This is a genomic window from Acinetobacter sp. ACNIH1, from assembly GCF_002934695.1.
GTDB lineage: Bacteria > Pseudomonadota > Gammaproteobacteria > Pseudomonadales > Moraxellaceae > Acinetobacter > Acinetobacter variabilis.
Genome location: NZ_CP026420.1, coordinates 3,228,895 through 3,286,565, shown reverse-complemented (window position 1 = coordinate 3,286,565; position 57,671 = coordinate 3,228,895). Strand labels below are relative to the sequence as shown.

The window sequence follows — 57,671 nt, the reverse complement described above, 5'->3', positions numbered from 1 at the left end:
CTTATACACCTGCATTGCAGCGTGAGCTCATCCATCGTCCTGAAGCCGCTGGGGTACTACTGTATAATGATCAGCAGCAAAAATTCGGCTTGATTGAACAGTTCCGTATTGGCGGGCTGGATGATCAGGATACGCCATGGCAACTAGAAGTCATTGCCGGTGTACTGGATGGCGATGAAACGCCTGAGACCTGTATTCGCCGCGAAGCTTTCGAAGAATCAGGCTGCACTGTTGATTCCTTGCAGCATCTTTTCAGCTTCTATCCGTCTGCCGGTGCCTGCTCGGAACTGTTTCATCTTTATGTCGCCCAGACTGAACTGCCTGAAGAAGGCGGTGTTTTTGGCATGCCGGATGAAGGGGAAAATATCCAGCTGCACATTCTGGATTATGCCGATATTCCGACCCTGCTGAGTAATGGTCGCCTCAGAAATGCGCCTGTGATTATGGCGCTACAATGGCTACAACAGCATCAACAAGCTGTCCCGTCAGGTTTAAGGGGGCAGACATGACATCGGAACAATTCAATCCTGCATCGCCACAAGAATGGACCATTATCCAGATTTCTGATACCCACTTGATGGATCAGCCCAATCTGGAATTCGCGAATATGAATCCTGAGCAGAGCTTCCATGAAGTCATGCAGCATATTCAGCACAATTTTCCAGAAATGGATGCCTTAGTACATACCGGTGATCTGGCACAGGTGCCGGTCGCAGAAACCTATACACGTTATTTAAAGTATGTTCAGTCTTGCCAGATACCCTATTATCAGATTCCGGGCAATCATGATGACATTAAGATCTTCCCTTTTTATCAGGATCGAGACCAGGCTCATGCGATTCATTTTGGCAGCTGGACCCTGATTTTACTGAATAGTGCAGTCCAGGATCGGATAGATGGTTGGGTAGAACAGGCTCAACTGCAACAGCTGGACCAATTATTGCTTGAATACCGAAATCAGCATGTGGTTGTGGCTTGCCATCATCATCCTTTTGCGATGAAGTCGCACTGGATTGACCAGCACCGACTGAAGAATGCTGAAGATCTGAAAGATGTACTGGCCCGGCACCAGAATGTGAAGCTGGTTCTGTTTGGTCATGTGCATCAGGATTCCTGCAATGAATGGCACGGTATCCAGTTTTTATCGACACCATCGACCAGCGTACAGTTCAAACCCAAGAGTGATGAATTCGCGCTAGACCAGGCGGCCCCGGGCTATCGTGTATTACATTTGAAACAAAATGGGGAGTTCGATACACATATCGAACGTGTGGCCTTAAGCCAGCAAAATATTAATACCGAAATTTCAGGTTATTAACTTTGCATTTTATTTTTTTTGAATTACTTTATTGCAACCAAAGGAAATGTGATATCTATAATCCAGACATCAAAGACTATCAAAAAGCATAAAAAGTCTATATGATGACGACCCCCGTAGGAGGATAATCTTTCTACAGGGTGGATAAAAATTGCATATCACCATATTTTTTGCGTATTACATACGCATATGATGAGGAATGCCCTAAATGGCGAATGACAACCAAAATCAAGTCTTAGACGAACAAACTGATGTTGTAGAGGAAAAACCTACAAAACGTGTGCGCAAATCTAAGCCGAAAACGACTGAGGGTGGTTCTACTGCTAGCTTATTTGGTATTGAACCTTATCAACCTAAAAAAAATGAAGAATACATGTCTGAAGGGCAGCTTGAACACTTCCGCCAAATTTTGATGGCATGGAAAGCTGAACTGATGTCAGAAGTTGATCGTACTTTAAATACGATGCAAGACGAAAACACTGCACTCCCTGATGTAAACGACCGTGCGACTCAGGAAGAAGAATTTGCCATCGAACTTCGTACTCGTGACCGTGAACGTAAACTGATCCGCAAAATCGAGCAATCTATCGAATCAATTAAAAATGATGACTACGGTTTCTGTGAAACTTGTGGTATCGAGATTGGTCTGCGCCGTCTGGAAGCACGTCCAACTGCAACGTTATGTATCGACTGCAAGACTTTGGCAGAGATCAAAGAGAAGCAAAATAACGGTTAAGTATGTCTTTAAGTAATCCCTCCCTGACCCTCCCTTTATCAAAGGGAGGGAAAGCTGAAGAGAATTACGTGGGCCGGTTCGCGCCATCGCCAACCGGCCCTTTGCATTTTGGTTCACTCATTACCACAGTCGCCAGCTACTGTGATGCCAAAGCCCATCAGGGGCGCTGGCTAGTCCGTATTGAAGATACCGACATCCCCCGAATTTATCCCAGTAGCGAAGAACATATTCTACGTGCCATGGATGCTTTTGAATTCGAGCCCGATGGTGAAATCATTTATCAGAAAGATCGTCTGGATATTTACGAAAATGTGATCCAGCAATTGCGTCAGCAGGGTCTGGTCTATGCCTGTCAATGTACCCGCAAAATGCTGGGTTCCAATCATATTTATCAGGACACCTGTCGTGACTTAGGTCTGACTTTTGAACATCAGGCGATTCGGGTCAAAGTCGAAGATGTTGAAATCTGTTTTGAAGACCGTCTACAAAGCCGACACTGCTCACAGCTGAAAAAAGACTTGGGCGATTTTGTCTTAAAACGTCGTGATGGCATCATAAATTATCAGCTGGCAGTCGTAGTCGATGACTATCTGCAAGGCATGACCCATGTAGTCCGTGGCGCAGACCTTTTGGACAACACGGAACGTCAGATTTACCTAGGTCAATTACTGGGTTATCCGCGTTTAAGCTATATGCATTTACCACTGGCAATGAATGATCAGGGCCAGAAACTGTCCAAGCAAAATCTGGCCCAGGCACTGGATCTTGATCAAGCTCCCCAGCTCTTGCAACAAGCACTTCAAGCCCTCTGTCAGGCGCCCGTAGAACTGGATCGCCCTGCTCGTATGCTCGAACAAGCCGTCGCACAATGGAATATTTCCCGTATTCCGCATACAACTGAGCTACAAGGTCACTATTTATAAAAACAGGTTTTCACTTAAGCTAAAAGCAATAACAAAGGCGAGTGAGAACCATAAAAATGTTTTTTATTTTTGGTGTAGGACCGAAAACCAAGGTCATTGAGAAAAGTCAGTTTCTTTGTCCAGTCTGCCGAACCCGTTCTGGATATGAACTAAAACAGCAACGTAATTATTTTTCTTTATTTTTTATTCCGCTGATTCCACTTTCTAAGGCAAAAAGTGCTTTTGTGCGTTGCCTGAATTGTGGAACTGTCATGCCGAGCACAGTACTTGACCATGCTCAGCCTGATCCACAGCACTCGTCTAATCTAGAAGCTTGATTCTTCCCGACTTGGATTAACTTGTTGAGTCGTCGAGTCAATTTTCAGAATCAAACTGATCATCACCGCACAGACAATTAGTGATGAACCACCATAACTAATAAATGGCAGGGTCAAACCTTTGGTTGGCAATAGGCCCATATTCATACCAGCGTTTACCAGAATCTGTAACAGGAAAATGATACTAATCCCATAAGCCAGATAACCTGCACGCAAGTACTGATGCTGCAAGGCACGATGCCCAATCCGGATACAGCAGACCATCACAGTAAAAGACAGAATCAGAATGGTAGAAATACCCAAGAAACCAAATTCCTCCCCTAAGATCGCCAACATAAAGTCAGTATGCGCTTCAGGTAAATATGACATTTTCTGGATACTGTGGCCTAGCCCTACTCCCGTCCATTCGCCACGACCAAAGGCCATCAAGGCATTGGAAAGCTGATAACCGGTACCAAGCGGATCTTCCCAAGGATTCGAGAATGACAGTAGACGTTGTAAACGATAAGGTTCCAGAGCAATCGCAGCAGCAAACGCACCCAATAAAGTAATAAAAGCGACACCGAACTGAATCCAGGGAGCACCAGCCAGGAAGAATACACCGAGCATGGTCAAGGTAATTACCACTGTTGCCCCTAAGTCAGGTTCAAGAATAATCAGGCCAACGGTTGCACCCATAATGGCACTTAATCGCACCAAGCCCTTGATATTATTCCGGACTTCTTCAGCACGACGCACGACATAGTCAGCGGTAAAAATCGCCATCATGACCTTGGCGACTTCAGAAGCCTGTAAGGTAAAACCGGCTACGCGGATCCAGCGCTTGGAACCGTTTACCTCAGTCCCGACAAAGAGTACAGCGACCAGCAAAACAATGGTAATAATCCATAAAAAGAAGGTGTTATTGAACCAGACTTTTAATGGAACTTTATAGGCTAAAAAGGCTGCACCTGCCGCAACCAGAATCGAGATTGCATGCCGGGTTACATAGTGGAAAGCATTTTCATGCATCCGTTCCGCATAAGGCATCGATGCCGAGGCCACCATGATCGAACCGATGCACAGCAAAGCCAGTACACAAAAAATCAGCACATTACGTGGATTAACTTCAGCAGGCAGCTTAGGTACCCACTGCTGATAAAATTGATTAATTTTATTGATCGCAGTCTGAGCAAACTCAGCCATATCACGAATCCTTGTTATTCTTAATTGAGTTCATTCACATAGGCCACAAACTTGCGACCACGTTCCGGATAACCGGAGAACATGTCAAAACTTGCACATGCAGGAGACAATAACACGACATCATGTGCCTGAGTGCGCTTCTGACAAATTTCTACTGCTTCCTGCAGGCTTTCCGCATGAATCAATTCAGTCGTACCAGCAATCGCTTCTTCAATAATTGGGTGGTCCACACCAATCAATACGGCTACTTTTGCATACTTAGATAATGAGTCACGTAAGGCAGTAAAATCCTGACCTTTACCCTGACCGCCAAGAATAATGGCAACTTTACCACCTTGAGCTTCGATTGCCATGCCCAAGCCATCAAGTGCTGCCAGTGTTGCACCAATATTGGTTCCTTTGGAGTCATTATAATAACGTACCCCATTGACTTCTTTAACAAATTCGCAGCGATGTTCCAAACCTTTGAAGGTTTTTAACGTATCCAGCATAACGTCCATTGGCAGGCCAATTGCTTCACCTAAAGCTAAGCAAGCCAAGGCATTCGCCACATTATGGGTACCTTGAATGTACATGCCGGAACTTTTGAGCAGACGTTCACGACCACGTGCCAGCCAGATTGTGCCATCCGTATCTTTGAGAATACCGTACTGGTTGATGTCCGGTGCATTCAAACCAAAGCTCTGCATCGGTGTTGCATCTGGAACCAGTGGACGGGTCAGTGAATCATCACGGTTAAACACCACTTTTTTCACGCCTTGGAAAATACGGTGTTTGGCGGTGTGATAACCCATCATGTCGCCATGACGATCCAGATGGTCTTCACTCATATTCAGAACAACAGCCACTTCAGCCTGCAAGTTTGATGTGGTTTCTAACTGGAAGCTCGACAACTCCAAAATATACAGTTCAGGATCATCTTTGGTCAGATCCAGTGCTGGACGACCAAGATTCCCCCCAACCGCCACTTTTTTACCCGCATTCGCTGCCATCAGACCGATTAAAGTAGTTACGGTACTTTTGGCATTGGAACCGGTAATCGCCACAATCGGCTTATCAGTCGCACGACGTAAAATCTGGATTTCACTTACCACAGGAATACCTTGATCTAGTACTGCCTGGATTTCAGGCAGTTTTGGATCGAGTCCCGGGCTGATGATAATTTCTTCGGCAGAGAGCAACAGATTCTGGTCAAACTTGCCAAAACTAGTCTGTACTTCCGCAGGAATCTGGTCATGTCCTGGTGGGGTAGCTCTTGAGTCCGTTACTGCAACGCGGTAGCCCTGGTCATGTAAGAAGTTGACCGCTGCAACACCTGAAATCCCGAGTCCTGCAACGACTTTTAATCCACCACGTTGTATTAACATTTTCGCCCCATTTTCTGGTCTATTTTAAAACTGACGAAATGGTAGCACTTTGCTGTTTTGAATGCTTTTTCTGTTTTGACTTTCTCTGGCATTTTTTGTGTCAGGGCGTAAAAAAATACCGTTAAATCTTCATCTTTAATCGGTTTAATAATTAATAAATTTTTATTGGAGCCATCATGGGAATAAAAGTTAAGACTATGCTAGCTATAACTTGAAAGGAAAATCAGATAACGCTTCCATTCATAATATAGAAAAATAGTGGATTCTTTTCACCTAGATAAATTAATAAGTTTTTAAAAAATAAAAAATTAGGGAGCTTATTTCTAAGCTCCCTACTCATTTGCATGCTCAGTTTTTATTCTTAAACAGAATGAAAGTTTACTTCCATTTCACTGCCTGAGCTTTAGGTTTTGTACTTGAGCTTTGTTCCGATGCCGGACAGGCACAGTTACCACCACAACCACTGGCCATAGCCGGTTTTAACCATTTCGCCAGCGTATGCCAGCCTTTGGCTGCACAGGTATCAGACAGCTTCTGGAAGACTGAGCGTGAGGTATTCGGAAATACCTTTTTAAATACCACGAGCGCACTCCAGACAACCAGTACCGCTACAATCAGAATTTCAATCATCTCAATCTCCCATTCACATGATCAGTCAGATCGAGCCGAGGTTTCCCTTCAGCCAGTTTAACCCAAATAATGTGATGCAATTTGATAAGTCAGGAATGACATGAAATATGCCAAACCAAACAGGTAGAAGGTCATAAAGCTGACCGTTTTCCATGAACCGGTTTCACGCTTCACAGTGGCTAAGGTCGCCAGACAATGTGGTGCATAAATAAACCAGACCAGTAGAGACAAGCCGGTCGCGATCGACCAGCCCAAATCACCGCCGCCACTAATCAGTGCCGCCAGACCCTCAGACATGGCATCTTCATCAACTGCAGACAAGGCATAAACCGTACCCAATGCTGCCACAACGACTTCACGCGCTGCCATCGCCGGAATCAGTGCAATACAGATCTGCCAGTTAAAGCCCAATGGGGCAAAAATAGGTTGCATTACATGGCCCAGCATCCCGGCAAAGGAATAATCGATATCCGGTAAAGTTGCACCTTCTGGTGGCTGCGGGAACGTACACAGGAACCATAGCAGAATAGATAATGCAAAGATGATGCCGCCGACACGCTTCAAGAAAATTTTGCCGCGATCCAATAGGCCAATCCAGACGTTTTTCACATCCGGGAAACGGTAACTTGGGAGCTCCATCAACAGCATGTGCTGAGACTTGTCCTTATGGAAAAATTTCAGAATAAAGGAAACAATCAAAGCACTCAGGATACCGGCCATATACAGACCAAATAACACCAGACCTTGTAGGTTCATGAAGCCCCACACGGTTTGCTCAGGAATGAAGGCTGCAATCAACAAGGCATATACTGGCAGACGTGCCGAACAGGTCATCAGTGGTGCCACAAATATCGTGGTCAGACGATCACGTGGGTCACTAATCGTTCTTGAAGCCATAATTCCCGGTACGGCACAGGCAAAGCTGGACAATAATGGAATAAAGGCTCGGCCCGAAAGACCTGCCTTAAACATCAATTTATCCAGCAGGAAGGCGGCACGTGGTAAATAGCCGGACTCTTCTAGTACCAGAATAAAGAAGAACAGAATCAGAATCTGCGGCAGAAAGACCACTACCCCACCCGCGCCGGCAATAATCCCGTCAACCACCAAGCTGTTTAATAAAGGATGAGCGATCAGTCCACCCATGTACTCGCCCAACCAGCCGAAGAAAGTTTCAATCCCATCCATGAATGGCGCAGCCCAAGCAAAGACCGCCTGAAACACCACAAACATCATAATGGCTAAGCTAAGCAGGCCCAATACCGGATGCAGGAATATCTTGTCCAGAAAATCAGTACGTTTATCTTCCTGATCGGCATAATTCACCACATCTTTCAGAATGCTGGCAATCTGATGATGGTGATCGCCACTCAAACCGCTGAGTTCAGTTTGCGGGGCAGAAAATTTGTTTTTATCCAGTGCATTTTTCAGGTTTTCAATGCCTGAAGTACGCACGGCTACTGTTTCAACCACCGGCACACCCAAGCGTTCAGACAGTTTCTGAGTATTAATCTGCATGCCACGACGGCGTGCTTCATCCATCATGTTCAGCACCACCAGCATTGGACGACCCAGCTGAATCATTTCCAGTACCAGTCCCAGATGCAGTTTTAGGTTGGTTGCATCTACAACGCACAGGAAAGTATCCTGCTGGCCTTCTTCTGCAATTTTACCCTGAACCACATTACGGGTAATTTCTTCGTCCGGGCTAGTCGCATCCAGACTATAAGTACCTGGCAGATCCAGTACACGTACCGGTTTGCCTGAAGGAAGCGTAAAATTCCCGACTTTACGTTCAACCGTAACCCCGGCATAGTTGCCGACTTTTTGACGGGATCCAGTTAAATGGTTGAATAAAGAAGTTTTACCGCAGTTTGGGTTACCGACAAGGGCAATACGTAAGGTATCACTCATGCCGCGGCTCCCTGTTCAATTTCAATCTTGGCCGCTTCCGATTTTCGTAAAGCAAAACGCGTAAACCCTACCTGAATAAGAATCGGATCCCCACCAAAAATACCTTTGGTAATGACTTGTACCTGAGTCCCTGGTACAAAACCTAAAGTTTCCAAGCGACTGGCCACAACATCGTGGGAAGCGCCTTTACCATCAGTAGTTCGATTAACTTTTCGAATGATGGCAGTTTGTTTTGCTTTCAAATCAGACAAACGCACCGTGAAAATTCCTAAGACTTTTGTACAGTATACAAACAAATGAGAATAATTAACAAATAAGTATTAATTACATTTCTTCTTGGCTGTATAGCACATCGACATGTCAATAAAATTAAACTAGAGTGGAGAATAGCAATCAGGCTTCTCGCTTTTAAAAATTATCTTCATTAAACATCATGCTGAATAACAAACCTCGCATTCCTAGTCCAGTTCAGATTCCTGAAGCTTTCAGTTACTTACAGGGTTTTCGTGATTATCTGATTGCCCAGACAGTGAGCCCTCATACCCGAAATGCCTATTTGTCTGATCTGATCCAGTGTGCTGAATGTCTGGTTAAACCTTTACCAGAATGGAACCATGATGATATTTCCGATGTGCTGATTGAACTGACCAAACAGCAAAAAAGTCCACGTTCAATTGCACGATGTTTGTCCGCCTTACGTTCTTTTTATAAATTCCTGCGGGAACAAAAACTGCGGAGTGACAATCCGGTCGCTGCCCATAAAACACCAAAACTGGGCCGTGCCCTGCCCAAAGACCTGTCTGAAGCTGATGTCGAAGCACTGATTCATGCACCTGATATTAATACTGCCCTTGGTTTACGTGATCGTGCCATGTTTGAAGTGCTTTATGCGTGCGGTTTACGGGTGACGGAACTGATTAATCTGCGTCTGGATCTGATTAATTTAAAACAGGGCTATTTGCGTATTGTCGGTAAAGGCAATAAAGAACGTCTGGTGCCGATGGGACAGATGGCCTGTGAATGGGTAGAAAAATATTTACAGGAAGCACGTCCGCAACTTTATAAGACAGCGACTGATTATCTGTTTCTCACCCAGCATGGTGGGATCATGAGCCGGCAGAATTTCTGGTATGCCATTAAACGCTACGCACTACAAGCCGGAATTCAGGCTGAACTGTCTCCACATACTTTGCGCCATGCCTTCGCCACGCATTTACTTAATCATGGCGCTGACTTACGGGTAGTACAAATGTTGCTAGGTCACAGTGATTTATCAACCACACAGATCTATACCCATGTGGCACAAGTTAGAATGCAGCAACTGCATGCAACCCATCATCCACGGGCTTAGGAGCTGATTTGAATAGAATAAACTGAGAAGTTTGACGTAGCTCTATCTTTTTTTGCTATGCTAATGCTCTGTTTTTAGTCCAAGAAAAAAAGGGTTATTATGACATTTGCCCGCACCAAAATTTTTATCGCTTGTCTGCTTGCTACCGGTCTGGGACTGAGCGCATGTTCCAATTCAAATAATTCAGATAAAAAGCAAGATACGCTTACAGCAAGTGCACCGGCAACGGGTGAAGCCTCTAACCTTAGCGAACGTAATGCACAGCAACGCCTGATTTCCACGCTAGAAGGTCATTTCAAAAAAGCCGGCATTAACGCAAAAATCACGGGTATTAAAACCACTGAAGTACCCAACATGTCTTGGGTCAGCCTGGAAGGTATGGCACCCGTCTATGTGACAAATGACGGTAAATATCTGATTCAGGGCGATGTCATTCGTCTTGGTGATAAAGAGCTGCACAATGTCAGTGAAACCCTGCAATCTGACGTGAACAAGAAAATCTTTGCAAACCTTAAAGCGGAAGACCTGCTGATTTATCCAGCCAAAGGCAAAACCAAGCATGTGATCTATGTCTTTACCGATGTCAGCTGTCCGTATTGTCACAAATTCCATGAACAGATGGATGAAATGAACAGCAAAGGCATCGAAGTACGCTATATTGCCTGGCCACGTGGCGAGCAGCATATGCCTGCCATGGAAGCCATCTGGTGTAATTCTGACCGTCGTGCAGCCTTCGATCAAGCCATTGCCGGTGGATCTATCACACCAACGACTTGTAAAAATCCTGTGAAAGATCAATATCAAATGGGTCTTAATATTGGTGTTAATGGTACCCCGGGTGTATACAGTTCTGAAGGACTTTATCTCGGTGGCTATATGAGCACATCAGAATTATTGGATCGACTTAAATAACTCATTTTAATTAGTTATTTAACTTTATTTTATAGATGAAGATATTCTGAAATGACCCTAGAGTCAGGCCGCTTTTTTAGCTATGATCTAGGCTCTCGTAAAAAACTGTTTATATTTGGAGTGTGACGTGAAACCAGTTCGTCTGGCAATCCTCGGTCTTGGTACTGTGGGTGGTGGTGCCCTTAAACTATTAAAAGAAAATGCTGCTGAGATTAAACGTCGCACCGGTCGTGAAATTCAAATTACCCATGTTGGTACGCGTCGCCCGCGTCCTGATCTGGATCTACCTGAATCAGTCAAACAAAGTGCAGATCTGCTCGATATCGTACGTCAACCTGATGTAGATGTGGTGGTTGAAGTCATGGGCGGTATTCACCCTGCTTATGAAGTGATTAAAGAAGCCATTCTGCATGGCAAACAGGTCGTAACTGCCAACAAGGCCCTATTGGCTGAACATGGAAATGAACTGTTCAAACTTGCCGATGACAACGCTGTGCAAATTGCTTACGAGGCAGCGGTAGCTGGCGGCATTCCAATTATTAAAGTGATGCGTGAAGGTCTGGCAGCCAACAAGATTGACTGGCTGGCTGGCATCATCAACGGTACAGGCAATTTTATCCTGACTGAAATGCGAGATAAAGGCCGTGCCTTTGCTGATGTACTGAAAGAAGCGCAAGAACTGGGTTATGCAGAAGCAGATCCAACCTTCGATGTAGAAGGCATCGATGCAGCACACAAACTGACATTACTGGCCTCTATTGCTTTTGGTATTCCGTTGCAGTTTGATAAAGTCTTTACTGAAGGCATTAGCAAAATTACTGCACAAGACGTGAAATATGCTGAAGACTTAGGCTTCCGTATCAAACACCTCGGTATTGCGCGTCGTGCTGAAACCGGTATTGAACTCCGTGTACACCCTACCCTGATTCCTGAAGAGCAATTGATCGCTAATGTGAATGGTGTGAAAAATGCAGTTCTGGTTCAGGCCAATGCGGTTGGTCCTACACTGTATTACGGTGCAGGTGCGGGTGCAGGTCCTACAGCTTCTGCAGTAGTCGCAGATGTCGTGGATATCGTACGTGATATTTCTTATACTGAAGATGGTGCTGGTACAATTCCGCAACTGGCTTTTGAAAGCTTAAGTGACCTGCCAATCCTGCCACGTGAAGAAATGACAACTGGATACTACATCCGGATCAATGCTGAAGATCAAACCGGAGTACTGGCTGAAGTAACCTCTATTTTAAGCCGTGAAGGCATCAGTATTGATGCGATTCTGCAGCAGTCACGTCTGAAAGATCTTATTCCTATCGTGATCCTGACTGATCCAGTCAAGGAAGCGAAAATGGATGAAGCGTTAAAACAAATTCAAGCTCTCCCTGTCATTCATGGCGAAATTGTACGAATTCGTTTAGAATCGCTTGATAATTAATCGGGTCGAGGGGACACTCTCCCCTTGCCAAGCTCTACACACAATTGGAACATCATCATGTCGAATGCCAATCGTTATACTGGTTTAGTTGACCGCTATCGCGACCGTTTACCAGTGTCTGCAACTACTAAAGCCGTTTCTCTGGGTGAAGGTAACACGCCACTGATTAAGCTTGCGAATATTCCGCGCATTATTGGCAAAAATGTTGAAATTTATGTGAAGTACGAGGGCTTAAACCCGACTGGTTCATTTAAAGACCGTGGTATGACCATGGCGGTAACAAAAGCGGTTGAAGAAGGCTCTAAAGCCATTATCTGTGCATCTACAGGTAATACTTCAGCAGCAGCTGCAGCTTATGCTGCGCGTGCAGGTATCAAAGCGTTCGTTTTAATCCCAGAAGGCAAAATTGCGATGGGCAAAATGGCGCAAGCGATGATGTATGGTGCGATTACCATGCAAATCCGCGGTAATTTCGATGACGGTATGCGTCTTGTAAAAGAAATCGCTGACAAAGCACCTGTGACGATTGTTAACTCAATCAACCCGTACCGTCTGCAAGGTCAAAAAACCATTGCTTACGAAATCGTGGATGAATTGGGCCGTGCACCAGATTACCACTGCCTGCCAGTAGGTAACGCAGGTAACATTACTGCGCACTGGATGGGTTATACCGAAGCTGTTGCCAACCAGCCTGCTGGCGAGTTTGAGCAAGTGGTTTACGATGCTGCAACTGATGCCTTCACTGGTCCTAAACCTGAAGGTCTGCCAACAATGGTAGGTTACCAAGCTTCTGGCGCTGCACCTTTCCTTCGTGGTGCACCTGTTGAAAACCCTGAGACTGTTGCAACTGCAATCCGTATCGGTAATCCACAAAGCTGGAACCATGCGAAAGCGGTTGTTCGTGATTCTAAAGGCTGGTTCGATGAACTGACTGATGCCGAGATTCTGGAAGCGCAACGTCTTCTTTCTATGTATGAAGGCGTATTCGTAGAACCTGCATCTGCAGCTTCAATCGGTGGCGCAATCCGTGACATTAAAGCAGGTAAAATTGCTGAAGGTTCTGTGATCGTGTGTACCGTAACTGGTAACGGTCTGAAAGATCCGGATACTGCGATCAAACAATGTTCTGATGCTGTAATGCTTTCAATTGACGCAACTTTAGAACAGGTTCGTGAATCTATTCTTTCTAATATGTAAGATACAAAATCAAAAAAGCCCTGCAATTGCAGGGCTTTTTATATGCGCTTAAAAAAGATTAAACACGTTGTTTAGGCAGGCTAGACACCCAGGTCATCAGACGAGTCGCATCATTGGTACGTGCAGCAGTTGAATCCGCACCTAATACCACGACCACCACAGGACGGTTATTCAAGGTGGTGTGCATGACGACACAACGTCCTGCTTCATTAATATAACCGGTTTTAGACAGATTGATATTCCAGCCACCATTACGCACCAGTGAATTGGTGTTGTTGGATTTCAATACACGGTAACCTAGGTTGAAATCATAGCTGGCAGTGGTAGAGAATTGACGGATCAGGCCATACTGTGAAGCGGTATTGACCAGAATCCCCAAATCACGTGCAGAAGACACATTGCCAGGATGCAGGCCAGTAGATTCCATATAGTGGGTTGAATTCATGCCCAGCTCTTTAGCTTTGGCATTCATCTTCGCAATAAAGGCTGCACGACCACCTGGATACGTACGCGCCAATGCGGCTGCAGCAGGGTTCTCAGACTTCATCAAAGCAAATAATAAGGCTTCAGCACGATTCATACTGTCCCCGGCTCTTAAGGTAGAACTTGAGCTCTTACAGCCTGCACAGGAAAAATCAGCCTGTTGCAGGGTAATTTTTTCAGACATATTCAAACGCGCATCTGAAATCACTACTGCAGTCATCAATTTGGTAATCGACGCAATCGGGTAAGCATTATTGGTATTTTTACTGAATAACACTTCACCTGTCTGTGAATCCATCACCAGAGCTGCACGCGCACTTACAGCAGGTTGATTACTAAAGTGACTATTATCAATAATCTGCACAGGTTTTGTCAGCACTGGCGCTGGTGCGCCGCCCTGACGAATTGTCGTCGTAACAGTTGCTGAACCTGGTGGTGAAGGTTCTGCAGCAGATACGCTCAAATTATCATTCATGAGCTGATTGACTTCATCAGAAGACCAGCTGATGCTGGATCCACCCTCTGTTGTGCCAGAATTCATAATGATTTCAGCAAAACTTGTCGTGCTCATGCTGATTAACACGGACAGGCCAAGTAGATGCCTTAAAGACTTGTTTATTTTCTTCACTATTCCTTCACTCAACTAACAGAGGTAAGATTGATTTGCGTATTACCTCTAATATGCCTTACATTTAAACACAATGCCGAACATTTTTTGTTCTTGACACTATGTGATAAGTTTCAGATTTAATCTGCGAATAGGATTGCTAATTTTGTAGTTTCATTGCAAGCTTATTTTGCTTTATGTAACAAAAAAATGATTTTTAATAGAGGGAGAGTCTAGGTGATCACAGTTTTAGTTGTCGACGACCATGAATTAGTTCGTACTGGAATTTGCAGAATGCTGGAAGACCATGCGGATGTTCAGGTGATTGGACAGGCTGAATCTGGTGAAGAAGCAATTACCCTCGTCCGTCAGCATCATCCCAATGTGGTTCTATTAGATGTCAACATGCCAGGTATCGGTGGTGTAGAAACCACACGCCGTTTGCTACAGACTGCTCCTGAAACTAAAGTTCTTGCGGTGAGTGGTCTGGCTGAAGAACCTTATCCTTCTCTTTTACTTAAGGCAGGCGCCAAAGGTTATATCACCAAAGGTGCACCTGTATCAGAGATGGTTCGTGCCATCAATAAAGTCATGCAGGGCGGTAAATATTTCAGTGCCGATATTGCTGAACAGCTGGCCAGCTCCTACCTGTCTGATACCCAGCAGTCTCCTTTTGACGCACTGTCTGAACGTGAAATGCAGGTAGCCATGATGGTGGTGAACTGTATCAGCGCGCAGGAAATTGCCGACAAGCTGTTTGTGAGCGTTAAAACAGTCAATACTTACCGTTACCGGATCTTCGAAAAACTGAATATCGATAGTGATGTTAAACTGACCCATCTTGCAATGCGCTATGGCCTGATTAAACCTTAATTTAACCCTCTGCTTAATGCGGTTTCTATGGCGCAAACATCCAGTTATTCTGAACTGAATCAATATCATCTGGGCCTATGGTATAGCGCCTACCGCCTGATTATCAGCACGGGTCTGTTGCTGATTTTCCTGCTGACTTATCCCGATATGACTGCGGATTATCAGTATCCTAAACTCTATCACTACGCCTTAATGATTGGCGTCGCCGTCAATACGGTGCAACTGTTTACGCTGAGATGGGTAAAGCGCCTGATTCAGCCACAGTTCATTCTAATTTTTGCCAGCGATGTCTTTTTTCTCAGTTTATTGACCTTGGCCAGTCAGGGTCCAAATGTCCATCTCGGACTGATTTTTGTTATTACCATTTTTTCAGCTTCATTATTACTGGATGCCAAGAAAGCCCTGATCATCACCCTGATTGCGGTGATTAGTATCATCTACCAGCATTTTATCGGCAGTATTTTTGCCTTTTCCTCGCTTACCAATATCGGGAATAGTGCCCTGCTGGCCTTTCTATTTTTTGTCGTCTATGGCTCGGGACAAATTGCGGTACGGCGCTTTCAGATTCTAGAAAACCTGAATTTTTCTCAATCGCTGGAACTATATCGCTTACAGAATATTAACCGCTATATTCTGGAACAGATTGAAACCGGCTATCTGGTCTTAGATGAGAATTACCATGTGGTGCTCAGCAATCCGGCTGCCTGTCATCTGCTGGGTATTGAGCCAATGTATACCCATGAAAGATTTTCGTTATACCAATCTCAAAATGATTTGTTTGAACTGATCCGTTTTGAAAATCTGGAAAATGGCGAGCGGTTTCAATTTGAATCCCAGCAGAGTCGTTATAATATTCACGTGCAGGTACAAAAGCTGATTGTGCCGCACCAGACTCTGACTCTCCTCGTGCTGCAAGATGCCCGCAAACTTAATCAGCAGGTGCAACAGTTAAAGCTTGCTGCTCTAGGCCAGCTTTCCGCCAGTATTGCCCATGAAATTCGCAATCCTCTGGCTGCCATTGTACAGGCCAATGATCTTTATCTCGATTCTGAACCTGAACAGCAACAGGTTCTGCATCAGATGATCAGCCGACAGGCTACCCGTATTGATCGGATTATTCAGGACACCCTGAATATGGTGAAAAACAAGGAAACCCATCCGGTCGTAATTCAGCTGAATGAATTTATACCACTGTTTATTCAGGAAGATTTAGCAGATGTGGCGGATCAGATTCAATTTAATATTGATGTACCACTGGCAATTCAGTTCGATGAAGCCCAGTTACGTCAGATTCTGATTAACCTGATTCGTAATGCCATCCGTCATAATTCACCGGATTCACCCCATATTCAATTGAATATTCACCCATATGAACATAAGGTATGGATAGATGTCCGGGATTTTGGCTCTGGTGTTGCCACCCATGATCAGGAATTATTATTTAAACCTTTTTTCAGCACGTCTATCCATGGAACGGGACTCGGACTATATTTATCACACAGTTTTTGTGAAGCCAATCAGGCACAACTCAACTACATTTCACAAGAACAGGGCGCATGCTTTCGGATTAGCTGTCAACGTGCGACAGCATAAAAGGAATAAGGGGAAATATTGTGGAACAACAACCACTGGTCTTATTGGTGGATGATGAGGAAGATCTGTGTACCCTCATGCAAATGTCATTAATGCGCATGGGAATCCGTACGCATATTGCCCATCGTCTGGAAGATGCAAAAAAATTTCTGACAGATCATCAATATGATGCCTGTCTGACAGATCTAAATCTTCCTGATGGCAATGGTCTGCAATTATTGGACTGGATTAACCAGCACTCCCCTCACCTTCCGGTAGCTGTTCTAACGGCTTATGGCAATATGGAAATTGCCATTGCTGCACTCAAGGCAGGTGCATTTGACTTTGTCAGTAAACCGATCAATCAAAAGCATCTGGAACAGCTTCTACAAAAAGCACTGAATAAACCAGTAGACTATTATCAGAATAATTCCAATGATTCATTAGAACATAAATTGCTGATTGGACAATCTCTGCCTATTCAGCAATTGCGGGTCACCTTGAAAAAAATTGCCCGTTCTCAAGCTCCGGTATTTATTACTGGTGAATCAGGGACCGGGAAAGAAGTGGTGGCCAATCTGGTCCATCGTCTTAGTAACCGCAATGAAGGACCTTTTATCGCGATTAACTGCGGTGCAATCCCGACTGAATTAATGGAAAGTGAACTGTTTGGCCACAAGAAAGGCAGCTTTACTGGCGCGACTCAGGACAAACAAGGACTAATTCAGTCTGCCCATGGAGGTAGTTTGTTCTTAGATGAAATCGCCGAATTACCGCTATCTATGCAGGTTAAACTGTTACGTGCCGTCCAGGAAAAACGCATTCGTCCCGTCGGTTCCGATACTGAAATTGATGTCGATTTCCGTGTCATTAGTGCCAGCCACCAGGATCTCGATGCGCTGGTACAACAAGGCAAATTCCGTCAGGATTTGTTCTTCCGTATTCACGTGATGGATCTGGTCTTACCACCCCTGCGTGAGCGCGGCCAAGATATTCTGCTCCTCGCTGAGCATTTTGTTCAAAAGATCTGTCAGGAATGGGAGATTCCTGCGAAAAAACTGACGGAACGGAGCAAGGAATTTTTACTGGAGCAATACTATCCGGGCAATGTACGCGAACTGCGTAACATTATTGAACGAGCTATTACTTTGAGTGATGAAGACAAGATTGATCTTCAGCATCTGCAAACTGCTCCACTGCGTCATACGGTATCCGTCCAATCAGAAACGGCAAATCTGGCAGAGCCGACCTCATCTACGGATCAGATCATTATTCCCAAGAAACTCCCCGAGGAAGGTCTGGAACTGTATTTAGAAAAGATTGAAAAAGAAATTCTGCTGAATGCTTTGAATCTGACGCATTGGAATCGTACATTGGCCGCCAAAAAACTCGGTATGTCGTTTCGCTCTTTACGTTATCGTCTGAAAAAATTCGGACTGGATACCGAAGAAGAGGAATAATTATTTCTGCAGGAGCAGCAAGTCTGTGACGTGATCCAGATAGCTCTCCTCACGTGCATCCTGACCGAGAGGATAGGTGAAATGTGGCTGAATCCCCTGTCCTTCGATCATATTGCCGCTCGGGCTAAAGTATTGCGACACCGTCATCTGCAAAGCAGAGCCATTACTTAAAGGGAATAGCTTCTGCACTACCCCTTTGCCATAGCTCTTTTCCCCTACCACCCAAGCACGATTATGCTCTTTCAGAGCAGCAGTAAATACTTCTGCAGCAGAAGCAGAACGGTTATTGATCAGAATCCCAACTTTCAGGTTCTGAAACTCAATTCCTGGTAGTGCCTGAAATTGCTGATTACCTTCAGAACGGCTCTTGGTCGAAACAATAATACCCTGATTCAGAAATAAATCTGCCGATTCAACGGCTGCAGACAATAAACCACCCGGATTATTACGTAAGTCAAACAGCACTGCTTTCAGGCGATTGGTTGAATAACTTTCAATAATTCGCTTGATTTCATTAGCAGTATCTTGCTGGAAAACTTTGACCTGCAGCACCAGAACCTGATTACTGTGTAAAGTCGATTTAATCTCGGTATCCACTTTGGTATTGCGGACCAGTGTAATCGGTACACTTTGCGCAGAAAGCTGGAGCGTTAAAGTAGAGCCAATGGCACCGGTTAATAAATCTCGCACTTGCTCACGTTTCAGCGCACTCAAGACCTGATCATCAATCTTGTAAACTGTGACACCATTGCGAAGGCCTTGTTTGGCAGAATCAGCATCCAGACTTAAGCCTTGTACCATCCATTGTTTTAGCTGTGGATTAAAATGCAGATCAAAATCAATACTGGCCAGATCACCTTCAGTATATCCACGCAGCTGTTTATAGTCTTCAGGAGATAAATAGCGGGAATAGCGGTCCAGGCCACTCACCAAACCTTGAATGGCCTGCTGGAAAAGCACATCGTCATTTTTGTCTTGAATATAATTATCTTTGACGATGCCATAAATCTGAACAAATTCCTGGATGGATGTAACAGGAATTTCATTATAGACCTGTTCGTCCATTTCCAGTTCATCGAGTGCCATCTCGGTTGAAACAGCACTCCAGGCGGAATGACTCAAACACATCAGTAAGCAGGATAAGACTACAGACTTGCCATGTGTTTTTATCATTCTTATACCTGTTTTATAAAAGATTAAGCGTGCAGCTCAATAAGATTGCGACCCTGCATTTCAGCTGGTACCGAAATTTGCATCAGGTTCAGCAGGGTTGGTGCGACATCAGCCAATACACCACCTTCTGCGATTGTTGCAGAACTTGGACCCACATAAATAAATGGAACCAGTTCAGTGGTATGCTGGGTATGCACCTGACCACTCTGATAATCCTGCATTTGCTCCACATTACCATGATCGGCAGTAATAATCATATGACCTTTTTTCGCCATCACAGCCTCATAAACACGGCCTAAGCAAGTATCCACGGCTTCAACGGCTTTCACTGCTGCATCAAATACACCGGTATGACCGACCATATCACCGTTGGCATAGTTCACAACCAGTAGGTCAAACTCGCCTGAATTGATCGCTGCCACCAGTTCATCAGTGACTTCATAGGCACTCATTTCCGGTTTCAGGTCATAAGTCGCAACATTTGGAGATGGGATCAGGATACGTTTTTCACCTGGATATTCATCTTCACGGCCACCGCTAAAGAAGAAGGTTACATGCGCATATTTCTCGGTTTCTGCAATACGTAGCTGAGTTTTACCCAGGTTCGACAGATACTCACCTAAAGAATTTACCAGCGCTTCTGGCATATAGGCTATTGGCGCATCAATGGTCGCCTGATAACGGGTCAACATCACGAATTTCGCCAGATTCGGTACAACCTTACGTTCAAAACCGGCAAAATCTTTTTCAACAAAGGCACGAGTCAATTCACGGGCACGGTCAGCACGGAAGTTCATGAATACGACGCTGTCGCCATCCTGAATCTTCACAGTGTCGCCAATGCGAGTCGCTTTTACAAATTCGTCTGATTCCTCTGCAGCATAAGCCTGTTCCAGACCTTCAACTGCACTAGCTGCAGTACGCACTGCTTCACCTTCAGTCAGCAGACGATACGCTTGCTCTACACGATCCCAACGGTTGTCACGGTCCATGGCAAAATAACGACCGATCATGCTGACAATACGACCCTGGCCCGGATATTGAGAAAATAATGCATCCAGTTTTTCTAAAGAGGGTTGCGCACTTTTTGGTGGTGTATCACGGCCATCGAGGAACGCATGCAGATAAACCTGAGCACCGCGTTTTAAAGCCAGTTCAGCCATCGCAACGATATGATCTTCGTGTGAGTGCACACCGCCTTCAGACAGCAGACCCATAATGTGGACTGCGCCATTTGCTGCTTTGGCTTTCTCAACCGCATCTACCAGCACTTCATGTTCGAAGAAAGCCCCAGTACGGATATCTTTGGTAATACGGGTAAAGTCCTGATACAGCACACGGCCAGCACCAAGATTCATATGACCGACTTCAGAGTTCCCCATCTGACCATCAGGCAGGCCGACATCTTCACCTGAACCTGAGATCAAACCATGCGGATGCTTTTCCTGCATAGCAGTTAAATTTGGTCGTTTAGCCGCTAAAAACGCATTGTCTTCGACCGCTTCGCGATGACCCACACCATCCATAATCACCAAAACGTGAGGGATTTTGCCAGCAGTTGCATCCGTCATAATGAAATACTCTTTTCGTCTACGAATTAATCGCTCTAGTTTACCGAATTTTGCAAAAAGAGGCCATGACCAGTCGATGGTTTAAGCCTCTTGTTGCGATTGATTTCTTCTATTTTCCTGTGGCTTAGCGGGCTCGATGGAGCAAGTAGCCGCCAATAGCAAACATCAGCAAAATAGGAATAAATACGAACCATGCCGGTGATGGCGCATAGACCAGACTGGCATAGCCGAGAAAATCCTGCAGGTAGAAGAAGCTTAACCCTGCGAATAACGCAATCACCAAACGGAAGCCCATCGATTGCTGACGCAATGGCCCGAAAATAAATGAACAGGCAATCACTACCAGCGCAATCAGGGCAAATGGCGAACCAACTTTCTGCCAGAAAGCCAGCTGATAGGTTTTCGGTACCTGACTATATTCATTCATATAGCTCATAAAGCTTACCAGCTGGCTTGGTGATAAATCTTCCGGATCAATCGTGACCATATGCACATATTTCGGCTGCAAGGCCAAAGCCAGTGGTTGCTTATCATGCTGTACCAGTGTCGCATTGCCGTTTTGTAAAATATCAAACTGTTCTGTGCTATCTAGTTTCCAGGCCCCATCTTTGACGAATTCACCCTGCTTGGCATCCAGAGTACCCCGCAGACGGTAATTGTCATCAAAGTCCAGCATCTGTACATTTTTCAGCTGGCCTTTGGCATTGGCATAATCAATATAGATAAAGCGATTACCCTCACGCGTCCAGTAACCTTTAACTTCACCAATTTTTACCGGCTTGTTATAGCTTTTGACTGCTTTGGCCTGTTCATTGGTATATGGAATCACCCATTCGCTCAGGGCAAACGACAATACGACCAATAGCAATGCTGATCGAATAACCCAGCCGACAATCCGCCAAAGACTAACCCCCACCGAACGCATTACGATCAGCTCACTATTGGAAGCCAATGCACCTAAACCAAGTACCGCACCAATCAGTGCGGAAATTGGCAGGATTTCATAAAGATAATTCGGTGCGCCCCAGAGTACATATTTTAAGGCATCCCATGCACCATAGCCTTCTTTCAGGGAACCCAATTCACCTAAATACGTAAATAAGACCTGCAGACCTGAAAGAACAGCTGTTGCCCCAAGCATCGCCAGCGCAGTGGTTCCGGTTACATGTTTGGCAACTATACGACGTGCTAACATTGTTAAGACCTCACTCGCTGAATCCGTTTTTTAATTTTTGGCGCCAAATTCTGTTTACGTGAGAACAATGCACCGGCTATGGCATAAATAATCAGGACTAATGGATAAGCCCAAATGCCCATTTCCGCCTTGCTGACCCGGGTTTTGATTGCCATCAGGGCGACAATCAGGCTAGCAAAGATCATCAATGCCGGGAATAATTTGAGATAGCGACCTTGACGCGGACTAACTTCCGACAGTGCCACAGACAGAATCAGGGCAATTACAATGGCAAATGGTACAAAGACACGCCAGCCAAGCTCACTGGCTACCACTGGATCCTGACGGTTTTTCCAAAGCTGTCCGGTCGGCAAGGCTTCAACTTCATCACTGACCAGTTCTGCTTCTTTATTACTTTCGATCCGTAAACGATAGCTTTCAAATTCAGCTTGAGTATATTGCGGGGTGCCTGGATAAATTTCATAGCGGCGACCATTGACCAGGTCGACCACATTGGCTGCATCATTCGGCATTTCAATTCGAGTCGCTTCCTGCGCCAGAATCATCACATCCGGCTTGCCTTCTTTTTCCGCACGCTGATAGAAGAAAATATCTTTCAAGTTTTTGCGATCTTCGGATAGATCTCCGGCATAAATCGTATAAGGTCCAGACGAAATAAATTCTTTGGGCCGAACCAGATCAAAGCCGGTTCGTACTGCCTGCTCACTGGTCAAGGCTTCAAACTGGCGAATCCCCCACGGCGAAGCCCACAGCATGAGAAAGCCTTGTGCAAGGAGATAGACTAAAGTCATTGGAATCAAAAGACGTGCCAGCTGATGCCGACTAATTCCACTACCATTTAAGACCGCCATCTCATGATCAACATAAAGACGGCCAAAGACCAGCATTAAGCCAATAAAGAACCCAAGTGGAAGAATCAAGGTCAGGAATTCAGGCAAACGATAACCAATGATGCTGAACAGGATTCCAGCATCCAGACGCCCCTGTGCGGCCACACCAAAATACTTGATCAAACGACCGCCCATCATGATAAGGGTCAGTAAGGCAATCACCACCAAGGAGGTCGATACCACTTGCTTGACCAGATAACGCCGAATAATCAAATTAGTTCTTCCAAAATGAGCTCCATAAAACGAATGCTAGTTTACCCGAATAGCAAAAATATAAAACCTAGGTGGCTCTGCCCATTGAAAATCTATTCGGATAAATGTTTCAATGCTTGAATGATTTGCAAATCTAAACAGGCGTGAAAACAAGATATGAACCTTACAATTAATACGTCATTCCCAGAGAATGGATCAAGTCAATCTTTGTTGATTTTAGTCGACTCAGAGCAAATTCAGAGCGCTGCATCAACATACCAAATCAACAACCTAGACACATTAATTGAAGCCTCCCAATTCAAGGCCGGTCTAGCAGAAAGTTTAAGCCTGATTGGACAGATCAGCCAGTCTCAGCATGCAGCCCTGATCGGCCTCGGCAAGACTGCCGAATTACAAGCGGGAAAACTGGCGAAAATTGCCCAGGCCATTATTAAAGCCTCTCAAAAAAAATTCAAACAGATTTCTGTTGATCTGACACAACTTCCACAAGAATTGCACTATCTGTTTGCATTGGCTTTAACTCAGGCCAGCTACGGCTATGACGAATACAAGTCGAAAAAGAACGAATTTATTCTGGAGCAGATTGATTTTATCGCTGCCGAAACTCCGCTAACAGCTGAACAGTTGCAATTGATTCAGGCCGTTCAGACTGGTCAGAATCTGGCGCGTGATCTGGGTAACCGCCCTGGCAATATTTGTTTCCCGGAATATCTGGCAGAACAGGCCCAGGCGCTGGCGGCTCAATATCCGGACCTGCTTAAAGTAACTGTGCTCAATGAACAGCAAATAGCTGACCTTGGCATGGGTGCCTTCCTTGCAGTCAGCAAAGGTTCAGACCGTCCAGGCCGTATTATTACGATTGAATATCTGGCGCATCGTGAAGAAGCACCAGTGGTATTACTGGGTAAAGGCATTACTTTTGATACCGGCGGTATTTCATTAAAACCAGGCGCTGGCATGGACGAAATGAAATATGATATGTGCGGTGCGGCTTCAGTTCTAGGCACCCTTCGTGCACTATGCGAATCTCGTTTACCAATTCATGTAGTGGGTGCGATTGCTGCAGCGGAAAATATGCCTTCTGGCAAAGCCACCCGTCCAGGTGACATCGTAACCACTATGAGTGGTCAAACTGTTGAAATTTTAAATACTGATGCTGAAGGCCGTCTGGTACTCTGTGATGCGCTAACTTATGTGAAACGCTTCAACCCTGCCCTGGTGATTGATATTGCAACTCTAACCGGTGCTTGTGTAGTGGCCTTAGGTTCAGTCTTGACCGGTATGTTTACGCCAGACAATGAGCTGGCTGCAGAACTTGAAACCGCCGGTCAAAATGCATTTGACCGTGTATGGCGCATGCCGGTACTGGACGACTATCAGGAACAACTGGATTCACCATTTGCCGATATTGCCAATATTGGTGGCCCTAAAGCCGGTTCTGTAACAGCTGCATGTTTCCTGCAACGTTTTACGCGTGACTATCGCTGGGCTCACCTGGATATCGCAGGTACGGCATGGAATTCAGGTCCAAATAAAGGCGCAACTGGTCGTCCAGTACCTCTATTAATGCAATTCCTGGCTAATCGCGTTCAAAAGCATGGCTAAGGTCAACTTTTATTTATTTGAAAAAAGCCCTGAACGGCAGGTGGACAGCACTTGTCGTTTATGCCGTAAAATTTTGCGTCAGCCAGAGCGCATCTGGCTGCTGTGTGCCGATCCTGCCTTACAGCAGGAACTGGATGAAAAGCTGTGGAACTTTGATCCTGCCAGCTTTATTCCACACGGGATTGATCAGCCAGATGCAACCGTCTGTATCTCGGCTCAATTACCAGAGCAGTCGGGCTGGATTATTTTTAATTTTAATCCGGAAGCACTTGAACCTGATGCGAAATTTAGTCACATTATTGAGATTATTGAAAACAATGAACCAGCCAAACAGCTGGGACGTGAAAAATATAAACAATATCGTCGCTTTGGCATTCAGCCAAATACCTTTAAGCTCTAAGTAATCACGTGAACAAGGAGATGCAAGTGGCATTAAATGTAGGTCCAGATTTTAAACAGCGCTGGTTAAACACGCCTGAGGCTGTACGTCAGACCTTTATCGATGACCTCTCGCGCATCTGTGAAGTACTTAAGCCTGAAACTGCTATAGAAGAATGGCTCGTCCGTGACCAGCAGTTACAGAAAGAGTCTGAGCGTAAGATTGAAGCAGCGTATGCACAGCGCAAGGCTGAACTGATTGAAGAAGCACGCATTCGCAGACAACGGGCACTCGAAAAAGCCTTAGCCGAAAAACGCGCTGAAGAACAGGCTTATGCTGAACAGCTACGCCGTGATGAAGAGCGAAAATTTGCCGAGCAAACCCAGAAGCTGGCTGAAATGCGTCATATGCTGGATACTGAAGTTCAGGATTATGCCGCGCGTTATCAGAAAAATCCGGATCAGGTGTTCGACTTTGCCAAAGGTCGCTTAGATATCAACGATACCCAGATTTTGTCTGAGCTAGAAAGCTTACGGTTACGTCTGGAACTCGAAGCAGAAACTGTGATTGAACAAACCGTCAATGCACTGCGTGAGAAATTACGCGCTGCAGCCAAGGAAGAAATTGACTATATTCTGAAAAATTCTGATCTGGCTGAGTAAAGTTGATGGTCAGTTGGCTGAAAGAGTCTTTTTATTTTTCAGCCTTAGCGCTTGCTTGCCTTATTTAAACTTATTCTATCTAGTTAAAATCTACTTTAAAATTAAAACAAGTCAGCCAGTAAAAATGCGGTATTGCCAAGCAGATAGCCCGCCCCTAGCAAAGTGCTGATCCAGAGAATTCCCCCAGTCACATTATAGAAACTGAAAGTCGCAAAGCTCATATGGCCAGAACCTGCCGCAAAAGGGCCGAAGGAACGTACAAAGGGAATAAAACGCGCAATTAAGATTGTCTTGCCACCGTGTTTCATAAAATAATGATTGGTTTTGACCATATATTCGGGTTTGAAAAACCGTGAATGCTCATTGAAATACTTTAATCCGAGCACCCTGCCCGAATAATAATTCACGGTATAGCCCAAGATCGAAGCAATCAGCAGCAATAAACCCATGGAGTGCAAGGTAATCAGGTCAGAGCTGGAACACAGCGCACCGACAGCAATCAACAAACTGTCACCTGGCAAAAAGAAGAAAAACGGCGAACCTGTTTCCGCAAAAATCACCAGGAACAAAATTGCATAGATCCATACCCCATACTGCTCCAGCAATAATGGTAAAGACTGTTCAAGATGAAGTAAAAAATCGAGCATTCGACCTGTCCACTGGGGCTAAAATCGCGAGTTGAGCTACGTATTATCCCGAAAAATAAAAAAACAGTCTAATTTTTCAATTAGATTGTCTGGTAATTGCTCAGCGGATTTATTTCAAAAAACCATTTTCGGCTAAGAATTCCATGCTGATTTTAGACTGTTCTGTAGTTTCTGCGGCCTTTTCACCAAGCAATAAACGCTCGATATAACGTGCCAGTACATCTACTTCCAGATTGACTTTTGTGCCTAACTTCCAGGTACTAATATTGGTCCGTTCTGCCGTATGTGGAATCAGATTCAGACTAAGGATATTTCCACGTAAGTGATTGATGGTCAGACTGATACCATCTACTGTTATAGAGCCCTTCTCTGCCAGATATTTGGCAATTTCTTTTGGTGCAGTCACTTCAAAGTAGATGGAACGGGCATCGGAACGTACTACCGTAATTTCACCTACCGCATCCACGTGGCCAGAGACAATATGTCCGCCAAAACGTGTAGTTGGCAGCATTGCCTTTTCGACATTTACAGGTTGGCCGACTTTCCAGTTAGCCAGTGTAGTCCGGTCCAGGCTTTCACGTGATACATCTGCAGCATACCAGTTCTCGCCCCAGTCAATTACGGTCAGACAGATGCCATTGGTGGCAATCGAATCACCTAGATGTACATCGGACATATCCAGATCCGTCTGGATGCGTAAACGCACATCACCACCAACGCTTTGCAGGCTCTCGACCTTGCCCAGACTTTCAATAATACCTGTAAACATCTTTATTTCCTTTTTCTCTGCGCTTACCACAAGGCCAATTGGGTACTCACCCCGGTCGTATCCACACCACCCAGCTCGGCATAATGATGCAACTGGCTCAGTAACTGACGAATTGGTGGACCTGACTTGGCATGCGTGTCGGTAATTACAATAAATTCTAGTACGCGTGCACGTTCAGACTGGCGCTGTTTGCTGACACGATAACGTGGCACATCCTGAGTGAGCAAGGTTACACGGCCACGTTTCAGGTTGGCCTGCAACAAATCTGTGGCACTGATATTACCATCGGTCGAATAACTGGTCAGGATAAAACGCGCATTAATGGTCGCTAACAAAGTTTCATAGGCTTCTTTGGCATGCTTGGACGAGTTGTACTGACTTGGACGTTCTTTACGCCATGCACGGTCAATTCCGCTCTTGAAGCCTTTAGTGTCTGGCGTAGGCAGATCCACCTGATCCCAGAGTGTTAAAGCATTCAATACATGGTAGTTACTGCTATAGGCGTGCTGGTTATACGGTGGATCCAGATAAGCTACATCGACTTCAAAACCACTCATCTGATTGGCTAAGTGTTGGGCATCCACACACCACATTTCTGCGGCAGGTCCTTGATGCTTGGCATCTTCACAGAAACGGCTTGGCGTTAACCAGAGCAAGGATTCAATACGTTCAAGTGCAGTTTGGGTCTTACCGCCCCAACCATGATGGAAACTTTTAAATACCCCTGAAGTATTGCTGACAAAACTGGCTGAATAGAGCAGCGGTGCCAACAAGGCACTCATTTCCACGTCATCGATCGCACCTTGGGCTTGCCAGGTGGCAATCTGCTGACGAATCGCATCAATACGCATGCCGTTACGGCGTTTGAAGAACAAACGGTCTCGGGTCGGATCATAGATTTCATCATTACGCGGACACAGGTTATGCGTCACCCAACCTTTGACTTCAGGCAGACGGTTTAGATAGTCGATCGCTTTCTGATAGCCACCCAGCTCTTTAAATGCAGGTGCATCAGTGCAAGCCAGAACGGCATGATTCAGCGCATGGCTATACGGTTCCCAGTCATTGGCAATGACACGATAGCCATTTTGACGTGCCAAACGTGATACTACACCGGAACCGGCAAAGAAATCGGCAAAAATAGGCGCACGGCCATCTTCGCGTTTTAAGGTTCCCGTGCTCTCAAGTGCTTCCAGAATTAAATGTAGTAAACGGCGTTTGTTCCCCAAATAAGGAACCAACTGATGGAAAAGATATTCATCGGTAGTACGTGCCGCATGGCGGCGTTTGTGATAAACCGTAGACTCTGAATTCATAGTGTCTCTTGAGAAGGAATTAACCTGAAGCGCACGTCGTCACCCAAACGGGTCACGTCTTGCAACTTGAATCGAAGTTGTTCTGCCATTCGGCTAAATTCTGCATTGAACATACTACGCGCAGTTTGCCCCAATAGAGTCGGTGCAACATAACTGATGAGTTCATCCACCAGTCCTGCCTGTAAAAATACGGTAGATAAGGTCGCTCCTGCCTCAACCAGCACGTCATAAATCTGATGCTGCTGAACCAGGTACTGTAATAATTCTTTTAAAGGCTGAATCTCAAGCTGGATCACACCGAGATCGGCCAGTTCCTGACGATAAGGTCCCATTACCATCATAGTTTCTGGTTGTTCCAAAATCTTGGAAGTGAGTGGCAAGCGACCTTGGCGATCCAGAATAATCCGTTTTGGCTGAACAATCCTGCTGATGTCATCAATGCCATTCAGACTACGGACATTGAGTTGGCAATCATCGGCCAATACCGTTTCAATCCCGGTAATCACCCCACCAGAAATCGCACGCCAGTGCTGGACATCTTGCCGAGCCTCTATACCAGTAATCCATTTCGATTCACCCGAAGCCATGGCTGTACGACCATCTAAACTCGATGCAATTTTCACACGTACATAAGGCATCCCAGTCGCCATCGCTTTCAAGAAGCCATAATTCAGTGGATGCGCTTCATCTTCACAGATGCCAACTTTCACTTCAATACCGGCATCTTTCAGGATCTGCACGCCTTTTCCAGCGACCAGTGGATTCGGATCAGGACAAGCCACCATCACTTTGGCTAAGCCTGCTTCAACCAGACCTTTGGCACACGGCGGTGTACGACCATAATGTGCGCACGGCTCCAGAGTGACATAAGCCGTTGCTCCACGTGCCTGTTCACCCGCCTGACGCATGGCAAAAACTTCCGCATGCGGTTGACCTGCTTTGGGATGAAAACCTTCACCCACGACTACGCCATCTTTGACAATGACACAGCCGACATTCGGGTTGGGTTTGGTCGAGTACTGTCCCTGACGTGCCAGTTCGATGGCACGGCGCATCCAGATTTGATCTTGAGTGAGTTCAGTCATGCTTATTCTTGAAACTCACCGCGTTGCTGCATTTGTTCAATCTGACGACGAAAGGCTTCGACATCCTGGAAGTCCTGATAGACTGAAGCAAAACGGACATAAGCGACATGATCAAGTGCAAATAGAGATTGCATGACTATTTCACCGATGGTACGTGATTTCACATCACGTTCACCCAAACGGCGAATCTGTAATTGAATATCACTGAGCACCGTTTCAATCTGTTCTTGCGTCACAGGACGTTTCTGCAAGGCATGCATCAGTGAACGGCGTAATTTGGCTTCATCAAAGGGTTCATTTTTGCCATCAGATTTGATGACACGCGGCATCACCACTTCATAACTTTCAAAGGTGGTAAAGCGTTCATTACAACTGACGCATTCACGACGGCGGCGAATCTGGCAACCTTCAGCGGCCAGGCGTGAATCAATCACTTTACTGTCTGGTGTATTGCAAAATGGGCAATGCATAGCGGTTTAATTGAACAAATCCTGATGATTTCCGAGTGTAGCAAAAATTCCAAACTTTGTAGAGTTTTACGCAACATATAGAAAAAAAACAGCCCATATGGGCTGTTTTACACAATATATTGATTATTGTTTTAGCAGATTATTCTACGCGTTCGCCATGTTGACTCAAGTCCAGACCCATACGTTCATCATCAGAAGAAACACGAATACCGATGATCAGATCGATCACTTTAAGAATCACAAAAGTTAATACTGCAGAGTAAGCGATGGTTGCAAGTACACCTTCAACTTGAACCCAAAGTTGGCTCATTACATTTGCTGGAGCAGCATCACCCATGATGAATTCGCTTGCAAAGAATGCTGTCAGAATCGCACCTACGATACCACCTACACCATGCAGGCCAAAGGCATCCAGAGAATCGTCGGCTTTCAGTACACGTTTCAGAGCAGTAATACCCCAGAAACATACCACACCACCGATCAGACCCATTGCTAGTGCACCACCGACAGTAACGAAACCAGCTGCTGGAGTAATCACCACCAGACCTGCTACCGCACCAGAAGCGCCACCTAATACAGAGGCTTTGCCACGTACTACTTTTTCAGTAATTAACCAAGAGATTGCTGCTGCCGCTGCTGCAACTTGAGTTACGATCAGCGCATAACCTGCAGAACCATTCGCACCCAATGCTGAACCACCGTTGAAGCCGAACCAGCCTACCCAAAGTAAGCTTGCACCGACTACAGTTAAAGTCAGGTTATGTGGCGCCATTGATTCACGGCCCAAGCCCATACGTTTACCTAGCATGTAGGCTGCAACCAGACCCGCTACACCTGAGTTGATGTGAACGACTGTACCACCAGCAAAGTCAAGCGCACCATCGTTGCCTAACCAGCCGCCACCCCATACCCAGTGAGTAATTGGCGCATAAACCAGAATTACCCAGAGTGCAATGAATGCCACAAAAGCACCAAACTTCATACGCTCTGCAATCGAACCGCTGATGATGGCAACCGTAATGATGGCAAAGGTCATTTGGAAGATCACGAACAGGATTTCAGGAATTGTGCCGGATAGCGCATCGGTAGTTATTCCAGCCAGCATGAGCTTGTCCAGACTGCCGATAAAGGCATTTCCTTCACCAAAGGCCAAAGTATAGCCAATCACGACCCAAGCAATACTGACTACGGCTGCAGCAACAAAGCTGTGTGCCATTGTTGCCAGCACATTTTTCTTACGGACCATACCGCCATAGAACAGGGCTAAACCTGGAATGGTCATCAGTAATACAAGGGCTGTTGAAGTGAGAATCCAGGCTGTATCGCCAGTATCGAGAGTAGCTTCTTCTCCTGCAGGCGCTGCTGGTTCAGCTGGCGCCACTTCAGCAATCTCTGCTGTAGTTGTGTCTGTTGTTGTAAGTGAAGTATCACCAGTCTCTGCAACAAGTGCGACTTCTTCAGTAGGTGTTGGTGCTGTTACGGCCTCTTCAGCCCACGCAACAGAACCACCTAAAAGAGCGCTGGACAAGCCGAACGCCATTAGCATTTTTTTCATTCGTATCCCCCAACCATGTTTTTTGTGAGTTATTAGGTACTCAGCAAACTTCGTGCCAAATTAAACAGCGTCTGCACCTGTTTCACCGGTACGAATACGGATGACTTGTTCTAAGTTAGTTACGAAAATTTTTCCGTCACCGATTTTGCCAGTGCTTGCAACACGAGTAATTGATTCAATTACCGAATCAACCATTTCGTCGCTGATTGCGATTTCAATTTTGACTTTCGGTAGGAAATCTACAACGTATTCAGCACCACGATAAAGTTCAGTATGGCCTTTTTGACGACCAAAGCCTTTGACTTCAGTCACAGTGATGCCTTGAACACCAATTTCAGATAATGCTTCACGCACATCATCCAATTTGAAAGGTTTTACAATTGCAGTTACGAGCTTCATGTTTGTTTTCCTTCGGCTTATTTCACCAGTAAGGTTTTATGTTCAAATTTCATGCCAAGATTCCTAAGGTCGGGGGAAATTAGAAAGCCCGGCACGATGTTTCTTGCTCTTTTATTTTATACTTATAACGTATTGGAATCTGCACAAATTGGATATTTTTTATGTGGATTTTTACAATATTACTAATCGAAGCAGCCTATATTTTATCTGAAATACTGTAAGTCACTCTTGCAGCAATGCTACACTGTCCGCGCATTTATATGGCGATGGATCGGATTATGATTGAAACCCTGTTACAAGCAATTTTGCAGCAAGTTGAACAGCCTAAAAAGGACCTGGAACATAACCTGCGTGCCCTGCTCAATGAAGCCGTTAGCAAAATGGATTTAGTGTCTAAAGAAGAGCTCGAACGTCAACGCACTGCCCTAAATAATGCCAATCAGCGTTTAAATGAGTTACTAAAACAAGTCGAAGAGCTAGAAGAAAAAATCTCGATTAAAAAATAAGCACAACCACAGTGCACAAAAGACACGAGAACAATAAAAATAATGCACTATATTGGAACAACAATATGTCTTTTGCCAAAATTTATACGCGAGGCCTGTTAGGCCTGCACGCACCTTTAATTGAAGTCGAAGTTCATGTCAGTTCTGGCATGCCTTCCCTCACCATTGTGGGGCTTCCTGAAGCCGCAGTCAGGGAAAGTAAGGACCGGGTTCGCTCAGCCATTCTGAATAGCGGCTTTCAGTTTCCGACCAAACGCTTGACCATTAATCTGGCACCTGCCGATCTACCTAAAGACGGCTCACGTTTGGACTTACCGATTGCGCTAGGAATTTTAGTAGCCTCAGGACAGCTTCCAGAAAATTGCACAGATAACCTTGAATTTATTGGTGAACTGGCCTTAGATGGTCAATTGCGGCCTGTAACAGGAATCCTGAGTATTGCAATCGCCTGCCAGCAGGCACAGCATCAACTGATCTTGCCTAGTCCGAATGCTCAGGAAGCCTCTCAGCTCCCAGATTTTCAGGTATTTGCCGCCAATCATTTACAGGAAGTCTGTGCACATCTGGCTCAAGCAGAAACCTTAACCCCGTTTAAGACCAGTCCATTAGATCAGCACTCTTTTTATAAATTTGATCTGGCGGATGTGAAAGGACAATTGCGACCGAGACGTGCCTTGGAAATTGCAGCCGCGGGTGGTCATTCCCTGCTGTTCCGCGGGCCACCTGGTACAGGTAAAACCTTGTTAGCATCGCGCCTCGCCAGTATTTTGCCTCCCTTAAATACTCAGGAAAATCTGGAAGTTGCCAGTATCTATTCGATTGCCAATGCCAATCATCCTTTTGGCCAGCGGCCATTTCGGGCACCGCATCATACTGCCTCTGCCATTGCACTGGTCGGCGGTGGCTCACATCCTAAACCCGGAGAGATCACACTGGCACATTTGGGCGTTTTATTTTTGGACGAACTGCCTGAGTTTGACCGCAAGGTTTTAGAAGTATTACGTCAGCCGCTTGAGTCCAAAGAAATTGTGATTTCGCGTGCTTCCCGGCAAATTACCTTTCCAGCCAATTTTCAGCTGGTGGCAGCCATGAATCCCTGTCCATGCGGTTATGCATTTAATCAGGACATCCGCTGTCAATGTTCAGCGGAGAGCATCAAACGTTATCAGAACCGAATTTCTGGCCCATTACTGGATCGGATTGACCTGCATATTGACGTACCACCTTTACAGGCACAGGAATTACAGGACAATAAACCCGTCGAAAACTCTGAAACGGTCAGACAGCGTGTGATCACCGCCTATAACATTCAGATCGAACGGCAAAATGTCTTGAACATGAGTCTTAGTCCAAAGCAACTAGAACAATACGCCCCTCTCGATCCACCAGCTCAGAAAATGATTGAACTGGCTCAGCAGAAACTGAATTTATCAGCACGAGGCTATCATCGGATTTTGCGTGTTGCCCGAACCATTGCCGATCTTAACCAAAGTCCAGATATTCAGACTGGGCATTTATCGGAAGCCTTGTCTTATCGCGGGCAGCACATTTAAACAATAAAAAAGGCGACCTAAAGTCGCCTTTTTTATTTAGAGAAATGTCCCGTCCTGAAATAAGTTTACACCTTAAGAGACTTATTTTATGGAACATGCACGAGAACAACGAGTTAAGCGCACACAACGTGATTATAGCTTCGCCTTTAAAATGATGGTGGTACATGAAGTAGAAAAAGGGCAAATTACTTATAAACAAGCTCAGGCAAAATATGGTATTCAAGGAAGATCAACTGTGCTGGTATGGTTACGCAAGCACGGACAACAGGATTGGACTTCGAATATGCCGACTTCTTCTAAACGCCAATTGACACCCCAACAACGAATCCGCCAATTAGAAAAACAGTTAGCCGCAGAAAAGCTCAAAACTGAATTTATACAGGATGTGATTTATCACATTGATAAAGAGTGTGGGACTGATCTTGGAAAAAAGTATACCGAGCACGTTTCAAAGATTGGCAAAGCCAAAGAAGACTAAGCGTTTCACGTTATTGTCAGTGGTTAGGAATCACTCGACAAGCTTATTATCAAGCAGAAAAACGTGCTCAAATGACTGCACAAGTAACAGAACAAATACTCGAGTTGGTTATGGAGTATCGCTGTCTCATGCCAAGTATCGGAACACGTAAGCTGTATTGGCTTATTAAAGGCAAATTGTTGCAGCGTGGTTTAAAGTGTGGACGGGATCAGTTATTTAAAATATTGAAAGAAAATAATTTATTGATTCGCCCCAAGCGTCGTTATACAAAAACTACGGATAGCAAGCATTGGATGAAGAAGCATCCAAATTTATTAAAGGATTATTCAGCGGTGCAAGCCAATGAAGTCTTTGTCAGTGATATTACCTATGTTGAGAGTGCTGAAGGCGTACATTATTTATCCTTAGTGACAGATGCTTATACCCGCCAGATTAAAGGTTATAAGTTATCGAATGATATGCGTGCAGAGAATGTTGTGCAGGCACTACATATGGCGATGCAGCATGTGACAGATCGGGCAGCCAGGATGATTCACCATTCAGACAGAGGCTCTCAGTATTGCTCTGAACTATATCAATCGGCATTACGCCATTATGGGGTATGTCCTTCTATGACAGATGGAGGAGACTGTTACCAGAATGCATTAGCAGAGCGGATTAATGGAATATTAAAGCAGGAGTTTTTAACTACACGATGTCAAACCATGAAAGAGTTAGATCACTTAATTGCGGAATCTATCATGATTTATAATTGCTATAGACCACATTTAAGTTTAAATATGAACACCCCGAATCAGACGTATGAGCAAACTAAAACCGAGCTAATTGCTTAACTCGGTTTGAAGTGGAATACTGTCAATCTATTTCAGGACAAGACAAAAATTAGAAGCTATAACCTAATCCGAATACTACTTTGTTCTTTTGTTTCACATCCATACGATCATAACCACCGATGATGTAATTGATGCTTGCAGTAACCCCAGTATCTGCAAGAGGTTTACTTAAACCGATATCAAAATGACGGAAACCAAAGCTTTCACTGGTCTCTTCTACATAGTCACCTGACTTTTCATAAGCATATAAACCTAAAGCGGTGTCTAAGCTAAAGTCATTAGGCAGTGCGTAGCTATAAGTACCTTTGATATAAGTATCCCCTGCATTCCCCCAAGTCGTATCTTCAAGAAGGGTTTGTGCTGTAATGCCTAAATCTTTATAGCTCAGACCTAATAACAGCTCAAATCCATTCGTTTCTTCATCAGATTCATAATAATAGTAGTAAGTCGTACCAATTGTTAAACCCAAATCATCATTTACTGAATGGCTGTAGCCTGCATAGAAATTATTTTCAAAAGCATCACGGCCTTCCTCAACCAAAGAATAATCTAAGGTAGAACCCCACCAACCAGCATAGAAGCCAGAGGCATGATTATAGTCAAGCCCACCTTGTAAAGTAGCTCCGCTATTTTCAGGTGCATTAGTAATCCCACGTAGGTTATAGCTTGAAAGTACACTGATATTTCCAGAAACTGAATGTTCAGCAGCTGGTTCATCCGCGAAAGTGAAAGAAGATGCAGCACCTAGTAAAGCAAAAGATAATACTTTTAATGTTGATTTCATTGTATGACTCCCCCCCAGATCGTCTGAGACGTTTTTATGATATTGATTAAACTCAAGTTCGAAATTTGCAAGAGCTATGCCAATCTGGAATAAAACAACTGAAATCTGATAAATAAAAATAAAATTAATATCTATGTTTTTGTTTTTAAATTATATTTAATTTTTTTAAAAAAGGACTTTAATAGATTTTTTTTACCATTAGCTCTTTTTCAAAGATTTACTTTCTCTTTTCGGCCCTATACATAATCATTTACAAGTTGCGCCATTTTGAAACTATTTTTGCATTGATTAAATTTTGTGCTAAAAAAAGGTGCAGAAATAAAAGGTAAAGAAGCAGATTGCTCTATTCGAGTTTTTGATTCTTGCTCAAACTCAGAAATTTCTGGATTAAAAAGTTCAAAATAGTGCTAAGCAACAAAAAGTGACTCTCATAGAATGACTTTTTATTATTCGTAAATTTATGCGCATTTTTGGATTTATAAACATTTAAATTAAATATTTATATATTAAAATTCAATAATTTATAATCAATTCTCACTTTTAAGAAATTATTAATGAAGAGTCTGATACAGAAAATGAAGATTTTGAACACTCAACTTTTTCATTCTAAGAACTTTAATTTTAAATATTATTGATGCACTCATGAGTCATACCCCTCAGAGAATTTAGATTTAAAAAATATCTTTGTTTTTATTTGTTTTTTACTGTATGGTCAGGATTTAGACTGTTAGATCTCTTACCATTATTCACTTTAGATTAAAAAAATCCCTCGACTTTAGTGGAACATCGTAAATAAAAATGACATTTATTCAGCGAATCTTATACAATTCCTAAAAATTTCCATCAATTTGTATAAGGCTCTCTCCCAATGCAAAACACAAAAAAATTAACATTGGCAGTTTTGATTCAGGCTGCATTGATCTCAACCGCTTTTGCTAGCGAGCAGAGTGAGTCTAAAGGTTTTGTAGAAGACGCAGAAGGATCTGTACTTTTCCGTACTGGTTATTTATCTCGTGATAAGAAAAATGGCGTAGCAGATACAAGTTCAGCTGCACAGACTGCAATTGTGAAACTGGATTCTGGCTTTACTCAAGGTGTAGTCGGCTTTGGTGCCGGGATCATCGGTGATGCTTCTTTCAAACTAGGAAACAACAAAAATGCCGGTAATGGCATGATTCCTCGTGAAAACGGTTTCAATGCTAAAGGTGAGTACGTTAAAGGTGCTGGCGATACTTATGATCATTGGGCTCGTGGCGGCGCTTATGTGAAAGCTCGTGTATCTAATACCACTGCTGTATATGGTACCCAAGTTTTAGATCTTCCTGTATTGGCATCAAATACTGCACGTCTCGTTCCTGAATACTTTGAAGGCGTATTAGTGACTAGCAATGAAATTGATAACCTGTCATTAACAGCTGGTAAATTTACTAAAAACCAATATTCAGACCAAATCGACTCTGATGGTAACGAGCTTGATCGTGCTGTTGTTTGGGGCGCGAAATATAAATTTAGTGATGCTCTAAACGCTTCTTACTACGGTACAGATATTAAAGACCGTTTAGACCGTCATTATGTGAATGCGAACTATAGCTATGCAGTAGCCAATGGCGGCACTTTAACTCACGATTTCAGTGGCTATCATACTGAGTGGGATAAAAAAGCTGACGGTGGTGCATATACTTATTCTCATACCACAAATGACTTAAGCAACTTAAGCAACAATATTTGGGCTATTTCTACCACTTACAATACTGGTCCGCACAATATCATGGTGGCTTACCAACAAAATACTGGTAACACAGGCTATGACTATGGTTTGGGTCGCGGTGTAGGTGATGGTCATCAAACGATTTATCTACCAAACTCATACCTGTCTGACTTCATTGGCAATAATGAAAAATCAGCACAACTTCAATACACATTTGACTTTGGTGCCGTAAATGTTCCTGGTCTATCTTGGACTTCAGCATTTGTATATGGTTGGGATATTGATGTAGCAGGTAATCCAGATCGTTCTCAGTTAGTAACTAGCGATGCACAAGAACGTGAATTCTTTAACCAGGTGAAATATACTGTTCAATCTGGTTTTGCTAAAGATGCGAGCTTGCGTTTACGTCACTCTTACTACCGTGCAAGCGATGATTATCAAGCTGATCGATACATTGGTGACACCAACGAATGGCGTATCTGGTTAGACATTCCTGTGAAATTATTCTAATTCACCCGGATTTCAAGCCATAATAAAAAACCTGCACAATGTGCAGGTTTTTTTGTTTAAGCTTTAAAAAGTTAAAGACTTAAACTGAAAAGCAAATGAATTATTTATTTGCTTCTGCATAAGCTGCAATTGAGCTAAGTACTTCTTGTTTAGCAACATCAGCACCTTCCCAACCACTTAACTTAACCCATTTACCTGGTTCCAAGTCTTTGTAGTGCTGGAAGAAGTGTTCGATTTGGCTGATCAGTAATGGAGGAAGATCAGTATATTCCTGAACATCTTTGTAGATCGGAGTCAGTTTGTCGTGTGGAACTGCAACCAGTTTCGCATCAACACCACCGTCATCTTCCATGTTCAGTTTACCGACGGGACGGCAACGAATGACTGAACCTGGCTCTACTGGATGTGGAGTTACCACCAATACGTCTAGAGGGTCACCATCTAGAGAAAGTGTATTTGGTACATAACCATAGTTTGCTGGGTAGAACATTGCTGTACCCATGAAACGGTCTACAAATAATGCATCAGAATCTTTATCGATTTCATATTTGATTGGTGCTGCATTTGCAGGAATTTCGATAATGACATAGATGTCGTTTGGCGCATCTTTACCCGCTGGGATATTGCTGTAGCTCATAGCATCACTCTTTAACAAGTTATATCTTTTAAAAACCGCGACAATTATAACGGTTTTTACAGATTTTTTTTGATTTTAAAATATCGAACTGTAAATATCTCAAACTGCTTTATTTTTGGCTTAAGAGATCTTGATAATTAACAGCAGTAAGGTTATTGGACATAATAAAGATAACAGCCAGACAATTGAACGTAATGTCGACCAGTTCGCCAGATAACAAATCCCATAGATGACCCGAAAAACCAGATAGGCAATCCCAAAGGTCATGACCAGACTTTGTGAAACGACCATATATTCTGCCATCAGAATCGAGGCGATAAAGAGCGGTAAGCTTTCAAAGCTATTTTGCTGAGCGGCATTGGCGCGACTGGCCAGGCCTGTAGACTTTTCTAAAAATGCCCGCGGATTCTGATTGTCTTTTGCACGAAACCCTGCCGATTTTTTCGCAATCAAGGTAAAAACATAAGGTAAAAGACAAGCTGCCAAAATGAGATAGATAACCCCACTAATGCTATGCATCTGATTTTTCTCTTGAGAATTTTTATGTCTATCATAGCATGGCGTTTCGTGAATAAATTTTGTTAAATAGAGTGTTTTTATAAATGATTAAGGATTCACTATGGTCAGCCCTGATCAAAATGAAATGTTCGATGTCCTCGAGAAACAGCGCCAGCATCAACGTCAAGTGGATCGCGTATTAAAAATCGTATTGCCGATTGTGGCATTTCTGATGGCGGTCATTTGTGCCAATATGAATATCTGGTCTCCCCTCTTTACCTTTGCTATCTTATGGATTGCCTTCTATGCCGTGGGCATCAAACGCATGCCGATCTGGCACTGGGTGGTCGCAATCATCATTTATTGCCTGATAGATAATATTCTCAGTTATGGCAGTTTTAATTTGAGAGGATTTAACCGCCAGTTTGGTACCATGTTTATTTTTTTGGGTGTGATCGGTGTAGGACGTCCTTACTTCGACCGCTGGCTAATGAAAAAAGAGAATTAAAAAAAGCGCCCTTAGGTGCTTTTTTTAATTGCAGGATTTATGCAGACTTACGTAGGTCTTTACGCAGGATTTTGCCTACGTTAGATTTCGGTAACTCGTCCATAAATTCCACATAACGTGGGCGTTTATAACCGGTCAGGTTTTCTTTCGCAAATGCCAGAACTTCTTCAGTCGTCAATGAAGGATCTTTCTTCACAACAAACAATTTTGGCACTTCACCTGATTTTTCATCTGGTACACCAATTGCAGCCACTTCCAGTACCTTTGGATGTTTCGCAACGACTTCTTCAATTTCTGAAGGATAAACGTTGAAGCCAGAGACCAGAATCATGTCTTTCTTACGGTCAACGATTTTGATGTAACCACGTGAATCCATAACACCGATATCACCGGTACGGAAGAAGCCATTTACCATCACTTTATCGGTTTCATCCGGACGGTTCCAATAGCCTTTCATCACTTGAGGACCACGGATTGAGATTTCACCCTGCTCACCGAGTGCAACCTCATTACCGTCATCATCCAGAATTGCAACTTCAGTCAAAGGTAACGGAATACCAATCGTACCGCTAAATGCTTCAGATGCTGGCGGGTTCGCAGTTGCTACTGGAGAAGTTTCAGACAGGCCATAACCTTCAATGATGTTAGTGCCAGTAATTTTCTTCCAAGCTTCTGCAGTAGAAGGCAGAACAGCCATACCACCGCCCATCGCCATTTTTAAACGGCTATGATCCAGTTGCTTGAACTCTTCGTTGTTTACAAGCGCATTAAACAGCGTGTTCACAGCAGGGAAGAATGTTGGCTGGTATTTACGTAATTCTTTCATCACCGCAGGCAGATCACGCGGGTTAGGAATCAGAACGTTCGCCTGACCTTTATACATGCCGTAAAGTGCACAGACCATGAAAGCAAAGATGTGATAAAGCGGTAAAGCACAGAAAATACGGTCATCTGGCTGGCCATCTTGCGCACCGAATTTGCTCTGGAAGATACCGTCACACTGCAACAGGTTAGCAACCAGGTTACGATGGGTCAGTTCAGCACCTTTAGAAACACCAGTAGTACCACCTGTGTACTGAAGTACAGCAGTATCACTCAAAGTCAATTCAGGGCGTTTATAGTTGCTTGGGTTAACTTTATTCAGGGCTGCATTGAACTTGATGTGACCTGGAATATCCCATGCCGGAATCTGCTTACGTACTGAACGTAATACAAAGTTCACCAAAGTACCTTTTAAAGCACCCAGCATGTCACCCACAGAAGCAACCACGACGTGCTTCACAGGTGTTTTGCCAATAATTGACTGATAAACGCTTGCAAAGTTCTCAATAATGACCAGAACTTCAGCGCCAGAATCTTTTAATTGATGCTCAAGCTCACGTGATGTATACAGTGGATTTACATTCACCAGTACTAAACCAGCGCGGAACACCCCCAATGCTACGACCGGATACTGAAGAACGTTTGGCATCATTACGGCAACACGTGTGCCTTTTGCCAGACCCAAACTTTGCAAATATGCTGCGAATTTACGACTAGCTTCTTCCAACTCATTGAACGTTAAAGTCTTATCCATAAAGATAAAGGCATCACGTGAGCCAAATTTTTGGAAATTGCGTTCAAAAATATCAACCAGAGATGTATTTTCTGCTGGTAATTCTACAGTTTCTGGAATCCCTGTTTTTTGGTATTCAGCGAACCAAATCTTTTCCATAATGCCAATCTCTCCAATCATAATCCTTAGTAGTTCAACTGTTTTTTTCAATGCTGCACGTCATTTTTTAGACTTGTATATGTGCAACATTGCATCCATTTGTCGAATCGTTACTCATATATAACGTATTTCGATTCATGGATGCTAGTATTATCTTTGAATCAACAGTTTATTTGCTTTTTGATATCCACGTGGTAACAGGGTTCCTTTAGAGCCTCGTTTCCCAATATATTTTTGCAGGTCATCCCCTTTAAGTTTTAATTGTTGCTGTCCTGCAAGCACTTGAATTATTTCATCAAGTTTCAATATTGTCATGGATAAAATTTGATCTTTATTTTCAAGTTGTATCAATTTATTACCTTTACCTTTATTGAGTACAGGTAATTCCGACAGATCAACAACCAGTAGACGGCCAGCTGAACTGAGTAGTGCAACATGAGTTGCGTCTTCCAGCGGTTGCAGGTTCATGACCTGTGCACCTTCAGATAGGTTCAGGAAAGCCTTACCAGCTTTGGCATTGGTATCCAGCTGCTTGGCCTGGGTTTTAAATCCATAACCTTTACTGCTGACTGCCAAGATTTCCGCATCATCTTCAGCGACCAACACCTGCTTGAAGCCTACCCCACTTGCCGGAGACAGTTTTGAACTCAATGGTTCACCAAGTCCTCGTGCCGATGGCAGGCTATTGATTGGCAAACCATAGCTACGACCACTATCGTCTAATACATAGACGCGTTGATTAGACTTACCTTGGGCATGACTGAGATACTGATCGCCCACACGGAAATTCAGATTTTCAGCATCCACCTCATGCCCTTTGGCACAGCGAATCCAGCCCGCTTCAGACAATACGACCGTTACAGGATCCGCTGGCAGCATTTCAGTTTCATCAATTGCAGCGGCTTCGGCACGTTGTACGATTGGAGAACGGCGATCATCCCCAAATTTCTTGGCATCTTCTTTTAATTCATTGATGATCAAGGTTTTTAAAGACTCAGGATTCGCCAACTGTTCACGAATCACCGCAGCTTTGGCTTCCAGCTCTTCCTGTTCGCGGCGCAGTTCCATTTCTTCGAGTTTGGCCAGATGACGCAGCTTGAGTTCTAAAATGGCTTCGGCCTGAATCTCATCAATACCGAACCGTTCCATCAACACCGGTTTAGGCTGATCTTCCTCACGAATAATCCGAATCACTTCATCAATATTTAGGTAAGCAATGATCAAACCGCCGAGAATATGCAGGCGTTTTTCGATCTTGTTCAGATGATATTGCAGACGGCGAGTAACAGTAGTCTTACGGATTTCGATCCATTCCAGCAGAATACGACGAATCGATTTCACTTGTGGACGGCCATCCGCGCCAATCATGTTCATATTGACGCGATAGCTGGATTCGAGATCAGTGGTCGCAAATAGGTGGCTCATTACCGCTTCCGCATCAATACGGTTCGAACGCAGTACCACCACTAAACGTGTTGGATTCTCATGATCCGATTCATCACGAACATCAGTGACCAATGGCAGCTTTTTTGCCTGCATTTGATCTGCAATCTGGCTGATGATTTTTGAACCGGATACCTGATACGGCAATTCGGTAATCACGATTTCATTTTTATCAATGGTATATACCGCACGCATGCGATAGCTGCCACGACCTGTCGTCTGAATTTTAAGCAGCTCTGATGGTGGGGTGATGATTTCTGCTTTGGTCGGTAAATCCGGTCCCGGAATGTATTCTGCCATTTTGGCATCGGTCAGGTTCGGATTACGGATCAGGGCGATAGTACCTTTCACCACTTCGCGCAAGTTGTGCGGCGGAATATCGGTCGCCATCCCCACAGCAATCCCGGTGGTACCATTTAGCAGGATATTGGGAACACGTGCCGGCAAGTTGATCGGTTCTTTCATCGAACCATCAAAGTTATCCTGCCAGTCACAGGTACCCTGTCCTAGTTCGGATAAAAGCAGTTCACTATATTGCGATAGCTTGGCTTCAGTATAACGCATCGCTGCAAAGGATTTAGGATCATCCGGTGACCCCCAGTTGCCCTGTCCTTCAATAAATGGATAGCGATAACTGAATGGCTGCGCCATCAGGACCATGGCTTCATAACAAGCCGAGTCACCATGTGGATGGTATTTACCCAGTACATCCCCGACAGTACGTGCCGATTTTTTCGGTTTGCTGGTCCATTTCAGTCCCAGTTCACTCATGGCATAGACAATACGGCGCTGTACCGGTTTCAAACCGTCACTGATATGTGGCAATGCACGATCCATGATCACGTACATGGCATAATTTAAATAAGCTTGTTCGGTAAATTCGGCTACGGAACGGTTTTCTGTCGCATGATGCGCAAGGCTTGTCATAACAACCTATAATCCTAAAATTCGTTTTTGTATCAATGTTTCTTATGCTAAGTCGCGGCTGTGTGCTGCACAAGGGCAGTAAACTACACAGCGCGACAAATCGTGTCTTATGGGCTAAAAATATCCACTTTATAGCAGCTGAGCAACTAAAAAATCACCAACCTTATAAACCCATGGATTCTAGCGTCTTGCCCTTGGTCTCTTCACCCAGGACTAAAATGACTATAGCCACTGCAATCAGCACCGCAGTAAACATGGTAAAGACGTAACTGAAACCATTTGGCATCCCCATCAAATGGGTTACGGCAAAAGGTGCAGCAATCCCGCCAATACGGCCAATTGCACCGGCCCAGCCTGAACCAAAAGCACGGATATTGGTTGGATACTGTTCTGGTGTATAGGTATAAAGAACGCCCCATGCCCCCAGATTAAAGAAGGACATCAGACAACCCCAGATCATGATCTCGGTGACACTACCAGACTGGCCAAAGAAATAAGCAGAGATGGCACACATGCCAATAAAGCCAGCTAAAGTTGCCTTACGACCGAGTTTTTCGACCAGCCATGCTGCCGCAATATAACCCGGCAATTGCGCCAGAATCATAACTAGGACGTATTCAAAAGACTGCACGATGGTATAGCCTTCCTTGACCAGAAGGCTTGGTAACCAGGTAAAAATACCATAGTAGGAGAAAACGATCCCAAACCAGATTAGCCACAGCATCAAGGTGCGGCGGGCAAAAATACCACTCCAGAGCTGGGTAAACGAGATATTCTGCTTGGCAGCCACGGGTTTAACTTCAAAGATTTCCATGACTTCGACGCCGCATTTGCGCTCAATCTTTTTGACCAGAGCCTGCGCTTCATCTACCCGGCCACGATTGATCAGATACGGCACCGACTCAGGCACCAGTTTCCAGATTACGATGGCATACAGTGCCGGTATCCCGCCAATCATGAATGCAGCTTGCCAGCCAAAATCAGGAATCACAAAACGTGACACCAGTGCAGCCACCAACCAGCCCAAGCCCCAGAAACTTTCCAGCAGCACAATGAAACGACCACGTACCCGTGCCGGGATATATTCACTGACCAGCGTCACCGCAACCGGCAACTGCCCCCCTAATCCCAGACCGACAATAAAACGGAATACCAGTAACCAGGTCAGATTCGGCGCAAAGGCACAGGCAGCAGTCGCCAGACTATAAATCACCAGCGTACTGGCAAATACCGTTTTACGTCCCCAGCGATCTGCCAGTCCACCTGAGAAAATCGCCCCGATCGCCATACCGATAAAACCGATCGAAACCACCCAGCTTTTCTGGTCAGCGGTCATCTGCCAGTCTTCAGCCATTTTCGCCAGAATAAAGGAAATCAATCCCGTATCCATGGCATCAAACATCCATCCAAGACCAATCACCCATAAAAGAGTGTAGTGGAACTTGCCGATCGGCAAGCGCTGTATCCGAGAAACTAAATCCATAACAAAAATCTCTGATCAGGTGAAAAGGGAGATGCTGCTGTCCCAACAGGAGGTTTGATTTTTTATTTTTTTATACTACGAATACGTACGCCTGCGGGAAGTTTTCCCTCCCGCAGTTACCATAATTCATATCAAGATTCGTCTTTGGATGAAGCGGACTGTTCGTCATCATCCTTATAGATAAACTTCGGCATTTCCAGACCGAAATAGATTGCAATCAGACGCAAGCTAAAGCCAAAAATCAGGGTGGAAATAATGGTCAGTTCGAGTGACAGACCGAAATTGCTGCAGAGCCAGTAGAAAATGACCGCCACAAAGGAAATACTGGCATACAGTTCACGGCGGAAGACTAAAGGCACATCATTACATAAAATGTCACGTAAAATACCGCCCGATACTCCGGTCAGAACTCCAGCAACCGCACTGACTACAAAGCCATGGCCCATCTCTAGCGCAATCTGGCAGCCAATGATGGTAAAGCCAATCAGGCCCAAGGCATCCAGTACCAGGAAGATATTGCGTAAATGGCGCATCCATTTGGCAATCAGAATGGTGATAAAGGCGGCACAACAGGTCAGCACCAGATATTCCGGGTGTTTGACCCAGGTCAAGGGATAATGGCCAAGCAGTACATCACGTACCGAGCCACCACCGAGCGCCGTGACACAGGCAATAATCGTAACCCCGAACCAGTCCATACTACGCCGACCGGCAGACAAGGCTCCGGTCATGGCTTCAGCGGTAATTGCAATAATATAGATGACGGTCAGTAACATCGCCCTGCTTCCATCTGAGGCTTTGAGATGGCGGCTATTCTAAGCTAAATCTATGTGAAAATTATAAAAAATGCGCACAACATTGCTTAAATTTTTTCCCAGAGCCACAGATGCACGGCTGTTTCATTGTAAGCTGTTGATCTGTCGTTGGATCCAGAAAGTACCAGCGATTCTCGAACTTCACAAAATGTGAAATTTCATGATGAATCTGGGCCTGCTTGCCATCGTGATAATGTGCTTTGAACTCGACCAGCGCATGAGTCTTGTCCAGTTTTTCATTCGCCTGCACGATTTCCAGCTTCAGCCATTGATTGCTTTGGCTCCATTCAGCAATGGCTGCCATGTCCAAAGCCTGTTGCTGTCCACGGGCGGTAGTCTGCTGGATATAATCAATTTCATGCTTGGCAAAGGCACTATAACGCGAGCGCATTAATTGCTCGGCGCTTTGAGCCAATTGCTGGCCCTGATGTAGTGGCTGGCAACAGCTTGCGTATTCACCTCGTCCACATGGACATGCTTCTGACATATTGATTCCATAAAAAATAGCCCGACAATGCGGGCTATTTTAGCAAAATTTTAGCTTTGCCCTTCGGGCGTTGAATTAGTCTTTCCGGTTCGCTGGGGCAATAATATGCACCTTATCAATCTTGTGGCCGTCCATAGTAACCACCTCAAAGATATAATCATCTGCTTCGAGCTTTTCGCCATTTTCCGGCAAGCGTCCCAGATGGAACAGGATATAACCCGACAAAGTTGAATATTCTTCCGTTTCATTGACCAGATCACGATCCAGAAGCAGTGACACATGGCGAATATCGGTTGAACCATCCAAAATCAGGCTGCCATCTTCCAGGCTCTCTACGGCTGCTTCTAGCTGATCTTCATCCGGGAATTCACCGGCAATCGCTTCCAATACATCAATCGGTGTCGCTACACCTTCAATGGAACCATATTCATTCAATACCAGGGCCATTTGTAGCGGTGCCTGACGTAGCTGATCCATGACCATCAAGACCTGAGCATTTTCATGCACAATCACTGGTTCACGCAGATGTTTTTCGAAGTCCAAAATACCTGTTTCGATATATTCATTCAGGACTTTATGGGTTAGCACGACCCCAGCAATATTGTCCAGTTCACCACGCGCCACAATCAAACGTGAATGACTCATATGCAATAACTGCTCTTTGATGCTGGCATGATCATCTTCCAGATCAATCCATTCCAGTTCAGGACGTGGTGTCATCACCGATTTTACCGGACGTTCTGATAGACCTAGTACGCCCTGCACCATGACGCTATGGTAGACCCCACTTTCGTCGTCATCAAAGACTTCATCAGCAAAGGCACGGGTCGCCAGTACGTCTTCCGGCTCAGAAGAATCATTGTCCTGAGCCGGTTTCCCGCCCAGCATACGCATTACGGCAGACGCAGTACGGTAACGCATATCAGTCGTGGTGACCATTTTTTCCTGATTGCGTTTCATGGTCTGGTTAATGAACTCGACAATTACCGAGAAACCAATCGCGGCATATAGATAGCCTTTTGGAATATGGAAACCGAAGCCTTCAACCACTAGCGAAAAACCAATCATCATCAGGAAGCCCAGACAGAGAATCACTACTGTCGGGTGTTTGTTGACAAAATCCATGAGGGCTTTAGAAGCCCACAACATGATACCGACTGCGATAATCACCGCGATCATCATCACAGACAGGTCTTTAACCATGCCAACCGCAGTAATCACACTATCGAGCGAGAACACGGCGTCCAGTACCACGATCTGCACAATCACCATCCAGAACACCGCCTGAACCGGATTTTCTTCCTTGGTCACAGGTTTGGCTTCCAGACGCTCATGCAATTCCATGGTGCCTTTAAACAGCAGGAATACACCACCGAATAATAAGATCAGGTCGCGTCCTGAAAATGGATGCTCAAAGATATGGAATAGCGGTTCGGTAAGCGTTACGACCCAGGCAATCGATGCCAGTAACACCAGTCGCATTAACAGGGCTAAGCCCAGACCGGTAATACGCGCCGCATTACGCTGTTCGGGTGGAAGTTTTTCCGCCAGAATTGCAATAAAGACCAGGTTATCGATCCCGAGTACAATTTCAAGAACAATCAGTGTGAGTAAGCCAATCCAGGCAGAGGGATCTGACATCCATTCAAAAATCATCGCATCTGCTCCTCTAACCGAGGAGAAAGGCAAGTATTTGCATGATGAGATACAGGTTGATACCCGACTTGAATTAAAGACTTGATAATGTGACGTTTTATTAAATTAAAGCGCCAACTTCGACTACCCATGTGAGTTCTATTGTAGTAAGACAGACTTTCAGTATATCAAGAACAGCATGAAATTCACCTGTTTTCATCCGGGATTATGGATGAATTTGAATGAAAGATTTTGTCCTAAAATGAGGCCGACTCATGGAATTGTCATATTTGTTAACTAAGTTATAGTAAGTAGATAAAAAAATGATAAGGTGAAAAAAATAAATGCAAAGTGTAATGAAAATGACCGATTATTTTAATGATAACTCCCCAAAAACAACACGCCCGCTAGTGGCTTTATACTGTGGCTCTCGTGCCGGCAACAAACCGATTTATCTTGAAAAAGCGATTCAACTTTCTCAAGGTCTGGCCGAACATGGTTTTGGTCTGGTCTATGGCGGCGCCAGTATTGGTCTGATGGGTCAGGTGGCAGACACCATGATTCAGCATGGTGGTGAAGCGGTGGGGGTGATTCCGGAATTTATGCTGGATTATGAGATTGCTCATCCTCAACTCACAGAACTGCATATTGTCACCAGCATGCATCAGCGTAAAGCCATGATGGCAGACCGGGCCTGTGCCTTTGTCGCCTTGCCGGGTGGTTTGGGCACTTTTGAAGAAATTCTGGAAATTGCGACCTGGGGTCAGCTAAATCAGCATCAAAAACCGATGATGCTGTATAACGTCAATGGTTTTTATAATCCACTGATTGCCCAGCTTGATCTTGCCGTGCAGGAAGGATTCTTGCCGCCCCAGCATCGGGCTAAACTGATTGTCTGTGAGCATGCAGATCAGATTTATACCACCTTGCTGAATCTGGATGCTCCGCAACGTTTTGTGGTTTAAATTTTCTCGTCTGCTTTAGATAACAATTTTTTAAAGCCATAAAAAAGCGAGCTTGATGCTCGCTTTTTTCATTTATACATGCAAAAACATTAACCTGAAATCGTGTGATAGAACCAAGGCAAAGTCGTCGCCAAGAACACACTAATGGCTAGGCCAAACATCAGTTTCATCGCATCTTTGCTGACATTCCGTGAAGTACGGTGTTTATTGACTTCGGTCACCAGCATCGAAATCGCAAATTCACGACCAGCCAGTAACCCCAAGAATACCCAAGTGGTACTCATCGGGATGTTACTCCACTCTTTGAACACCAGCAGAATCAGCGCATAGATAAAGTCGATAATCGTAGCAGAACGGACATCGGTGACCCCAGTCTTGGTATCGACAATATTCTGGATAGCTCCACCACGTTGGTAAAGAATCATGCCCAGCAGGATGACAAAGACAGAAATGGCAAAGATCAGGAACTCAAACGGCACCTGACGCGGCACATACACAAAGATATTGGCCAGATCCTGGATTAGCCACTGGCTCCACAGAAATGCCGTAGATAACCATTGCAAGGCCATCCACATTGGGGAGTGTTGCTGATCACGGGTTTCACTGAAATAGACCGCGAGTTTTTTCATGACCAGACGATAGATCACAATCGCCACAAAGAAAGCGACGGCGTAGCCCATCATTGACTTGGTCAGCATGGAACCCAGACTGCTCGGGGAGAAGATCGTGAGCACCAAGAAAGTAGTACTCACCGGAATACCATATTTGGTCAAAATGATCAGTAAAAGGGGTGGTACCACATATAGCCAGGTGACCCCATCTTCAGGAAAAGGAATGGTTTCCAGACGTCCATAAGAAGCATCCCCTACTCCAGAGGCAAACCAGCCATAAATTAACACCACAACCAGAATAGTACTGATGTAAATCCAGAGTACCCACCATGGGCGATGTGAGTTCGATGAAATAAATGTTCCTAATGTTTGCGGAACATCATTCCCCACGATGGAATAGGCGGCCAGACAGAAGCCAACTACCATCAGAATCTCGATGGTCATAAGTACAAAACCTTTTACTAGACAGTTCCCAGTACAGCAGTTCTGGAAGTTTGCCCCAGATTATGACGGTTTTATTTCATTTTTATGACATTTCTGTCATATTTTTTTGTAGCCGGCTCCTTACAAAGAAGCTTGAAGTGTTCCAAAAATGACCTATTTATGAATCCGTATAAGTTTGAGATGTTCACAGTATAGAAATATATCTTTTACCCTTTCTCTTCAATAACTGAAATCAGGCTGTGAATTCATTAGCATTTTGTCTACACGACTCCTATTCACAATCGTTTTTATTTCAGTCACACTGCTGCATAGATTTCTTTAAACTATTCAAAATATATGATTTTTTAAATCCATGAATGTCACGCCTACGCATCAATCCCTACAACCTGAATTCAGACTGCTGGTCTTGCTGGTATCGATTGGCTTTTTCATGCAGGGCCTCGATACCACGATTATCAATACGGCCTTACCTGCGATTGCCAGGAATCTGCAGGAAGATCCGCTACGGATGCATAGTGTAGTGGTGGTCTATGTGCTCTCTGTGGCGGCCTGTATTCCCTTGAGTGGCTGGCTGGCAGATCGCTTTGGAGTTCGGAATATCTATTTTGCAGCGATCATTATTTTTGCTCTGGCCTCACTCGGCTGTGCCTGGTCTGAGAATCTGAATGAACTGCTGGTTTATCGGGTATTTCAGGGTATTGGCGGTGCTTTGCTGCTCCCAGTCGGACGACTGGCCATGCTGAAAATTATTCCTCGTACCCAGTTTCTGTCTGCCATGAGCCTGATGAGTCTGGCTGGATTGATGGGCCCTCTGATCGGCCCGACCTTAGGTGGCTGGATGGTGGAGTACCTGTCCTGGCACTGGATTTTCCTGATCAATCTGCCGATTGGTCTGCTGGGTGCATTGATTACCTTTAAAGCTATGCCGAATATCACTGAACCGACGGTACAGCGTTTTGATTTTGGCGGTTTTATTCTGCTGGTCATTGCGATGATTGGTTTGTGTCTGGGGATTGAAAACTTTGCCAATCCACAATACCCCCTGTGGTGGAGCTTAAGTCTGGTCGGAAGTGGTCTGATTGCCTCACTCATCTATGCCTATCATTCACATACTCATCTGAACGCGCTTTTTCGTAGTAAATTATTTAAAAATAAGATCTATTCGATTGGCATTTTGGGTAATTTCTTTGCCCGGCTCGGCGGTAACTCGATTCCGTTTTTGCTGCCTTTAATGTTGCAGGTCGCTTTTGGTTTTGAACCTTTTATTACCGGTTTACTGATGATTCCAACCGTACTCGGTTCTTTAGCATCTAAACCGATTATTCGTAAAATCATTCAGCGTTTTGGTTATCACAGAGTCTTGTTGATCAATACTTTGCTGGTCGGTCTGTGTATCGCCAGTTTCGCCTTAACTACGGCGGAAACCCCAATCTGGCTAAGAGCCATTCATTTCTTTGTGTTCGGAATTCTGAATTCGCTGCAATTTGTCTCAATGAATACGCTGACTTTAAAAGATTTAAGCCAGCAGGATGCCAGCAGCGGCAACAGTTTCCTGTCGATGATCATGATGCTGTCGATGAGTATCGGGGTGGCACTGGCAGGTACGCTAGTGAATATGTTTAGTGCCTACTTCGGCCCTGAGCAGCTGGATAATGCCTTCCACGTTTCACTGCTCTGTCTGGGCTGTATTAACATTATTGCTGCCTATATTTTCTGGCATATCCCCAAAAACACGCCAGTCTAGGGCAGAATATATACTCGATATGAATATCCGTAAATCAGGCCACCACTCACAATGAAAGCAGCTCCCACCTCTAGCAACTGGAAAAAATACTCAGTGATTGCAGTCGGGCTGCTGATTACGCTTGTGGTGACGACTGTACTTTATCTGCTGGTTTTCAAACAGCCATCAGCGCATGCAGCAGATTATCCGATTCATGGTTTCGATGTTTCCCATCATCAGAAAGAAATAGACTGGAAGAAAATACCAAAACAGAAATATAAATTTGTCTATTTAAAATCTACAGAAGGCGGTGATTTTAAAGATACCAAGTTTCAGGAATACTGGCTGCAGGCCCGCGAACAGGGCTTTCTGGTCGGTGCTTATCATTTTTACCGGCTTTGCCGCGATGGCAATATTCAGGCTCAGAATTTTATAGAGTCGGTTCCGCGTAAAATGGATGCCCTGCCCCCTGTCATGGATCTGGAATATGACAGCAAATGCATCAATCACTATTCCAAAGAGCAGCTGCTCAAAGAAATCCGAATCATGCATGATGCCTTAAAACACCATTATGGCAAGCAGCCGATCTTCTATGTGTCCAAATCTTTTTATAACATTGTGCTGGCGGGAGAGTTTGCTGACGTACCGCTCTGGGTACGTGAATACCAGGGTTTGCCAGATTTAAAGGGTCAGCCTAAATGGACCTTCTGGCAGCATAGTAGTCAGGGTGAAATTCCCGGCATTGCCCGTACTGTGGATCTGAATGTGTTTTATGGCTCGGAGCAGGACTGGATCAAATTTTTACAGCAGAACAGTATTCCCACCCAAGATTAGCCCAAGCCTCCGGCCAAGAAATAAACCCTATTTCTCCCTGATTCAACCATGAAATGGATATTGAATCCTTTAGGCAGGATATGCTTCATATTGAATAATGCTTTAGCTTGTTTACTTATCAATCTGGTCTCTTCCCAATCCAACTAAAGCCGCTTAAGATACTGGATATGCGCAAAATTATTCATATCGATATGGATGCTTTCTACGCCTCGGTCGAGCTGCGTGAACGTCCGGAGCTAAAAACTTTGCCTGTGGTGATTGCCTCACATCATCCCCGGGCAGTAGTGGCGGCTGCCTCCTATCCGGCCCGCGAGTTCGGACTGCGTTCTGCCATGCCGATGACTCAAGCACGTAAGCTCTGTCCTCAGGTCATCGTGATTGAACCGGATTTTGCCAAATACCGTCAGGTCTCTGCGCAGATTCACCAAATTTTTCAAATTTATACTAAGGTCATCGAACCGCTTTCACTAGATGAAGCTTATCTGGATGTCACCGAAAATTTACAGCAGATTCCAAGTGCCACTGAAGTGGCACTGCGCATTCGTGAAGATATTTTTCAAATTACCGGACTAACCGCTTCTGCCGGCGTGGCGCCGAATAAATTTCTCGCAAAGATTGCCTCCGACTGGCATAAGCCGAATGGAATCTGTGTTATCAAACCTTCACAAGTACAGAGTTTTATTCAAGATCTTCCACTCAAGAAAATTCCCGGTGTAGGCAAAGTCACTCAAGAAAAACTAAAAAGTTTGAATCTGGAAACCTTGGGAGATTTACAGCAGATTGAAGAAGCAATCCTGATTCAACATTTTGGCAAATATGGACGGCGTCTTTTTCTTTATGCTCAAGGCATTGATGATCGGCCAGTCGAAGCTGAACGGGAACGCCAGCAGATTTCCAAGGAAACGACTTTCGATGATGATTTATATCTACCGCAATGCCAACCTTACTGGCAGCCATTAATTGTCCAGCTCTGGCAGAGTCTGGAAAAAAAGCAGCTCTCTGCCCGCGGGGTTACTGTGAAACTGAGAATGAAAAATTTTCAGACCATGCAGCATAGTAAAAGCTTCAGCCAGTTGCTGCGTAGCCCGCAAGAACTGGAGCAGGCTTTACACTTACTGCTTCAAGAGATGCATATTACTCCTCAACTGCAATTTCGGCTGATTGGGCTTGGCGTTTATCAGCTCGCTGCACGTGAAACAGAAACACAATTGCTGCTGCTTTAGGCCTATTTTGTACAAGTATTAGACGTTAGTTTAAAAATGCGGCAACTTTGTTTTTACATTTTGAATTTTTGGAGTACTCTATCTGCGCAATGCATTATCCATGTATGTGCTGAGATGCTGGAAATCACCTTTACTTTCAGCATACTGTCCTGTGATTGGCGTGACGATCAAATCCGAATATTACAGGGCAACTCTGATGTATCTCATGGAATCCCTCCCTGCATGTCCTCTGTAAATTCTTCTGTTATTCAAGAACGGCGCGCGCGTAAAGCGGCGTTATCCAGTTTTGTTGGTGCTGTTGTCGATTGGTATGATTTTCTCCTTTACGGCATTGTTGCAGCCTTAATTTTTAAAGACCAGTTTTTCCCAAGTATTGGGGCCAATATGGGCACCTTGGCGGCACTAGCGACCTTTGGTGTTGGCTTTCTGTTTCGCCCTCTAGGCGGTGTGGTATTTGGTCATTTCGGCGACAAGCTCGGCCGCAAGAAAATGCTGGTTCTGACTGTGGTCCTGATGGGGATTTCTACCGTCGGGATTGGTTTTTTACCTAATTTCGAAGCTATTGGCTGGTGGGCACCAGTTTTACTGGTGACACTGCGTGCCATTCAAGGCTTTGCAGTCGGCGGTGAATGGGGTGGTGCTGCCCTGATGGCGGTGGAAAATGCCCCTAAAGGGAAAAAAGCCTTTTATAGCAGTGGCGTTCAGGTCGGCTATGGCGTAGGTCTGGTACTGGCAACGGGCGCAGTATCCCTTATTATTGCTACACTGGGTGAAGAGGCTTTTGCTGAATGGGCGTGGCGTATTCCATTTATTGCCAGTATCGTGCTGATCGGAATTGCGATGTGGATTCGCCGTGATCAGGATGAATCCCAAGAATTCGTAGAGAAAGTGATTAAGGCAGATCATCATCCAGAAAAACTGCCGATCTTGCAGGCAATCAGCAAACATCCGAAAGCTTTCTTTTATATTATTGCCTTACGTTTGACCGAACTGCTGACCATGTATCTGGTCACCAACTTTGCCCTGAACTATTCCACCAACAACCTGAGCATGGACAAACAGTTCTTCCTGAATATCACCTTGATGGTTGGTGCGATCAGCTGTTTCAGTATTCCTTTCTTTGCCTGGCTCTCCGATAAAATCCAGCATAAAACCATGTGTGTCTGGGGTGGCCTGATCGGTGCACTGTCTGCCTTTCCGTTCTTTATGGCACTGGATGCACAAAATACCTGGATGATTATTGTTGGCGCCATTCTACTAGCCAATGTCGCGCATGACATGGTGGTCAGCGTGCATCAACCAATTTTTACCTCGCTATTTGGTACGGAATACCGCTATAGCGGTGCCGGAGTCGGTTATCAGGTCGCCAGTATTATTGGCGGTGGTTTTACCCCAATGATTGCAGCCTCCTTAGTGATTTGGGGTGATGGTTCATGGCATTATGTAGCCATCTATCTTGCGATAGGCTGCCTATTGACTGCATTAGTCGCAGCCTTGATGCCAAAAACCAAGGATTAAGCTGATGTCTGTTCAACGTTTGCATGTTTCACAACGCTTTTCTGAGATCGCCATTGCCGGCAATCTGGTTCATCTTGCCGGCCAGCTGGCGACAGATCTGGATCTGGATATCAAAGGTCAAACCCAGCAGACACTGGATATTATCGATCAGTTCCTGGCGGATGCCGGTACCGATAAAAGCCAGATCATGTCTGTGACGATTTATCTCAAAGATATTGAAAAAGATTATGTAACGTTTAATGAAGTCTGGGATGCCTGGGTATCGGATATTCAAGCCCTGCCCCGCACCTGTGTCGAAGCTAAACTGTATGATCCACGCGTGTTAGTGGAACTGACTGTCGTAGCCGTCAAAACTGAATAGACTTCTATTCAGGCCTAATTGCTACTCATCTAAAATAGAAAAAAGTATGCACTTGGCATACTTTTTTCATTTAGGTTCTATCAGCTTAATGCTTTGACTTTACGTCGTTCCAGATCTGAATAGAGATGATATTTTTTGAGATCATTCACAGCAGTAAATCTCTGGTCTTTACTGGAATGCTCCTGCTCACGCAGGAAATCTCCTCGTAACTGATAATATTCCGGTACATCTTCATAGCGAATGACCCGATAACCGGCCATAGTCAACAAGGCATCCTGAAATTGTGCCTGCTGTGGACGTTTTAAAATCACCGGATCATCGACGGCTACAATGGCAACAATCTGGTATTGCTGATCCAGAATCACAAAATCTGCAATCAGATCACGATACTTGTGCCGGGTACGGCCAAATTTAGTAGTAAGTAGTGCGTCATAAGAAACATGGGCCAGTACAATATAATCTGGCAACACTTCTTTCAGGCGTGTAAACGTCAGTTGTTCATTTGGATTAAAAATAGCGCGCTGTTTTAAGGCACTGTCTTGCGGTTTAGGGCTATTTCTTAGCTGCTTCCATGCCATGAGCACGACACAGAACACCAAGAAACTCCCTATAATCATATAGGTGGTCATGACTCAATCCTTGCATTCTTATAATCATTCTTGTTTTATTGTTATCCAGTATAAACCCATACTATTTTTAAAATTGCCCTGCTACCATTCTGTGTAGAGACCAATACAATTCGTAGCAAAACTTGATTGCCGGTTACTTAAAAACCGCTTTTTGCTATTTCAATAGAAATTAGGGTTAAATCCTTATACGCGACTGTAAAATAGTCTCCTGATAGATCGCAATATAAATCGGTTGAACTGTAAGACAATTCCGACAAAGTGTTATTTTTATATCATTTTTTAAAAATTTAAATCGACTAAAAATAAAATATTTTACATTTTAATTGAGAACCCGAAAGCTGCATCAATAAAGTCTGACCATAAAAAAAGACACCGAAGTGTCTTTTTTATCAGCTTAATCAAGCACGTGATTTTGGCTTTGATTTTCCTTTCGGTTTAGGGCCACCGAATGGCTTTTTCGCATCACCGGTTTCACGCGGTGGCAGACCGGTATGCTGGGTCAGAATCTGGCCTTTTTTCGGACGATTATTCTGAGCTTGGCCTCTATTACCTGGGTTACCGGTACGTTTCTGTGAATCGCCCGCAACCGTCGAGTTCTTCTTACGTGCAGACTGGTATTGCCCATCTGTACCTGCAGG

General features: G+C 44.6%; 55 protein-coding genes (2 of these 55 only partly in view). 26 read left to right on the top strand and 29 right to left on the bottom strand.

From position 1 onward, the window contains the following. The 5 genes from C3F22_RS15970 to C3F22_RS15950 all read left to right on the top strand — a co-directional run. Positions 1-509, top strand: partial view of an NUDIX domain-containing protein gene (locus C3F22_RS15970; RefSeq protein ID WP_104426962.1) — the 3' portion only. The gene continues 127 nt to the left of window position 1, outside the view; the window shows 509 of its 636 coding nt (coding positions 128-636); the start codon falls outside the window, past its left edge; it ends in the stop codon at positions 507-509. Continuing rightward, positions 506-1,318: a metallophosphoesterase gene (locus C3F22_RS15965; RefSeq protein ID WP_004787250.1), complete on the top strand. Its 813-nt coding sequence runs from the start codon at positions 506-508 to the stop codon at positions 1,316-1,318. The genes C3F22_RS15970 and C3F22_RS15965 overlap by 4 nt, the downstream gene beginning before the upstream one ends. A gap of 208 nt (positions 1,319-1,526) precedes the next feature. After that, positions 1,527-2,054: an RNA polymerase-binding protein DksA gene (gene dksA / locus C3F22_RS15960; RefSeq protein ID WP_104426961.1), complete on the top strand. Its 528-nt coding sequence runs from the start codon at positions 1,527-1,529 to the stop codon at positions 2,052-2,054. A 2-nt stretch (positions 2,055-2,056) separates the two neighbouring features. Next, positions 2,057-2,977, top strand: coding sequence for a tRNA glutamyl-Q(34) synthetase GluQRS (gene gluQRS, locus C3F22_RS15955; protein ID WP_104426960.1), 921 nt, complete (start codon positions 2,057-2,059; stop codon positions 2,975-2,977). Between the two features lie 56 nt (positions 2,978-3,033). After that, positions 3,034-3,294, top strand: coding sequence for a zinc ribbon domain-containing protein (locus C3F22_RS15950; RefSeq protein ID WP_104426959.1), 261 nt, complete (start codon positions 3,034-3,036; stop codon positions 3,292-3,294). Here C3F22_RS15950 and ftsW read toward each other — a convergent pair. The 5 genes from ftsW to C3F22_RS15925 form a co-directional block, all read right to left on the bottom strand. Next, positions 3,283-4,479, bottom strand: a complete 1,197-nt coding sequence (ftsW, locus tag C3F22_RS15945) for a putative lipid II flippase FtsW (protein ID WP_004787257.1) — start codon at positions 4,477-4,479, stop codon at positions 3,283-3,285. The two genes, C3F22_RS15950 and ftsW, sit on opposite strands and share 12 nt — an antisense overlap. 20 nt (positions 4,480-4,499) lie before the next feature. Then, positions 4,500-5,846, bottom strand: coding sequence for a UDP-N-acetylmuramoyl-L-alanine--D-glutamate ligase (gene murD, locus C3F22_RS15940; protein ID WP_104426958.1), 1,347 nt, complete (start codon positions 5,844-5,846; stop codon positions 4,500-4,502). A 378-nt stretch (positions 5,847-6,224) separates the two neighbouring features. Then, positions 6,225-6,476, bottom strand: coding sequence for a DUF6587 family protein (locus C3F22_RS15935; RefSeq protein ID WP_034703404.1), 252 nt, complete (start codon positions 6,474-6,476; stop codon positions 6,225-6,227). Between the two features lie 57 nt (positions 6,477-6,533). After that, positions 6,534-8,390: a ferrous iron transporter B gene (gene feoB / locus C3F22_RS15930; protein WP_004787264.1), complete on the bottom strand. Its 1,857-nt coding sequence runs from the start codon at positions 8,388-8,390 to the stop codon at positions 6,534-6,536. Further along, positions 8,387-8,647, bottom strand: coding sequence for a FeoA family protein (locus C3F22_RS15925; RefSeq protein WP_004787267.1), 261 nt, complete (start codon positions 8,645-8,647; stop codon positions 8,387-8,389). Before C3F22_RS15925 ends, feoB begins: the two co-directional genes overlap by 4 nt. Positions 8,648-8,823: 176 nt before the next feature. On the opposite strand from C3F22_RS15925, the gene xerD reads away from it, so the two are divergent. From xerD to thrC, 4 genes are all read left to right on the top strand, one after another. After that, positions 8,824-9,741, top strand: a complete 918-nt coding sequence (gene xerD / locus C3F22_RS15920) for a site-specific tyrosine recombinase XerD (RefSeq protein WP_104426957.1) — start codon at positions 8,824-8,826, stop codon at positions 9,739-9,741. A 99-nt stretch (positions 9,742-9,840) separates the two neighbouring features. Next, positions 9,841-10,653, top strand: a complete 813-nt coding sequence (locus C3F22_RS15915) for a DsbC family protein (protein WP_034703409.1) — start codon at positions 9,841-9,843, stop codon at positions 10,651-10,653. A gap of 127 nt (positions 10,654-10,780) precedes the next feature. Next, complete coding sequence (locus C3F22_RS15910) at positions 10,781-12,085, top strand: homoserine dehydrogenase (RefSeq protein ID WP_005233480.1); 1,305 nt, start codon at positions 10,781-10,783, stop codon at positions 12,083-12,085. 57 nt (positions 12,086-12,142) lie between these two features. Next, a complete protein-coding gene (thrC, locus tag C3F22_RS15905) occupies positions 12,143-13,282 on the top strand; it encodes a threonine synthase (protein ID WP_104426956.1) in 1,140 nt (379 codons plus the stop codon). Positions 13,283-13,340: 58 nt separating this feature from the next. On the opposite strand, the gene C3F22_RS15900 is transcribed toward thrC, so the two are convergent. Beyond that, complete coding sequence (locus C3F22_RS15900) at positions 13,341-14,393, bottom strand: serine hydrolase (protein WP_034590260.1); 1,053 nt, start codon at positions 14,391-14,393, stop codon at positions 13,341-13,343. Positions 14,394-14,609: 216 nt separating this feature from the next. On the opposite strand from C3F22_RS15900, the gene C3F22_RS15895 reads away from it, so the two are divergent. The 3 genes from C3F22_RS15895 to C3F22_RS15885 are packed head-to-tail and all read left to right on the top strand — an operon-like array spanning position 14,610 to position 18,277. Beyond that, positions 14,610-15,245: a response regulator gene (locus C3F22_RS15895; protein ID WP_005233474.1), complete on the top strand. Its 636-nt coding sequence runs from the start codon at positions 14,610-14,612 to the stop codon at positions 15,243-15,245. A gap of 27 nt (positions 15,246-15,272) precedes the next feature. Continuing rightward, complete coding sequence (locus tag C3F22_RS15890) at positions 15,273-16,838, top strand: sensor histidine kinase (protein WP_104426955.1); 1,566 nt, start codon at positions 15,273-15,275, stop codon at positions 16,836-16,838. 17 nt (positions 16,839-16,855) lie between these two features. Continuing rightward, positions 16,856-18,277: a sigma-54-dependent transcriptional regulator gene (locus C3F22_RS15885; RefSeq protein WP_171284763.1), complete on the top strand. Its 1,422-nt coding sequence runs from the start codon at positions 16,856-16,858 to the stop codon at positions 18,275-18,277. Here C3F22_RS15885 and C3F22_RS15880 read toward each other — a convergent pair whose 3' ends face one another. From C3F22_RS15880 to lptF, 4 genes are all read right to left on the bottom strand, one after another. Further along, positions 18,278-19,450, bottom strand: a complete 1,173-nt coding sequence (locus C3F22_RS15880) for a S41 family peptidase (protein ID WP_104426953.1) — start codon at positions 19,448-19,450, stop codon at positions 18,278-18,280. Between the two features lie 23 nt (positions 19,451-19,473). Continuing rightward, positions 19,474-21,021, bottom strand: coding sequence for a 2,3-bisphosphoglycerate-independent phosphoglycerate mutase (gene gpmI, locus C3F22_RS15875; RefSeq protein WP_104426952.1), 1,548 nt, complete (start codon positions 21,019-21,021; stop codon positions 19,474-19,476). A gap of 124 nt (positions 21,022-21,145) precedes the next feature. Then, positions 21,146-22,216: an LPS export ABC transporter permease LptG gene (lptG, locus tag C3F22_RS15870; RefSeq protein WP_004787289.1), complete on the bottom strand. Its 1,071-nt coding sequence runs from the start codon at positions 22,214-22,216 to the stop codon at positions 21,146-21,148. Positions 22,217-22,218: 2 nt separating this feature from the next. Further along, positions 22,219-23,319, bottom strand: coding sequence for an LPS export ABC transporter permease LptF (gene lptF / locus C3F22_RS15865; RefSeq protein ID WP_004787292.1), 1,101 nt, complete (start codon positions 23,317-23,319; stop codon positions 22,219-22,221). Between the two features lie 156 nt (positions 23,320-23,475). Here lptF and C3F22_RS15860 point away from each other — a divergent pair, with 156 nt between their 5' ends. From C3F22_RS15860 to C3F22_RS15850, 3 genes are read left to right on the top strand one after another with little or no spacing between them, the layout of a single operon-like run. After that, on the top strand, positions 23,476-24,924 hold the full coding sequence (locus C3F22_RS15860; protein WP_004787294.1) for a leucyl aminopeptidase: 1,449 nt from the start codon (positions 23,476-23,478) through the stop codon (positions 24,922-24,924). Beyond that, positions 24,917-25,324, top strand: coding sequence for a DNA polymerase III subunit chi (locus C3F22_RS15855; protein ID WP_104426951.1), 408 nt, complete (start codon positions 24,917-24,919; stop codon positions 25,322-25,324). The genes C3F22_RS15860 and C3F22_RS15855 overlap by 8 nt, the downstream gene beginning before the upstream one ends. 26 nt (positions 25,325-25,350) lie before the next feature. Further along, positions 25,351-25,965, top strand: coding sequence for a hypothetical protein (locus tag C3F22_RS15850; RefSeq protein ID WP_004787299.1), 615 nt, complete (start codon positions 25,351-25,353; stop codon positions 25,963-25,965). A gap of 101 nt (positions 25,966-26,066) precedes the next feature. Here the strand turns inward: C3F22_RS15850 and C3F22_RS15845 are convergent, their stop codons facing one another. From C3F22_RS15845 to glnK, 7 genes are all read right to left on the bottom strand, one after another. Continuing rightward, positions 26,067-26,612 carry a VTT domain-containing protein gene (locus tag C3F22_RS15845; RefSeq protein WP_004787301.1) on the bottom strand — a complete coding sequence of 182 codons (546 nt, stop codon included), beginning with the start codon at positions 26,610-26,612 and terminating at the stop codon, positions 26,067-26,069. 109 nt (positions 26,613-26,721) lie between these two features. Further along, a complete protein-coding gene (locus C3F22_RS15840; protein ID WP_004787303.1) occupies positions 26,722-27,381 on the bottom strand; it encodes a riboflavin synthase in 660 nt (219 codons plus the stop codon). Between the two features lie 23 nt (positions 27,382-27,404). Then, the gene (locus C3F22_RS15835; protein WP_004787305.1) at positions 27,405-28,697 is read right to left on the bottom strand and encodes a DNA adenine methylase; all 1,293 of its coding nucleotides are present in this window, start codon (positions 28,695-28,697) and stop codon (positions 27,405-27,407) included. Beyond that, positions 28,694-29,782 carry a bifunctional diaminohydroxyphosphoribosylaminopyrimidine deaminase/5-amino-6-(5-phosphoribosylamino)uracil reductase RibD gene (gene ribD, locus C3F22_RS15830; RefSeq protein ID WP_104426950.1) on the bottom strand — a complete coding sequence of 363 codons (1,089 nt, stop codon included), beginning with the start codon at positions 29,780-29,782 and terminating at the stop codon, positions 28,694-28,696. Before ribD ends, C3F22_RS15835 begins: the two co-directional genes overlap by 4 nt. A gap of 2 nt (positions 29,783-29,784) precedes the next feature. Continuing rightward, positions 29,785-30,252: a transcriptional regulator NrdR gene (nrdR, locus tag C3F22_RS15825; protein WP_004787309.1), complete on the bottom strand. Its 468-nt coding sequence runs from the start codon at positions 30,250-30,252 to the stop codon at positions 29,785-29,787. A gap of 139 nt (positions 30,253-30,391) precedes the next feature. Continuing rightward, positions 30,392-31,807, bottom strand: a complete 1,416-nt coding sequence (locus C3F22_RS15820; protein ID WP_104426949.1) for an ammonium transporter — start codon at positions 31,805-31,807, stop codon at positions 30,392-30,394. A 60-nt stretch (positions 31,808-31,867) separates the two neighbouring features. Next, positions 31,868-32,206 (bottom strand): P-II family nitrogen regulator, encoded by a 339-nt coding sequence (gene glnK, locus C3F22_RS15815; protein WP_004650081.1) that lies wholly within the window; start codon positions 32,204-32,206, stop codon positions 31,868-31,870. A 278-nt stretch (positions 32,207-32,484) separates the two neighbouring features. Here glnK and C3F22_RS15810 point away from each other — a divergent pair, with 278 nt between their 5' ends. From C3F22_RS15810 to C3F22_RS15800, 3 genes are all read left to right on the top strand, one after another. Then, positions 32,485-32,712 carry an accessory factor UbiK family protein gene (locus tag C3F22_RS15810; RefSeq protein ID WP_004787313.1) on the top strand — a complete coding sequence of 76 codons (228 nt, stop codon included), beginning with the start codon at positions 32,485-32,487 and terminating at the stop codon, positions 32,710-32,712. A 65-nt stretch (positions 32,713-32,777) separates the two neighbouring features. Further along, positions 32,778-34,265, top strand: coding sequence for a YifB family Mg chelatase-like AAA ATPase (locus C3F22_RS15805; RefSeq protein ID WP_104426948.1), 1,488 nt, complete (start codon positions 32,778-32,780; stop codon positions 34,263-34,265). Between the two features lie 88 nt (positions 34,266-34,353). Then, positions 34,354-35,576, top strand: a protein-coding gene (locus C3F22_RS15800) for an IS3 family transposase (protein WP_104425744.1) whose coding sequence is annotated in 2 segments (ribosomal slippage) — positions 34,354-34,690 and positions 34,690-35,576 — 1,224 coding nt in all. Because the reading frame shifts where the segments join, the coding sequence is not laid out codon by codon here. Positions 35,577-35,625: 49 nt separating this feature from the next. On the opposite strand, the gene C3F22_RS15795 is transcribed toward C3F22_RS15800, so the two are convergent. Then, positions 35,626-36,360, bottom strand: a complete 735-nt coding sequence (locus C3F22_RS15795; RefSeq protein ID WP_004787356.1) for a TorF family putative porin — start codon at positions 36,358-36,360, stop codon at positions 35,626-35,628. 868 nt (positions 36,361-37,228) lie between these two features. Here C3F22_RS15795 and C3F22_RS15790 point away from each other — a divergent pair. Beyond that, on the top strand, positions 37,229-38,578 hold the full coding sequence (locus tag C3F22_RS15790) for an OprD family outer membrane porin (RefSeq protein WP_004787358.1): 1,350 nt from the start codon (positions 37,229-37,231) through the stop codon (positions 38,576-38,578). A gap of 100 nt (positions 38,579-38,678) precedes the next feature. Here the strand turns inward: C3F22_RS15790 and ppa are convergent, their stop codons facing one another. Together ppa and C3F22_RS15780 are read right to left on the bottom strand one after the other, a co-directional pair. Further along, positions 38,679-39,215, bottom strand: coding sequence for an inorganic diphosphatase (gene ppa, locus C3F22_RS15785; RefSeq protein ID WP_005233448.1), 537 nt, complete (start codon positions 39,213-39,215; stop codon positions 38,679-38,681). Positions 39,216-39,335: 120 nt separating this feature from the next. Continuing rightward, positions 39,336-39,734 carry an MAPEG family protein gene (locus C3F22_RS15780; RefSeq protein WP_004787362.1) on the bottom strand — a complete coding sequence of 133 codons (399 nt, stop codon included), beginning with the start codon at positions 39,732-39,734 and terminating at the stop codon, positions 39,336-39,338. A gap of 100 nt (positions 39,735-39,834) precedes the next feature. On the opposite strand from C3F22_RS15780, the gene C3F22_RS15775 reads away from it, so the two are divergent. Next, on the top strand, positions 39,835-40,221 hold the full coding sequence (locus C3F22_RS15775) for a hypothetical protein (RefSeq protein ID WP_004787363.1): 387 nt from the start codon (positions 39,835-39,837) through the stop codon (positions 40,219-40,221). Between the two features lie 37 nt (positions 40,222-40,258). On the opposite strand, the gene C3F22_RS15770 is transcribed toward C3F22_RS15775, so the two are convergent. From C3F22_RS15770 to C3F22_RS15745, 6 genes are all read right to left on the bottom strand, one after another. Next, positions 40,259-41,935 (bottom strand): long-chain-fatty-acid--CoA ligase, encoded by a 1,677-nt coding sequence (locus tag C3F22_RS15770; RefSeq protein ID WP_005233446.1) that lies wholly within the window; start codon positions 41,933-41,935, stop codon positions 40,259-40,261. 150 nt (positions 41,936-42,085) lie between these two features. Further along, complete coding sequence (gene parC / locus C3F22_RS15765; RefSeq protein ID WP_104426947.1) at positions 42,086-44,305, bottom strand: DNA topoisomerase IV subunit A; 2,220 nt, start codon at positions 44,303-44,305, stop codon at positions 42,086-42,088. A 163-nt stretch (positions 44,306-44,468) separates the two neighbouring features. Further along, the gene (locus C3F22_RS15760; RefSeq protein WP_104426946.1) at positions 44,469-45,788 is read right to left on the bottom strand and encodes an MFS transporter; all 1,320 of its coding nucleotides are present in this window, start codon (positions 45,786-45,788) and stop codon (positions 44,469-44,471) included. Between the two features lie 131 nt (positions 45,789-45,919). Then, positions 45,920-46,564: a trimeric intracellular cation channel family protein gene (locus C3F22_RS15755; protein WP_104426945.1), complete on the bottom strand. Its 645-nt coding sequence runs from the start codon at positions 46,562-46,564 to the stop codon at positions 45,920-45,922. 61 nt (positions 46,565-46,625) lie between these two features. Then, positions 46,626-47,090 carry a YchJ family protein gene (locus tag C3F22_RS15750; protein ID WP_104426944.1) on the bottom strand — a complete coding sequence of 155 codons (465 nt, stop codon included), beginning with the start codon at positions 47,088-47,090 and terminating at the stop codon, positions 46,626-46,628. 75 nt (positions 47,091-47,165) lie between these two features. Next, the gene (locus C3F22_RS15745; RefSeq protein ID WP_104426943.1) at positions 47,166-48,746 is read right to left on the bottom strand and encodes a TerC family protein; all 1,581 of its coding nucleotides are present in this window, start codon (positions 48,744-48,746) and stop codon (positions 47,166-47,168) included. A gap of 323 nt (positions 48,747-49,069) precedes the next feature. On the opposite strand from C3F22_RS15745, the gene C3F22_RS15740 reads away from it, so the two are divergent. Further along, a complete protein-coding gene (locus C3F22_RS15740; protein ID WP_004787380.1) occupies positions 49,070-49,690 on the top strand; it encodes a TIGR00730 family Rossman fold protein in 621 nt (206 codons plus the stop codon). A gap of 89 nt (positions 49,691-49,779) precedes the next feature. Here C3F22_RS15740 and C3F22_RS15735 read toward each other — a convergent pair whose 3' ends face one another. Further along, positions 49,780-50,745 (bottom strand): hypothetical protein, encoded by a 966-nt coding sequence (locus C3F22_RS15735; RefSeq protein WP_034169797.1) that lies wholly within the window; start codon positions 50,743-50,745, stop codon positions 49,780-49,782. 352 nt (positions 50,746-51,097) lie between these two features. Here C3F22_RS15735 and mdtD point away from each other — a divergent pair, with 352 nt between their 5' ends. The 5 genes from mdtD to C3F22_RS15710 all read left to right on the top strand — a co-directional run bounded on the left by mdtD (position 51,098) and on the right by C3F22_RS15710 (position 56,404). Further along, positions 51,098-52,489: a multidrug transporter subunit MdtD gene (gene mdtD, locus C3F22_RS15730; RefSeq protein WP_104426942.1), complete on the top strand. Its 1,392-nt coding sequence runs from the start codon at positions 51,098-51,100 to the stop codon at positions 52,487-52,489. Positions 52,490-52,540: 51 nt separating this feature from the next. Further along, positions 52,541-53,302: a GH25 family lysozyme gene (locus C3F22_RS15725; protein ID WP_104426941.1), complete on the top strand. Its 762-nt coding sequence runs from the start codon at positions 52,541-52,543 to the stop codon at positions 53,300-53,302. 167 nt (positions 53,303-53,469) lie between these two features. Then, a complete protein-coding gene (gene dinB, locus C3F22_RS15720) occupies positions 53,470-54,525 on the top strand; it encodes a DNA polymerase IV (protein WP_104426940.1) in 1,056 nt (351 codons plus the stop codon). 222 nt (positions 54,526-54,747) lie between these two features. Further along, positions 54,748-56,043, top strand: coding sequence for a shikimate transporter (gene shiA / locus C3F22_RS15715; protein ID WP_104426939.1), 1,296 nt, complete (start codon positions 54,748-54,750; stop codon positions 56,041-56,043). Positions 56,044-56,047: 4 nt separating this feature from the next. Further along, positions 56,048-56,404 carry a RidA family protein gene (locus C3F22_RS15710; RefSeq protein WP_104426938.1) on the top strand — a complete coding sequence of 119 codons (357 nt, stop codon included), beginning with the start codon at positions 56,048-56,050 and terminating at the stop codon, positions 56,402-56,404. 80 nt (positions 56,405-56,484) lie between these two features. Here the strand turns inward: C3F22_RS15710 and C3F22_RS15705 are convergent, their stop codons facing one another. After that, positions 56,485-57,033, bottom strand: a complete 549-nt coding sequence (locus tag C3F22_RS15705; protein ID WP_104426937.1) for a DUF2726 domain-containing protein — start codon at positions 57,031-57,033, stop codon at positions 56,485-56,487. A gap of 398 nt (positions 57,034-57,431) precedes the next feature. Then, positions 57,432-57,671 carry the 3' portion of a YgiQ family radical SAM protein gene (locus C3F22_RS15700; protein WP_104427036.1) on the bottom strand. It continues 2,151 nt past the right edge of the window, so the window shows 240 of its 2,391 coding nt (coding positions 2,152-2,391); its start codon lies off the right edge, out of view; the stop codon is at positions 57,432-57,434.

Excerpts from the sequence above, each read along its gene's own strand:
- C3F22_RS15965 (WP_004787250.1), top strand. The coding sequence starts at position 506 with ATGACATCGGAACAATTCAATCCTGCATCGCCACAAGAATGGACCATT.
- dksA (WP_104426961.1), top strand. The coding sequence starts at position 1,527 with ATGGCGAATGACAACCAAAATCAAGTCTTAGACGAACAAACTGATGTT.
- gluQRS (WP_104426960.1), top strand. The coding sequence starts at position 2,057 with ATGTCTTTAAGTAATCCCTCCCTGACCCTCCCTTTATCAAAGGGAGGG.
- C3F22_RS15950 (WP_104426959.1), top strand. The coding sequence starts at position 3,034 with ATGTTTTTTATTTTTGGTGTAGGACCGAAAACCAAGGTCATTGAGAAA.
- ftsW (WP_004787257.1), bottom strand. The coding sequence starts at position 4,479 with ATGGCTGAGTTTGCTCAGACTGCGATCAATAAAATTAATCAATTTTAT.
- murD (WP_104426958.1), bottom strand. The coding sequence starts at position 5,846 with ATGTTAATACAACGTGGTGGATTAAAAGTCGTTGCAGGACTCGGGATT.
- C3F22_RS15935 (WP_034703404.1), bottom strand. The coding sequence starts at position 6,476 with ATGATTGAAATTCTGATTGTAGCGGTACTGGTTGTCTGGAGTGCGCTC.
- feoB (WP_004787264.1), bottom strand. The coding sequence starts at position 8,390 with ATGAGTGATACCTTACGTATTGCCCTTGTCGGTAACCCAAACTGCGGT.
- xerD (WP_104426957.1), top strand. The coding sequence starts at position 8,824 with ATGCTGAATAACAAACCTCGCATTCCTAGTCCAGTTCAGATTCCTGAA.
- C3F22_RS15915 (WP_034703409.1), top strand. The coding sequence starts at position 9,841 with ATGACATTTGCCCGCACCAAAATTTTTATCGCTTGTCTGCTTGCTACC.
- thrC (WP_104426956.1), top strand. The coding sequence starts at position 12,143 with ATGTCGAATGCCAATCGTTATACTGGTTTAGTTGACCGCTATCGCGAC.
- C3F22_RS15890 (WP_104426955.1), top strand. The coding sequence starts at position 15,273 with ATGGCGCAAACATCCAGTTATTCTGAACTGAATCAATATCATCTGGGC.
- C3F22_RS15880 (WP_104426953.1), bottom strand. The coding sequence starts at position 19,450 with ATGATAAAAACACATGGCAAGTCTGTAGTCTTATCCTGCTTACTGATG.
- gpmI (WP_104426952.1), bottom strand. The coding sequence starts at position 21,021 with ATGACGGATGCAACTGCTGGCAAAATCCCTCACGTTTTGGTGATTATG.
- lptG (WP_004787289.1), bottom strand. The coding sequence starts at position 22,216 with ATGTTAGCACGTCGTATAGTTGCCAAACATGTAACCGGAACCACTGCG.
- C3F22_RS15860 (WP_004787294.1), top strand. The coding sequence starts at position 23,476 with ATGAACCTTACAATTAATACGTCATTCCCAGAGAATGGATCAAGTCAA.
- C3F22_RS15855 (WP_104426951.1), top strand. The coding sequence starts at position 24,917 with ATGGCTAAGGTCAACTTTTATTTATTTGAAAAAAGCCCTGAACGGCAG.
- C3F22_RS15845 (WP_004787301.1), bottom strand. The coding sequence starts at position 26,612 with ATGCTCGATTTTTTACTTCATCTTGAACAGTCTTTACCATTATTGCTG.
- C3F22_RS15840 (WP_004787303.1), bottom strand. The coding sequence starts at position 27,381 with ATGTTTACAGGTATTATTGAAAGTCTGGGCAAGGTCGAGAGCCTGCAA.
- C3F22_RS15835 (WP_004787305.1), bottom strand. The coding sequence starts at position 28,697 with ATGAATTCAGAGTCTACGGTTTATCACAAACGCCGCCATGCGGCACGT.
- ribD (WP_104426950.1), bottom strand. The coding sequence starts at position 29,782 with ATGACTGAACTCACTCAAGATCAAATCTGGATGCGCCGTGCCATCGAA.
- nrdR (WP_004787309.1), bottom strand. The coding sequence starts at position 30,252 with ATGCATTGCCCATTTTGCAATACACCAGACAGTAAAGTGATTGATTCA.
- C3F22_RS15820 (WP_104426949.1), bottom strand. The coding sequence starts at position 31,807 with ATGAAAAAAATGCTAATGGCGTTCGGCTTGTCCAGCGCTCTTTTAGGT.
- glnK (WP_004650081.1), bottom strand. The coding sequence starts at position 32,206 with ATGAAGCTCGTAACTGCAATTGTAAAACCTTTCAAATTGGATGATGTG.
- C3F22_RS15810 (WP_004787313.1), top strand. The coding sequence starts at position 32,485 with ATGATTGAAACCCTGTTACAAGCAATTTTGCAGCAAGTTGAACAGCCT.
- C3F22_RS15805 (WP_104426948.1), top strand. The coding sequence starts at position 32,778 with ATGTCTTTTGCCAAAATTTATACGCGAGGCCTGTTAGGCCTGCACGCA.
- C3F22_RS15795 (WP_004787356.1), bottom strand. The coding sequence starts at position 36,360 with ATGAAATCAACATTAAAAGTATTATCTTTTGCTTTACTAGGTGCTGCA.
- C3F22_RS15790 (WP_004787358.1), top strand. The coding sequence starts at position 37,229 with ATGCAAAACACAAAAAAATTAACATTGGCAGTTTTGATTCAGGCTGCA.
- ppa (WP_005233448.1), bottom strand. The coding sequence starts at position 39,215 with ATGAGCTACAGCAATATCCCAGCGGGTAAAGATGCGCCAAACGACATC.
- C3F22_RS15780 (WP_004787362.1), bottom strand. The coding sequence starts at position 39,734 with ATGCATAGCATTAGTGGGGTTATCTATCTCATTTTGGCAGCTTGTCTT.
- C3F22_RS15775 (WP_004787363.1), top strand. The coding sequence starts at position 39,835 with ATGGTCAGCCCTGATCAAAATGAAATGTTCGATGTCCTCGAGAAACAG.
- C3F22_RS15770 (WP_005233446.1), bottom strand. The coding sequence starts at position 41,935 with ATGGAAAAGATTTGGTTCGCTGAATACCAAAAAACAGGGATTCCAGAA.
- parC (WP_104426947.1), bottom strand. The coding sequence starts at position 44,305 with ATGACAAGCCTTGCGCATCATGCGACAGAAAACCGTTCCGTAGCCGAA.
- C3F22_RS15760 (WP_104426946.1), bottom strand. The coding sequence starts at position 45,788 with ATGGATTTAGTTTCTCGGATACAGCGCTTGCCGATCGGCAAGTTCCAC.
- C3F22_RS15755 (WP_104426945.1), bottom strand. The coding sequence starts at position 46,564 with ATGTTACTGACCGTCATCTATATTATTGCAATTACCGCTGAAGCCATG.
- C3F22_RS15750 (WP_104426944.1), bottom strand. The coding sequence starts at position 47,090 with ATGTCAGAAGCATGTCCATGTGGACGAGGTGAATACGCAAGCTGTTGC.
- C3F22_RS15745 (WP_104426943.1), bottom strand. The coding sequence starts at position 48,746 with ATGATTTTTGAATGGATGTCAGATCCCTCTGCCTGGATTGGCTTACTC.
- C3F22_RS15740 (WP_004787380.1), top strand. The coding sequence starts at position 49,070 with ATGCAAAGTGTAATGAAAATGACCGATTATTTTAATGATAACTCCCCA.
- C3F22_RS15735 (WP_034169797.1), bottom strand. The coding sequence starts at position 50,745 with ATGACCATCGAGATTCTGATGGTAGTTGGCTTCTGTCTGGCCGCCTAT.
- mdtD (WP_104426942.1), top strand. The coding sequence starts at position 51,098 with ATGAATGTCACGCCTACGCATCAATCCCTACAACCTGAATTCAGACTG.
- C3F22_RS15725 (WP_104426941.1), top strand. The coding sequence starts at position 52,541 with ATGAAAGCAGCTCCCACCTCTAGCAACTGGAAAAAATACTCAGTGATT.
- dinB (WP_104426940.1), top strand. The coding sequence starts at position 53,470 with ATGCGCAAAATTATTCATATCGATATGGATGCTTTCTACGCCTCGGTC.
- shiA (WP_104426939.1), top strand. The coding sequence starts at position 54,748 with ATGTCCTCTGTAAATTCTTCTGTTATTCAAGAACGGCGCGCGCGTAAA.
- C3F22_RS15710 (WP_104426938.1), top strand. The coding sequence starts at position 56,048 with ATGTCTGTTCAACGTTTGCATGTTTCACAACGCTTTTCTGAGATCGCC.
- C3F22_RS15705 (WP_104426937.1), bottom strand. The coding sequence starts at position 57,033 with ATGACCACCTATATGATTATAGGGAGTTTCTTGGTGTTCTGTGTCGTG.